Below are 57,023 nucleotides of genomic sequence, written 5' to 3'. Positions count from 1 at the left end.
TGGTCCAGGTAGGACTCGACCGCGTAGCGACCGCGGCCCCCGAGCGGGTCCTCCTCGCCCTGCGGCGCCCGGCCGAACCGGTCGTGCAGCTCGATCTCGCTGCGGTAGGTGACGTGCGCGATCCGCCGGGCGATCCCGAGGCCGGTGTCCGGCCCGGCGTCCTGGTCGTAGTAGTCGCCGCCGTGGAAGGCCGGGTCGGAGCGGATCGCGAGCAGCTGGGGCTGGCACCACGCGATCTGCTCGGCCGTCGCGTGCGCCGTGCTGGCCAGGACCACGGCTGCGGTGACGCGCTGCGGGTAGGTCGCCGCCCACTCGAGGACCCGCATACCGCCCATGGACCCGCCGAGCACGAGTCGCCAGGCGTCGACACCGAGCTCGTCGGCGAGGAGGGCCTCCGTGCGCACCTGGTCGCGCACGGTCACGAAGGGGAACCGGCTCCCCCACGGTCGGCCGTCCGGGGCCTCGCTGGCCGGGCCCGTGCTGCCCTGGCAGCCGCCCAGCACGTTGGCCGCGACGACGAACCAGCGGTCGGTGTCGATCGGGCGGCCGGGGCCGATCAGCCCGTCCCACCACCCGGGCGTCGGGTGGCCCGGACCGGCGGGGCCGACGACGTGGCTGTCCCCGGTGAGGGCGTGCTCGACCAGCACGGCGTTGTCGCCTGCGGCGTTGAGCTCGCCCCAGGTCTCGTACGCGAGGGTCACGTCGGGCAGGACGCCGCCGCGCTCGAGCTCGACCGCCCCGAGGCGCACGAACCGGCGGCGGCCGGGGTGGTCACCCACGCGCCAGGCAGCGGAGGTGCTCGGACGTCGGGACGTGGTGGTCATGGAGGGCTCCTGCAGTGCTCGCGCTTGCCCAGCCGGTCAGGCGGGCCCGGTCATCACCCGGGGCACCCCACCGCGAGGAGGGTTGCCGCCCAGCGAGCCGGGGCTTCGCGCTGGAACTCATGACCTTGGCCCCCATGATACGAACCGCCGCCCCTGCAGCACGCGCCGTCCGGGACGTGGGACACGCCGGAGAGCCGGCACGCGGTCAGGCCGGGGTCGCCAGCCCCCTGCCCGGCGGCCGGTCGGAGCGGGAGCGGACACCGAGGTCGACCATCCGCTCCAGCAACCGCGCGAGCCGGTAGTCGGGCCGGGCGTCGAGGGCGCGCTCGAGCGCCTCGCGGGCCACGGCACCGTCGCCGAGCCACCACGCCAGGCTGGCCAGGACGGTGAGGACGGGAGCGGCGTCCTCGTCCGGTACCGCTCGTGCCAGCCACTGCAGCCGGGCGAGGGCGCGGCGCCCCGCCGCCGGGCCACCCTCTCCACCGCCCCACGGCGGCTCGGGCAGCAGCGTGCGCAGCTGGTGGGCCAGCGGTGCGCCCAGCGCCTCCAGCGGGAGCGTGTCGGGGCACCACCGGGCGATCAGCCCGTCGCGCAGCTCGACGTCCTCCAGGCTCAGCACCAGCACGGCCACGGTTACCGGCGACGTGTCCTGCACCTCCGGGGCGTCGTCGGCCACGTCGACCACCTCGCCCCACTGCCGGAGCCACGCGCGCCGGTCGTCGACGGAGCCGTTCGCTCCCCTCGGCCGCCGCGGGCCGCCGGCGCGCCTGCTCGCGAGGGCGCGCCCCACGGCCGGGGCGAGGGTCGGGTCGGCCGCGACGACGCCGGCCAGGGCCGCTCGGGACGCCAGCGGCGACACGCCCATGGCGACCAGCTCGGCCACCCCGGGGTGCGCGGCGGCCTCCTCGACCGGACGGCCCTCACCGGGGCAGCAGCCGTCACGGCAGTCGGGCAAGTACCACCTGCCGTCGCGGACGACGACGCGGTCGAGCACCTCGATCCCGGCGAGTCGGCAGCCGCGGCGGAGCCGGTCGAGCAACGGCAGGCTCGCGCCGGGTGAGGACTCGTACCCCACGAGGACGGCCGCGTCGGGCAGGTCCGACAGCAGCGGCCCGACCATGGCGTCGGCCGCCTCGGTCACGTGCTCGGGCGGCGGGATGTCGATGCGCTCGACCAGCCCCACCGTGCGGCCGTGCACGGTCACGACGACGACGGCGTCGTGGGGGTGGTAGCCGAGCTGGTAGGGCAGCAGGGCCAGGACGTCGGACGGGCTCGTGAGCCGGATCGGTTCCATGCCGCGACCCTCGCGCCCCCGCGGTGACACGGACAGGCCCCGGTCGTCCTCCTGTGGACGGAGGGCGACCGGGGCCGGGTCTGTGGACGGTAGGGCGTCAGCGCACCACGTGACCGTCCACGGTCTCCCGGGCGGCACCGGGGCGGCCGGTGGTGCGAGTGCGCCCCGGTTGCATCCGCTCCCAGGCGAGGAAGGACTCGGTCTCGTTCACGACCGCGGCGGCGATCCACGACAGCACGACCGCGTCGTCGGCGAGGCCGAGCACGGACAGGAACGCCTCGGGGACGAGGTCCACCGGCGACACGACGTACAGGACCGCGCCGACCATGGCGAGCAGCCGTCCCCGGGAGCTGCCGGTGTACTCGCCGCTGAACGTGGCCCGCGCCAGACGCGGCAGGCTCGCCAGCCGCTCCCCCATACCGGCCGACCCGGGACGGCTGGCGATGCGGAGGGCACTGAAGATCGAGCGGAAGGCGTTCAGCCGGGTCGCTCGGGTGGTGGTGGCCATGGGCTCCTCCTTGGTCCCGGGCCCAGGCGGCCCGGTCTCAGGTGCAACGACTGGCTCGGACGCAGGATTCCGCTCCGCGGTTCCCCGCGCACCGCCACGGCCGCCGTTCCCCGCGTCAGTGCGACGTGTTGCGCGGCGGGAACTCGTGCCGCGCCTGTGCCGCGATCCGGTTCAGCAGGTACGTGTCGAGGCCGGCGCCGAGGACGCCGCCGACCATGGGCACGCCCTTGCCGAGCTTGGTCAGCGACTTCTTGCCCGCCATCGTCAGCAGACGGAAGCCGACCGCCTTGTTCACGACCATGAGCGCCGGCCCGGGCAGCCGCTGCGCCGCGAGGTTGGACAGCCGCCCGGTGCTCAGGACGCCCGCCTTCTTGAGCAGGTCGTCGGCGTCCGCCCCCACGAGGGTGAGCAGGACGGCCGAGCGGATCTGCGGCTGCTTGATGTCGTACCCGCGCAGGGACGCGACAGCCGCCACCATGCGGGTGGCCACGAGGTAGAACTCGAGGACGTTGACGGGCAGGGCGACCGGCATGGTGATGAACCCGCCGAGGCCGGTCACGAAACCGCCCGCGGCGCCGAGCTTGAGGTGCTGGCGGACGACGGCGTCGACCGCCCCCTCGGCCGTCGCCTGCTCGGCCCGCTTCACGTCGGCGACCTTCTGCGCCGAGTCGAACCGGCCCTTGCCGTCGATGCCGGTGTCGAGCAGGTTCTCGATGAGACCGGTGACGGTCGAGGCGAGCCGTCCGGGGTCGACCTCCGGCTGGGCCGCGAGCTCCAGCGCCGACTGCGGTCGCGCCTCCTCGTCGTCCTTGCCACGTCCGAGAAAAGCCACGTCAGCACCCCTTCGGGTCGAGTTGCACCGGTGTCGTCCGTTTCCGGTTCATCCTGCCACGGGGGTGCCGACCTCACCGGTCTAGCCTTGGAGCATGACTGCGACCTCCCCCTCCCACGAGCAGTACGCCCACCCCGAGCGCCTCGTCAGCACCGAGTGGCTCGCCGAGCAGGTCGCGGCGGGCCGGGTCGGCACCGGCGCGCCGGACGCCGTGGCGCTGCTCGAGTCCGACGAGGACGTCCTGCTCTACGACACCGGCCACATCCCCGGCGCCCTCAAGCTCGACTGGCACCAGGACCTCAACGACTCGGTGGTGCGCGACTACGTCGACGCGGAGCAGTTCGCCCGCGTCATGTCCGAGCGGGGCATCGGCCGGGACACGACGGTCGTCATCTACGGCGACAAGAACAACTGGTGGGCCGCCTACGCCCTGTGGGTGATGAGCCTGTTCGGCCACGAGGACGTCCGCCTGCTCGACGGCGGCCGCGCCAAGTGGGTCGCCGAGGGGCGCGAGATGACCCGCGAGGTCCCCAAGGTCGCACCGCTCACGGGCGACGCGGCATACCCGGTCGTGGAGCGGGACGACGCACCGATCCGCGCGTTCAAGGAGGACGTGCTGGCCCACCTGGGCAAGCCGCTGGTCGACGTCCGCTCCCCCGGCGAGTACTCCGGCGAGCTGCTGCACATGCCCGACTACCCGCAGGAGGGCGCCATGCGCGGCGGCCACATCCCCGGCGCCCGCTCGGTGCCGTGGGCGCGGGCGGCCAACGAGGACGGCACGTTCAGGTCGCGCGAGGAGCTCGAGGCGATCTACCTGCAGGAGCAGGGCCTGGACCCGCACCAGCCGACGGTCGCCTACTGCCGCATCGGCGAGCGCTCGTCGCACACGTGGTTCGTCCTGACCCACCTGCTCGGGTTCGACGACGTGCGCAACTACGACGGCTCGTGGACCGAGTGGGGCAACAGCGTCCGCGTCCCGGTCGAGCAGGGCGCCCCGAAGTGACCGACACCGCTGCCCTCCCCGCCGCGCTGCAGGAGATCGCGGACGACTTCGCGGATCTCGCTGCGCCGCAACGCCTCGAGCTCCTGCTGGAGTTCAGCGAGGGCCTGCCCGACCTGCCCGAGCGGTATGCCGGGCGGCTGGGTGAGATGGAGCAGGTGCACGAGTGCCAGTCGCCGCTGTTCCTCGTCGTCGAGGTGGGCGACGGCGACGACGACCCGAGGTCTGCGGCGGAGCAGCCGGTGCACCTCTTCTTCTCCGCGCCGCCCGAGGCGCCGACGACCCGCGGCTTCGCCGGCATCCTGCACGAGGGCCTCGACGGGCTGAGCGTGCAGGAGGTGCTCGCCGTGCCCGAGGACGCGCCGTACAGGTTCCACCTCGGTGAGGCGGTGTCGCCGCTGCGGCTGCGCGGCATGGTCGGGATGCTCAGCCGGATCAAGCGCCAGGCAGCCCTGAAGTCCCAGGCATAGCAACGGCTTTCGAGCTGAAACGACACGAGGCCGCGGTCCCCGGGTGGGGGCCGCGGCCTCGGTCGTCAGGCCAGGGATCCGGACCGACGGTGGCTCAGCAGCTCACTGCACCGCGTCGAGGGCGTCGACGATGCCCTCCCCGTAGTAGCTGTTGTCGGACACCGGGCCGGTGCACGGGATGCTCGTGCCGCCCTCAGGTGCCGAGCACGCGCGGTCGTCGGCCTGGGCGCGCAGCTTGGCAACCATCTGCTCCGGCGTCCACGTCGGGTGCGCCGACTTCATGAGCGCGAGCACACCGGCGACGTGCGGCGAGGCCATCGAGGTGCCGCTCTTGGTGCCGTAGCCGTTGTCCTTCACGACCGTGGACAGGATCGTCCGTCCCGGGGCGGCGACGTCGATGACCCCGAGGCCGCGGTTGCTGAACGACGCCAGCTGCTCGGTCCGGTTGGTCGCGGAGACGGTGACGACACCGGGCAGCTCGGTCGGAATGTCCTTGCAGCCGTTGTTGATCACGCGGGTCATCGGCTTGGTGTCGTTCGGGCTGGCCTTGTCCTCGGTCTTGTTCGCCAGGTCCTTGGCCGAGTTGCCGGCAGCCGCCGCGTGGACGACGCCCTGCTCGGTCGACCAGCGGACGGCGCGGCCGACCGCCTCCAGGACGGCAGCCTGGTCGGGCTGGTCACCGCACCAGAACTCCATCGGGTCGACGTAGTAGCTGTTGTTGGTGACGTCCATCTTGTGCATGCCGGCCCAGACCAAGCCGCAGATCGCGTACTCCGGGTAGATGAACCCGTCGTCGTTGACGACCTTCACCGCGGCCATCCGCACGTTCGGGGCGACGCCCACGATGCCGGTGCCGTTGCGGGCGGCGCCGATGGTGCCGGCCACGTGCGTGCCGTGGTCGGAGGTGGTCGGGTACCACGAGCCGGGGGCCTGGCTCGGCCGTCCGGCGCCGACGCAGCTCACCGAGTCGGCGACGTCGATGTTCGGTGCCAGGTCCGGGTGGTCGGGGTCGATGCCGCTGTCGAGCACGCCGACGAGGACGTTGCGGTCGCCGTCGGTGATCCTGTGGGCCCGGTCGGCCTTGATCTGCACCATGTCCCACTGCTCGGCCTCGCGCGGGTCGGCGGTGGGTGCGGCGGGGGTCGTCATGGCGTCGGAGAGGTCGCCGTTCGCCGGCTTGGCGTGGGCCTGCTTGTATGCCGACGCGCCACGGCCCCAGGAGGCGGACAGGTCCGAGGGCGTCCCCTCGGACACCGCGGCCGTGCGGCTCGCGCCGACCGAGTCCAGCGCGTTGCCGCCGAGCCGCCTGACGTCGGTGCGGAACGCCGCGCGGTCGGAGTGGGCGACGACGACACCGATCTGCGGCCAGGACTGGACGACGACGCCGCCGGCGTCACGGACGGCCTGCTCGACGAGCCGGGTCTGGCCCGGGTTGGCCACCTTCGCGTTGAGCACGTAGCTCATGAGGTAGCCGTCGGGGAACGCCGTGGGGACGGGCGTGGAGTCGGCCGTGGCCGACTCGGTCGACGCGCTCGCCGCCCCGGCGGTGAGCAGGGATCCGGCGAGCAGGGCACTCGATGCGGCGAGCGCCAGGCCACGTCTGCGGATGTGGGACATGTGTTCCTCCTGGTTGGGGGTTCCCGTGCGGGGGTCACCTGACCGGCGGCCGAGTGGGCCGACCGGTCCGACCACCCTGTCCCATTTCGTGGCCCTTGTGGGCTTTCGCGGACGACGAGTTCCGGTTGCGTCCGGTGGAGTGGTCTTCACCCGGCGGCCTCGCCCGCCGGGAGCGCCGGTGCAGTGCTCTTCACCGGCACCCCGCCCGTCGGGCGGCGACGACGGCAGTGCCGGGACCGCGCGGTCGGTGGGGGGTGACAGGATGACGCCGTCATGCCCGTGCACCCCGTCGCCTTCGTCACCTCCCCGGGTGGGCGGGCGGCCGTCGTCGGTGGCGGCGTCCGGGTGGTGGCACCGGTCGACGAGGCCGTTGCCGTCGCCGCCGGGCTCGAGCGCAGCGCCGCGGAACGGCCCGTCCGGTTCGTGTGGTGGGCCGCCGGGACCGACGCCCACCCGCTGGTGGCACACGGCATACCGGTGTCGCGGTGCTGGGACGTCGCGGAGGCGCACCGCCTCCTGCGCGGCGGCTGGGAGGCGACGCCGCAGCAGGCGTGGGCGGCGGCGCACGGTCTCGACCCCGCCGGCGTGCCGGAGGCCCGGCGCGGCGACCTCTTCGACTTCGACGCCGCGGACGACGGGCCCCCGCCGGGGTCCGTGGTGCGCCCCGACGGGCACCTCGCGCCCGAGGCGGGGACCGCTCAGTGGGCGCCGCACGACCAGACCCTCGTGGCGTGGGCGCAGGCCGCGCTCGAGTGCGCCCGCCTGCAGCAGGAGCGGCTGGCCGAGGTCGGTGACCGCGCCGTCGGGGCCGCGCACTCGGAGTCGGCCGCCGCCCTCCTGTGCGTCGAGCTGGCCCGCGACGGCCTCCCCCTCGACCGCACCACCGCGGAGTCGCTCATCGCCGCGGCGGCCGGACCACGCCCGGCGGACGAGGACGACGCCCGCCGCACCCGGGCGCGCAGGGACGCCGCGGTCCTGCGGCACGTCCCCGGCCGCGAGTCCACCGACCTGCGCAACCCGGCCCAGGTCAAGGACCTGCTCGCCGCCGTCGGTGTCGACGTTCCCAACACGCGCAAGTGGGTGCTGGAGCCCTACCGCGGCACCCACGCGGTGGTCGAGGCGCTGCTCGAGTGGCGCAAGGCGGAGCGCATCGCGACGACCTACGGCTACGGCTGGCTCGACGCGCACGTCGGCCCCGACGACCGGCTGCGTGGCGCGTGGACGGCCTGCGACGGCGCGGCCGGCCGGATGACCGCCCAGAACGGGCTGCACAACCTCCCCACCGAGCTGCGGCCCGCGGTCGCCGCCCACCCGGGCCACGTGCTGGTGCGCGCCGACCTCGGGCAGATCGAGCCGCGCGTCCTGGCCGTCGTCTCCGGCGACCGCGCCTTCGCGGACGCGACCCGCGCCGACGACCTCTACGCGCCCGTGGCGAGCCGGCTCGGCGTCGAGCGCTCCGTCGCCAAGATCGCCGTCCTCGCCGCCATGTACGGCCAGCGCAGCGGCGCGGCCGGCGAGGCGCTCAAGGGCCTCGAGCGCGCCTACCCCGTCGCCATGTCCTTCCTCGACGAGGCGTATGCCGCGGGCGTGCGACGCCGCCCGCTGCGCACCTTCGGGGGGCGCCTGCTGCGGCTCGACGAGGTGCTCGTCGGGGCGCCCCCGCAGGACGCGGCCGGCTGGGACGCCGCGCGGGGCCGGTTCGCGCGCAACGCGGTGATCCAGGGGTCGGCGGCCGAGCTGTTCAAGGCGTGGGCGGCCACGGTCCGCGCGACCACGCGCGACCTCGGGGCGCAGATCGTCCTGTGCCTGCACGACGAGCTGCTCGTGCACGTCCCCGAGGAGCACGCGCAGGAGGCGGTGGCCCGGGTCGAGACGGCGCTCACCGACAGCGCCCGACGGTGGGCGGGGGCGAGCACGGTGCGGTTCGTGGCGGACACCTCGGTCGTGCGTCGCTGGTCCGAGGCCAAGGGCTGACGGGGCGGCACCAGCCGACGGCCGACGTCGGCACGAGCAGACGCATCCACCGGAGTCGGGGCAAATGCCGCCGGTCCGCTGCCAGTCCGGCCCGTTGGTGGTTGGGTGTGGGCATGGACGGACACGACGTCAAACAGGTCGCCCGCGAGGCGTCCGACCACCCGGCGCTCGAAGGGGCGGCCCGGGCGGGATATGCGGTGAGCGGTCTGCTGCACCTGCTCATCGGCTGGATCGCGCTGCAGGTCGCCTTCGGGCACAGCGGCAAGAACGCCGACCAGAGCGGGGCGCTCTCCTCGCTGGCCGGCAACGGTCTCGGGAAGGCCCTGCTGTGGTTCGCGGTGGTCGCGTTCCTCGGCCTGGCCATCTGGCAGGTCACCGACGCGGTCATCGGGCACCCCGGCGACGACAAGGACGCCTGGGGCGGACGGGCCAAGGCCGTCTCCAAGGCGGTGGTCTACCTCGCCCTCGCCTGGTCGGCGTTCACCTTCGCCCGCGGCCGGTCGAGCAGCAGCAAGTCCCAGAGCGTCGACTTCACCTCCAGCCTCATGGAGAAGCCCGGAGGTCGCTTCCTGGTGGTCGTCATCGGACTCGTGGTCATCGGCGTCGGCGCCTACCACGTGTACAAGGGCTGGTCGAAGAAGTTCCTGCAGGACCTCGAGGACCACCCCGGCACGTGGGCGACCCGCGCCGGACGCGTCGGCTACATCGCCAAGGGCGTCGCCCTGGCCATCGTCGGGATCCTGTTCTGCGCCGCGGGGATCCACCACAACGCCAAGGAGGCCACCGGCCTCGACGGTGCGCTGAAGTCGCTGCGCGGACAGCCGTTCGGCACGGTGCTGCTCGTCGTCATGGCGCTGGGCTTCGCCGCGTTCGGCCTCTACAGCTTCGCGCGCGCCAAGCACGCGAAGGTCTGACGCGCAGCACTCCGACCCCTACGCGACGAGGCCCCCGGCTGGTGCCGGGGGCCTCGTCGTGGGACGGGACGGTCAGCCCTGGGGGCCGTCGCTGCCCGGCTCGTCGATCTCGCGCAGGAACTGCTCGAACTCCGCGCCGATCTCGTCGGCCGACGGCAGGTCGCTCACGTCGGTGGCCAGCAGGCTCGGCTTCTGGCGCCCCTCGAGGAACGTGTCGTACTGCCGCTCGAGAGCCGCGATGACCTGGGCCACCTCCTCCGAGCCCTCGACCTCGCGCGCGATCTCGGCCCGGTTCAGGCCGGCCTGCGCGACCAGGTCGTCGATGGGCAGGTTGAGGCCGGTGGCGGCGAGGATCGCGTTGAGGGCGGTCACCGCGCCGTCGGCGAACTCGGCCTGGGCCAGGTAGTGCGGTACGTGCACTGCGAAGCCGATCGCGTCGTGGCCCGACTCCCCGAGCCGCAGCTCGACGAGCGACGCCAGGCTGCCCGGCACCTGCACGCGACCGAACGGGTTCTCCTGCAACGGGATCAGCCGCGGGTCGGTGGCGTGCGACGTCATGCCGATCGGCCGGGTGTGCGGCACCGCCATCGGGATGCCGTGGGCGGTCACGACGAGGTCGACGCCGAGGGCCACGACGAGCTGGCGGATGGCCTCGGCCATGCGCTCCCACTGGAAGTCCGGCTCGGGGCCGGTCAGCAGCAGGTACGGCGTGCCGTCGCGGTCGGTGAGCCGGTGCAGGGCGAGGCACGGGTCCTCGTAGCTGACCCAGCGGTTGGTGTCGAACACCATCGTCGGGCGGCGGCTGCGGTAGTCGAGCAGCTGGTCGGCGTCGAAGGACGCCACCACGGTCGACTCACCGGTCGACAGCAGGTGCTCGGTCAGCAGCTTCTGGGTGTGGCCGGCATCCATGAAGCCGCCCAGCGCGAGCACCAGGACGGACGCGCGCAGGTCCTGCGGGTCGGTGTCGGTCTCGAAGTGGTAGAGCTCGGACGGGTTCTGCACGGCGATCTCCAAGGTGAGGTCTGCGGACGTTCGTCAGTGCCAACGCCGCAACCCGGCGAGGGATTCCGCATCCCCGGCGGCCAGCCGGCGGCGTCGGGAGCAGAGAAGATCTTCGGGGTTGCGGGAATGGATCGGCGCGATCTACCGTTCGGATGAAACGAAACAGTTTCGTTCCATCCGCGTACGACCGACCCGAGGACGCCAGATGACCCCCGCCCGCAGCACCGCCACCGCCGAGGAGTCGCGGCCGCGACCCCGGGTCGAGGGCGACCGCGAGCGCGAGATCCTCGAGGCGGCCCTCGAGACCCTGGTCGAGCACGGCTACGACCGGTTCAGCTTCGACCTCGTCGCGGCCTCGGCCAAGGCCTCCAAGGCCACGCTCTACCGCCGGTGGCCCAGCAAGGTCGACCTCGTCGTCGACGCCCTCCAGCTCATGATGGGCGTCGAGGCCGACCGCTTCCCCGACACAGGCTCGCTCCGGGGCGACCTGGTCGCGCAGGCGTGCGCCAAGGGCGGCCTCGGCGAGGACCGGCCGATCCAGGTGTTCAGCCAGCTGGTCACGGCCATGCACCGCGACCCCGAGCTCGGCGAGGCCGTCCTGACCCGGCTCATCGGGCCCAAGCTGGCCGGCACCCGCCGCATCTTCGAGGCGGCGCAGCAGCGGGGCGAGGTGGGCAAGGACGCCGACATCGACCTCCTGTCGCGCCTGCTGCCCGCGATCAGCATCCACGAGGCGATGCTGACCGGCTCACACCCGAGCCGCGAGCGCCTCACGTTCCTGGTGGACAGCGTCGTCCTCCCCGCCTGCGCAGCGACCCTGCCGCGCAGCTGACTCCCCGTCCACCGCTCCACCCCCACACTAAGGACAACCCATGTCATCTCCTGCTGTCGTCGAGCCCGTCTCGACCTCCGGACCCGGAGAGGCCGAGGGCGGCCGCACCCGGCACCTCGGCATCGCCCTCACCGTCATCAGCGCGGCCCAGCTCATGGTGGTGCTCGACGGCACCATCGTGAACATCGCGATGCCGCACATCATGACCGACCTGGGGTTCACCCGGGACAACCTGTCGTGGGTCGTCACGGCATACACCCTCGCCTTCGGCGGGCTCCTCCTCCTCGGCGGGCGCCTCGGTGACCTCTTCGGCCGCCGCACGGTCTTCATGACCGGCGTGCTCCTCTTCGCCGGCGCCTCGCTGCTCGGCGGCCTGGCGCAGACCGAGGGCATGCTCCTCGGCGCCCGCGCCCTCCAGGGTGTCGGTGCCGCGCTGGCCTCCCCCACTGCGCTGGCGCTCATCACCACGACCTTCCCGGCCGGCCCCGCGCGCAACCGCGCCATGGGTGTGTATGCCGCGATGTCCGGTGCCGGTGCCGCCGTCGGCCTGATCCTCGGCGGCGCGCTGACCGAGATCGACTGGCGCTGGACGATGTTCATCAACGTCCCGATCGGCCTCGCCGTCGCCCTGCTGGCGCCCCGCTTCCTGCCCGAGTCGGTCCGGGCCGAGGGCCGCGTCGACGTCCCCGGCGCCATCCTCGGCACCGGCGGCCTCGTCTCGCTCGTCTACGGCCTCACCCACGCGGCCTCCGACTCGTGGTCGTCCGCGACGACCATCACCACCCTCGCGCTCGGCGTCGTCCTGCTCGTCGCGTTCGTCGCCGTCGAGGCCCGCTCGAGCCACGCGCTCATGCCGATCCGCATCCTCGCCGACCGCACCCGCGGCACGTCGTTCGTCGTGATGCTCGTCGTCGGCGCGGCGATGTTCGCGATGTTCTACTTCCTTGGCCTCTACATCCAGCAGGTGCTGGGCTACTCCCCGCTGAAGTCCGGATTCGCCTTCCTGCCGTTCTCGGCCGGCATCGTCGTCGCGGCGCAGGTCGCCTCGACCCTCATGACCCGCCTCGACCCGCGCTGGATCTCCGGCTTCGGTGCGCTGCTGGCGTCGGTGGGCATGTTCGGGTTCTCGCGGCTCGGCGTCGACAGCTCGTATGCCGGCGGCCTCCTGCCGTGGATCGCCACCCTCTCGGTCGGCATGGGCCTGACCTTCGTGCCGATGACGCTCACGGCGACCGCCGGCGTGGCGAAGGAGGACTCCGGCGTGGCGTCGGCGGTGCTCAACACGATGCAGCAGGTCGGTGGTTCCCTCGGCCTGGCGACCCTGAGCACGGTCTTCGCCAACGCCGCCAAGGACCGCGGCGCCGAGCTCGGTGCAGCGCTGCAGGCCAAGGCGCAGTCCGGCGCGTTGAGCCCGGAGCAGCTCCAGGCGGCCCAGCACCAGGTCGCGCTGCAGGCACAGACCTACGGGTCCGGCCACGCCTACCTCGTGGGCGCCGGGATGATCCTCGTCGGTGCGCTGGTGACGTTCCTGTTCCTCAACGTCAAGCACGAGGTGCTGTCGTCCGAGGGCCACGAGAACGTGCACCTCGCCTGACGCGAGGCCACCCCGGTCGACCACGGTCAGGGTGCCCAGAGGTGCGGAATCCTGCACTCCTGGGCACCCAGACCCGTGTCAGGGTCAGCTGGACCCGGGTCAGGGGCAGGCGACCTCAGGCCTGGAGGGCGGCGATGGCGTTGCGGATGCGCTTCTCCGACACCGGCCGCGGCGTCCCGAGCGAGTTCGCGAACAGGCTGACCCGCAGCTCCTCCACCATCCACCCGACGTCGCGGACCGGGGCCGAGCGGCGGTCCTCGGGCGACAGGGAGTCGAGCAGGTCGGCATACGCGAGCTCGACCCGGTCGACGACCTCTTGGTTCGCGGCGTCGCGGGCCAGGGCGGACGGCGACGACGGCGCCTTCTCCAGCCGCTGGACCATCCCCCGCAGGTAGCGCCGCAGGTGCGGCAGGTGCGCCATGCCGGTGTCGGCGACGAAGCCGGGGTGGACGAGGCTGTCGAGCTGCGCCCGGACGTCGGCGACCAGCGCCGCCGCGGCAGGGGCCCGCAGGCCCTCGAGCAGCCGCCGCACGTCCCTCGACGTGGCCAGGACCGGCTCGACCTCGTCGACGACCTGCAGCACCCGGGTCGCGACGTGGGTGCGCACGGCGGCGAGCACCTCCTCGAACGCCGCCTCGTCGCGGACCCCGTGGGACCCGGCCGAGCCGCGCTCGGCCGTGATCGCGTCGACGGCGCAGGCGAGGCAGTCCTCCAGCAGCGCGGGCACCGAGCCGTGCGGGTTGTCGGCGAGGGTGAGCTTCTGGGCGTTGCCGAGCCGGGCGAGCACGCGCTTCCACGGTGGCGCGGTGTTGAGCAGCAGCAGCCGGCGCACACCGAGCGCGGTCGCCGCCTCGGCGGCACGGCGACCGGGGAGGACGACGAGGTCGACCGAGTCGCCACGGTCGACCAGCGCGGGGAACCCCTGCACCACCTGGCCGCCCGACCTCGTGTCGAAGGTCTCCGGCAGCGTCCCGAAGTCCCACTGCCGCAGGCCCTTGCGCTCGATGCGGGCTCCGGCCCGGGACATGCGCCGCTGCACCTGGCCCGCGAGCCTCGCCTGCAGCTCCTCGAGGTCCTTGCCGGCGCCCAGCACGCGCCCGCCACCGTCCTCGACGCTGAAGGTGACCCGCAGGTGGTCGGGGACGGCCTCGGGGTGCCAGTCCGCGGGGTCGACGCGGATGCCGGTGCGCGCGTGCAGGACCCGGCCGAGCTCCTCGACGAGCGTGCGGCCGTCGCCCGGCTGGACGTCGGCCAGCGCGGCGGCCGCGTGGTCGGGTGCGGGGACGAAGTTGCGCCGGACGCCCTTGGGCAGCGCCCGCACGAGGGCCGTCGCGAGGTCTCCCCGCAGCCCCGGCACCTGCCAGTCGAACCCCTCGGGTGACACGCGGTTGAGCACCTGCACCGGGATGTGAACCGTCACGCCGTCGGCGGCCGTCCCGGGCTCGAACTGGTAGGTCAGCGGCAGCTCGAGCCCGCCCTGGCGCCACGTGCGCGGGTAGTCGCGCGCCGACACCTCCTCGGCGCTGTCGCGGGTGAGCAGGTCCTCGGTGAAGGTCAGGAGGTCCGGCGTCTCGCGCCGCGCCTGCTTCCACCAGCGGTCGAAGTGGCGCTGGGAGACGACGTCGGCGGGGACGCGCTCGTCGAAGAACGCCACGAGGTCCTCGTCGTCGACCACGATGTCGCGTCGCCGCGCCCGCTCCTCCAGCTCCGAGAGTCGTTGCAGCAGAGCGGTGTTCGCGCGATGGAACTCGTGGTGCGTGTCCCAGTCACCCTCGACGAGCGCGTGCCGGATGAACAGGTCGCGCGACTCCTCGGGCTCGATCCTGGCGTAGTTGACGGTGCGGGCGGCCACCAGCGGCACGCCGTAGAGGGTCACCCGCTCGGTGGCCAGGGCAGCACCCTGCTTGCGCGACCAGCGCGGCTCGGAGTACGTCCGCTTCACCAGGTGCGGCGCAGCACGCTCGGCCCACAGCGGGTCGATGCGGGCGTTGGTGCGGGCCCATAGCCGGGTCGTCTCGACGAGCTCGGCGGCCATGACGAACGCGGGCTGGCGGCGGAACAGCGTCGACCCCGGCGAGATCCCGAACCGCGCACCCCGGGCACCGAGGTAGTCCCGCTTGGCCTCGTCGCGCACCCCGATGTGCGACAGCAACCCGGCGAGCAGCGCCTGGTGGACGAGGTCGGCGTTCGGCGGCTCACCGGGCGCGGCCGTCGCCTGCTTCGGGTCGATGCCGACGTCCTGGCAGGCCCGGCGCAGCTGCGAGTGCAGGTCCTGCCACTCGCGCACCCGCAGGTAGTGCAGGAACTCTGTGTGGCACATGCGCCGGAACGCGCTGTGCGACAACGCCTTCTGCTGCTCCTTGAGGTAGTTCCAGAGGTTGAGCAGCGACATGAAGTCCGAGTGCTCGTCACGGAAACGGGCGTGCGCCTGGTCGGCCTGGGTCTGCTTGTCGGCCGGCCGCTCGCGGGGGTCCTGCATCGACAGCGCCGCCACGATGACGAGCGCCTCGCGCGTGCAGCCGAGCTTCCCGGCCTCGATGAGCATGCGCCCCAGCCGTGGGTCCACGGGCAGCCGGGCGAGCGACCTCCCGTATGCCGTGAGCCTCCGCTCCCGGCCACGTCGCCGTGGTGCGGTTGCCCGCTCCCCCGGCTCCGCGGCATACGCCTCACCCGTGGCCTGGCCATCACCCGCACCGGCGTCCTCGCCACCGCTCACGTCGAACGCCTGGAGCTCTTCGAGGAGCCGCACGCCGTCGGCCACCTGGCGCGGGTCGGGCGCGTCGACGAACGGGAAGCGGGCCACGTCGCCGAGCCCGAGTGCCGTCATCTGGAGGATGACCGACGCGAGGCTGGTGCGCTGGACCTCGGGCTCGGTGAACTCGGGCCGGGACTCGTAGTCGGCCTCGGAGTACAGCCGGATGCAGATGCCGTCGGCGACACGGCCGCAGCGACCGGCCCGCTGGTTGGCGCTGGCCTGGGACACGGGCTCGATCGGCAGCCGCTGCACCTTGGTGCGCTGGCTGTAGCGCGAGATGCGCGCGGTGCCGGCGTCGACGACGTAGCGGATGCCGGGGACGGTCAGGGATGTCTCGGCGACGTTGGTGGCCAACACGATCCGGCGGCCGGGGTGGCCTGAGAAGACGCGGTGCTGCTCCGCCGCGGACAACCGCGCGTAGAGCGGGAGCACCTCGGTCTGGGGCAGGTTCAGGCCCTCGAGCGCGGACGCGGTGTCGCGGATCTCCCGCTCTCCGGAGAGGAAGACGAGGATGTCCTGGCCACCGCCGTCACCGCCCCGGGCCTCGGTCCACAGCTCCTCGACCGCCTCGACGACACCGGTGACCTGGTCGCGCTCCTCGGCGTCGTCGCGGTCGGGGTCGACGAGCGGGCGGTAGCGGACCTCGACGGGGTAGGTGCGACCCGAGACCTCGATGATCGGCGCCGGCTCCCCCGTGCGCGGGTCGGCGAAGTGCTGGGCGAACCGCTCGGGGTCGATGGTCGCCGAGGTGATGACGACCTTGAGGTCGGGGCGGCGCGGCAGCAGCTGCTTGAGGTAGCCGAGGATGAAGTCGATGTTGAGCGACCGCTCGTGCGCCTCGTCGATGATGATCGTGTCGTACTTGCGCAGCATCCGGTCGCGCTGCATCTCGTTGAGCAGGATGCCGTCGGTCATCACCTTGACGAGCGTGTGGTCGCTGCTCGTGTCGGTGAACCGGACCTGGTAGCCGATGGCGCCGCCGAGCTCGACCTCGAGCTCCTCGGCGATGCGCTCGGCGACCGAGCGCGCGGCGATCCGTCGTGGCTGAGTGTGCCCGACGATGCCCTGCTGGCCCCGGCCGACCTCCAGGCAGATCTTCGGCAGCTGGGTGGTCTTGCCCGACCCCGTCTCGCCCGCGATGACGACGACCTGGTGGTCCCGGATCGCCGCGGCGATGTCGTCCTTGCGCGCGACGACCGGCAGCTGCTCGGGGTAGTGCAGGTCCGGGACGGGGATCGCCCGGCGCGGGCGCGGCGGGCGGTTCCGGCGGGGCTGCCCGGGGTCGCGCGCAGTCGCGGTGCCACCCTCGCCCGCACCTCGCCGCGGCCGGGTCCGCCGGTTCCGGGCAGCACGAGGCTGTTCGGAACCGGCGGAGGACATGGCCCCTACGATACGGGCGGCCCCTCCCCCACCCGCACCGGATCACGGCCGGTCAGACGCCCTTGGCCGCGATGAAGCCCTGGTCGAGGTCGGCGATGATGTCGTCGACGTGCTCGATGCCGACCGCGAGCCGCACGAGCCCGGGCGTCACCCCGGCAGCCAGACGGTCCTCGTCCGGGCCCTGCGAGTGCGTCGTCGAGGCCGGGTGGATCGCCAGCGAGCGCACGTCGCCGAGGTTGGCCACGTGGCTGTGCAGCTGCAGCGCCTCGACGAAGCGCTTGCCCGCCTCGACGCCGCCCCTGATCTCGAACGCGAGCACCGCGCCCGCGCCGCGCGGGGTGTACTTCTTCGCCTTCTCGTACGACTCGTGGTCGGGCAGCGACGCCCACACCACCCGCTCGACCTGCTCGTGGCCCCCGAGGTACTTCGCGACCTCGTGCGCGTTCTGCAGGTGCCGCTCGATCCGCAGGCTCAGGGTCTCGATCCCCTGCGCGATGAGGAAGGCGTTGAACGGCGAGACGGCTGCCCCGAGGTCGCGCAGCAGCTGGACGCGTGCCTTGAGGATGTAGGCGAGGTTCGCCCCGAGCGGGCTGCCGACGCCGAGGTCCCGCGCGAAGACCAGGCCGTGGTAGCTCTCGTCCGGCGTGTTGTAGCCGGGGAAGCGCTCAGGGTCCTTGGCGAAGTCGAACGAGCCGCCGTCGACGATGACGCCGGCGATGGTGGTGCCGTGGCCGCCGAGGTACTTCGTCGCGGAATGCACGACGATGTCGGCACCCCACTCCAGCGGGCGGATGAGGTAGGGCGTCGCGATCGTGTTGTCGACGACCAGCGGCACCCCCGCCTCGTGGGCGACCGCCGCCACGCCCTCGATGTCGAGCACCTCGGACTTGGGGTTGGAGATGGTCTCGCCGAAGAAGAGCTTGGTGTTGGGCCGCACCGCCCGGCGCCACGACTCGAGGTCGTTGGGGTCGGCCACGAAGGTGACCTCGAGGCCGAACTTCGGCAACGTGTGCTTGAGCAGGTTGTACGTGCCGCCGTAGAGGGACGGGCTGGCCACCACGTGGTCGCCGGCCTCGGCGATGTTGAGGATCGCCAGGGTCTCGGCCGCCTGGCCGGACGCGACGAGCAGGGCACCGACGCCGCCCTCGAGCGAGGCGATCCGCTGCTCCACGGCGTCCTGCGTGGGGTTCATGATGCGGGTGTAGATGTTGCCGAACTCCTTGAGCGCAAACAGGTTCGCCGCGTGCTCGGCGTCCTTGAAGACGTAGGACGTCGTCTGGTAGATCGGCAGGGCGCGGGCGCCGGTGGCGGAGTCCGGCTCCTGGCCGACGTGGATCTGGCGGGTCTCGAACGACCAGCTCGTGCTGCTCATGTGAACCTTCACTCTCGTGTGCCGCAGGGCGCGGCGTCGGCGTGGTCCGTCGCCGACGGTGGAGTGCTGGTCGCCACCGCCGGAGGCGGTGCGGGACACGTGGTGGGTCTCCCGCGCTTGCGCACGGCGGGAGCCGTGCGCCCGGTCCTCACCCGGGGCACCCCACCGCGGAGGAGGGTTGCCGGCCAGCGAGCCGGGGCTTCGCGCTGGCACTCATGACCTGTCCGCAGGGTACGCCGCAGCCTCCACGGGCCGGGACACCCGTCTCTCATCGCGGACGCCGTGCACCGGAGAGGGACACCCACCGCCCCGTGCGCACGACCCCGCAACACGCGCACAGCCCCCACCACACGCGGACGGCCCCGACCGCACGCGGACGGCCCCGACCGCACGCGGACGGCCCCGACCGCACAGGCGGTCGGGGCCGTCGTCGGGCCGGGATCCCGCGCTACGGGATCATCCAGTTGAGCACCGCGGTGGACTGCAGGAAGACCAGCACGCACATGAACGCCACGAACGCGACGCTCCAGCCGATGACCCGCCGGAAGATGTCGCCCTCGCGACCCGACATCCCCACGGCCGCCGCGGCGATCGCGAGGTTCTGCGGGGAGATCATCTTGCCGAGCACACCGCCGGAGGAGTTCGCGGCTGCCATGAGGGCCGGGTGCAGTCCGGCGTCCTTGGCGGCCGTCACCTGCAGGGCGCCGAACAGCGAGTTCGACGAGGTGTCCGACCCCGTGACCGCGACGCCGAGCCAGCCGAGGATCGGCGACAGGAGGGCGAACGCCCCACCCGCACCCGCCATCCAGGTGCCGAGGCTGGAGGTCTGGCCGGACGCGTTCATGACGTACGCCAGGCCCAGCACCGCCATGACGGTGACGATCGCGGCAGCGAGCTGCTTGAGCGTCGTCCCGTAGGCACGCAGCGCCCTCGCCGGGGAGATCCCCAGCACCGGGATCGAGATGATGCCGGAGATGAGCATGAGCGTGCCTGCTGCGGCGAGCCAGTTCAGCTTGAACTGCGGGATCTTCGAGGCCTTGCCCGAGGCGCTCTGCAGACCGTCGAGCCCCGGCCAGTTGAACACCTTGGTGGGGGCGTCGAGGGCGTCCTTGATGCCGGGCAGCTGGGCCAGCACGAACACGATGATGATGATGAGGTACGGCGCGTAGGCCTTGAACACGTCGGAGCCGCGGTCGTGCGCAGCCTCGTCGCGCGCCCTCATGGTGGCGAGGTCCTCGGCGCCCGCGTCACTCTCCGTGTGCACCGGGCGGCGACGACCGGTGTGCCCCTCGCGGTGCTGGTCCCCGGCCTCGGCGGTCATCGCACCGGTGGCCGAGGTCCGCGAGCCGCGAGCACCGGCGGCCACGACCTCCTCCTCGACACCGGACTCCACGTAGGCCTGCTTCGGCTGCCAGACGCGCAGCAGCAGGACGACGGCCAGCGCGCTCACGAGCGAGGCGACGATGTCCGTGAGCGGGGTCGAGATGTAGTTCGAGGTGACGAACTGCGCGATGGCGAAGGTGATCCCGCAGGTGAGCGTCGCGGGCAGGGTCGCCCGGACCCCGCGGCCGCGGTCGATGATGAAGACCAGGGCCATCGGCACGAAGACGCCGAGCAGCGGGGTCTGGCGACCGACGATCTGCGACAGCGTGTGCTCGGGCTGCTGGCTGACGGTCGCCAGGGTGGTGATCGGCACCGCCAGCGCGCCGAACGCGACCGGCGCGGTGTTCGCGACCAGGGCCACGACCGCGGCCTTGAGCGGCCGGAAGCCCAGCGCGATCAGCATGACGCTCGTGATGGCGACGGGCGTGCCGAAGCCGGCGAGCGCCTCGAGCAGGGCGCCGAACGAGAAGGCGATGATGACGGCCTGGATCCGCTGGTCGTCGCTGATGCTCGCGAACGAGCGGCGGAGCACGTCGAAGTGCCCCGTCGCGACGGTCATGTTGTAGACCCAGATCGCGTTGATGACGATCCACATGATCGGGAAGAAGCCGAACGCCGCACCCTCGATGCCGGAGGAGACGGCCATGCCGACGGGCATCGAGTAGGCCCAGATCGCGATCACGATCGAGACGAGCAGCGCGGCGATGCCGGCCTTCCACGCGGCGAGCCGCAGGCCGCCGAGCAGGATGAAGATGGTGAGCAGGGGCAGCATGGCCACGAGGGCCGTGAGGAACAGGGAACCACCTACGGCGTCGAGTACCGGACGGAACATGCGTTCACCTCGGGGTGTGAGGGGGGATGTGGTTGGAAGGTCGTCGTTTCCGTGAACCCGTCGGTCTAGGGCTGCGTCGACCTCCCTCGTGTCACGCCGAGGTCCTCGGGTGACAGTCCTCGGATCGAGGCGTCGAGCACCTCGACGGTGTGTGCCATCGCCATCGCGGCCCCGGCCCGCTCCAGCGACGTCCGGACCTGCATGAGGCAGCCCGGGTTGGCGGTGACGAGCAGCTCGGCGCCCGTCGCGACGACGTTGGTCGCCTTGCGGTCACCCAGCTCGCGGGCGGCCTCGGGCTTCAGGAGGTTGTAGATGCCCGCGCTGCCGCAGCACAGGGACGCCTCGTTGACCTCGCGCAGCTCGAGGCCGGGTATGCCGCGCAGCAGCTCCCGCGGCTGGGCCCGGACTCCCTGCGCGTGGCCCAGGTGGCAGGCGTCGTGGTACGCCACGGACACCTCCAGCGGGTGCCGCGGCGCCACCGGGCCGACCTCGGCGAGGATCTCGCTGACGTCGCGCACCCGGTCGGCGAAGGCGCGCGCACGGTCGGCCCACGCCGGGTCGTCGGCGAGCAGGTCGGCATACTCCTTCATCGCCGAGCCGCAGCCCGCCGAGTTCACGACCACGTGCTCGACCCCGGCGCGCTCGAACTCCTCGACGAGGCGGCGGGCGAAGCCGGCGGCCTCCTCCTCGCGGCCGTTGTGCGCGGACAGCGCGCCGCAGCAGCCCTGCCCGGGCGGCGCGACGACGTCGAACCCCTCGGCGGCCAGCACCCGCGCGGTGGCGGCGTTGACCCCGGGGAAGAACTCGCGCTGCACGCAGCCGAGCAGCATGCCCACGGTCCCCCGCCTCGTGCCGCGCGCCGGTGTCAGGGCCGGCACGTCCTCGCGCCGGCCCAGGGACGGGGCGAGCGACTCCATCGCGGCGAGCTGGGGCGAGATCCGTTGCAGCACACCGGACCTGCGCAGCAGCCGGGACAGCCCCGACCGCTGGTGCAGCCGCAGGGGTCCGCGCAGGGCGCGCAGGCGGCGCGGGTAGGGGAACAGGGCGAACACCGCCTCGCGCAGCGCGCGGTCGGACGGCGTGCGCGTGGTGTTGCGCTCGACCTGGGCCCGGGTGTCGGTGATGAGCTTGTCGTACTGCACCCCGGAGGGGCAGGCGGTCACGCAGGCCATGCAGCCGAGGCAGGCGTCGAAGTGGCCGACCACCTCGGGCGTCAGCGGCTCGCCCCCGACCACCTGCTGCATGAGGTGGATGCGGCCGCGGGGCGAGTCCATCTCCTCGCCCCACAGGACGTACGTCGGGCACGTCGGCAGGCAGAAGCCGCAGTGCACGCAGTCGGAGAGCAGCTCCTGCGAGGGCGGCCGGTGGTCGTCGAAGTGGGGCCCGTCCAGGGCGACCGCGCGCGGGCGCCCCGTCCCGTGCTCCGCGGTCCGGTCGACCACGCCGTCGGCCGGTCCTGCCGCGCCGGCGGGACCGTGCCCGGTCGTCGGGTCCGTGCTGGTCATCAGATGCCTCCCACGAAGCGCCCGGGCGACAGCAGCCGGCCGGGGTCGAAGCGGTCCTTGACGGCGCGCATCAGCGCCAGCGCCTGCACGGGACCCCAGAGGTCCACCCGGGCGCGGACGTCGTCGGGGGCGTCGAGCACGACGACCTGGCCGTCGAAGCCGGCCGAGGCGACCCGCAGGCGCTGCACGAGTGCCGCGACCGCGTCGGCATCGCCCTCGACCGCCACGTGCTCGACACCCACGGCCGGCGAGCCCCGCAGGTGCGCCGCCCGGACGCCGGAGCCGGCGGCGGCCTCGGACAGGGCCCGCAGCAGGGGCGTGACCCCGGTGAGGACGTGGGTGACGCGCAGCAGCGTGCACCCCGCGCGGTCGGTGGCGACGTCGCCGCCCCACCACGCAGGCGGCTGCTCCCCCACCTGCACGTCGACGCCACCCGACGCGGCGAGCAGGTCGGCGACCCGCTGGGCCGACTCCGCCGCACCGTCGGGGTGACCTTCGACGAGGACGGCCAGGGAGCCCGCGCCCGGCGCGGGGACGTCCAGCTCGACGGCGGACGGGACGAGCTGGCTGTGCGCGACAGCGAGCGCGGCGGAGCCGGCGGCGGCCGCGTCGGCCACCGAGGCATTCACCCAGCGGCGACCCTGCGGCACCGGGTGCAGGCGCAGGGCCACCTGCGTGATCAGCCCGAGGGTGCCGAAGGAGCCGGTGAGCAGCTTCGCGAGGTCGTAGCCGGCGACGTTCTTGACCACCTTGCCGCCGCTGTGGGCCACGACGCCGTCGGCGCGGACCAGGGTCATGCCGATCACGAGGTCACGGACCGCGCCGTGGTGCAGGCGCAGGGGGCCGCTCGCCGCGGTGGCGACGGCTCCGCCGAGCGTGCCACCGGTCGGGGGGTCGATCCCCAGCCGCTGGCCGGCGCCGCCCACGTCCTCCTGCACCTGCGCCAGCGAGCGGCCGGCGCCGGCGATGTAGACGAGGTCGCCGGCGGCGTGCTCCACGAGTGCGTCGAGGCGGCTGGTGTCGACCACGAGGTCGAGGCGCTCGGGGCGTCCGCCCCAGCGCAGCTTGGTTCCCGAGCCGCGGGCCGTGACCGCCAGCCCCTCGCGGGCCGCGACCCGCATCAGCGCGGCCGCCTCCTCCGTGCTCGCGGGGGACGCCACCCAGCGGGGGCGGGCGCCCAGCAGGGCGTCGGCGTCGCCCGCCGGCTCCACCCGCCCGTCGCAGGCGCGCAGCAGGTCGTCGGACACCTGGGTGGTCACGAGTCGCCCCTCCGGAGTGGCCCCGCCATCAGAAGACCTCCGCCACGCCGGCCTCGGCGAGCGGGTGCGCGCCCTGGTGTCGTCCGGGCCGCTCACCGCAGAGACGCGGCGTGGGGAACACCTTGCCGGGGTTGGAGATCGAGTCCGGGTCGAACGCACAGCGGACGAGCTGCATCGTGTCGAGGTCGTCGTCGGTGAACATCCGCGGCATGAACTTGGCCTTGTCGGCACCGACGCCGTGCTCACCGGTGATCGAGCCGCCGTGCTCGATGCACAGGTCGAGGATCGCGCCGGAGACCTCCTCGGCCCGCTCCGCCTCCCCCTCTCGGCCGTCGTCGAAGAGCACCAGCGGGTGCAGGTTGCCGTCGCCGGCGTGGAAGACGTTGGCCACGCGGACACCGCTGCGCTCGGAGAGCTCGGCGATGCTGCGCAGCACCTCGGGCAGGGAGGTCCGCGGGATCACGCCGTCCTGGACGATGTAGTCGGGGCTGATCCGCCCCACCGCCGCGAACGCCGACTTGCGCCCCTTCCAGAAGAGCGCGCGCTCGGTGTCGTCCCTGGCGATCCGGATCTCGAAGGCTCCCGCGTCGCGGCAGTGGCGCTCGACCTCGGCGAACACGTGCCGGACGTCGGAGGCCGGCCCGTCGATCTCGACGATGAGCACCGCCCCCGCCCCCGCCGGGTAGTCGCAGTGGACCGCGGCCTCGGCCGCCTCGATGGCGAGCGCGTCCATCATCTCGATCGCGGCAGGGATGACGCCCGCGCCGATGATCGCCGACACGGCCTCGCCGGCCGCGTCGGTCGAGGTGAAGGCCGCCAGCAGGGTGGACACGTCCTCGGGGTTCCGTGTCAGCCGCACGGTGACCCGCGTGGCGATGCCGAGGGTGCCCTCGGACCCGACGAGGGCGCCGAGCAGGTCGTAGCCCGTGGGGTCCGGGGCCTTGCCTCCGACCTCGACGACGTCTCCGCCGGCCGTGACGAGCTCGAGCCCGGTGACGTGGTTGGTCGTGAAGCCGTACTTGAGGCAGTGCGCCCCACCGGAGTTCTCGGCGACGTTGCCCCCGATGGAGCAGACCTGCTGGCTCGAGGGGTCGGGCGCGTAGTAGTACCCGAGCGGGCGCGTCAGGTCGCTCAGCTGGAGGTTGATGACCCCGGGCTCGACCACGGCCCGCTGGTTGTCGTGGTCGACCTCGAGCACGTCGCGCATGCGGCTCATCACGATGAGGACGCCGTCGGCGTGGGGCAGCGCACCACCGGAGAGGCCCGTGCCCGAGCCCCGGGCGACGAACGGCACGCCGGCGCGGGCGCACTCGGTGACCGTGGCGGCGACGTCCGCCGTGCTGGCGGCGAGCACGACTATGGCGGGGACCACCCGGTAGTGGGCCAGGCCGTCACACTCGTAGGTGCGCAGCTCCTGCCGGTCGGTGAGGACGGCGTCCGCGCCGACGAGGGCGCGAAGCCGCCCGGCCAGGACCTCGGTGTCCATCGAACGCACCGCCTTGTTTTCCACATCGCGGAAGTTGGCTTTTGCTGAATGGAGCGTATTTCCGGACATCCCGGTCAGTCAACGGTGCCGCGCCACATCCTGCACGCCGGCGCGTGGTGGATTCCCCGAGGTCAGGCGCCTGCCGGCCGCCTCGATTGCCCGGTCGGAGGCCTGCGCCGCCCGGGCGTCGCGCGCCGAGGACACCTGGTCCAGCGCAGACCCGCCTGCCTCGACGCCCCAGGCCGTCACGAGCAGCCGGGGCGACGTGCCCGTGGTACCGGTGACGGCGCGCCAGTCGTCGAGCCACCGGGTCTGCACCGCGGTCCGGGCGCGCAGCTCCGCCTGCTCGGCAGCCCAGCGACCCCACGTCCCTGGGCGCCGCGACGGCGCGGTCCACCGGACCGTCCGGGCGACGGGGGTGGGGGCCTTGCCATAGGCGCGGGCGCTGGGCGCACCCATGGCCGCGGCGAGACGCTGGCGGGCTCCCATCCGCAGGGCCCGGCGCTCGACCCGGGTCGAGGCCGCGGCCTGGGCGGCGGCGTTGGTCGCCCGGGCACCGGTCTTCAGCCCTTCCGCGACCGGGCCTGCCGCCGCGGCGGCTGCGCCCAGCGCCAGGGACGACCAGGAGCCGTCGCCCCAGACCGCGAGCAGCGCCGCGCCGGCCGCGAGCCCGGCCGCGCCCGCGACGGCGGCGACGGGCTCCGCCACGGCCCGGACCGGAGGAACCGGGAGCAGCGCCGCCGGCCCCGCGACCGACTCCACGGAGCCGGCGACGTCGCGGGTGGTCGTCACCACGTCGTACCAGCCGCTGTCGGACAGGCCGTCGTCGCGCAGGGACGCCAGCACCGACGCGCACCGCCGGTCTGCGATCCGGTACTCCGCCCGGGCGTCGGACGCCCTCCGCTCGGCGGCCTGCACCCGCTCCCCCGCCTCCACCATCCGGGCCCGCAGCCGCGGCGCCGTGCTCCTGACGGCGGGGTCGTCGCTCGACTCCGCGAGCGCCATGGCGTCCCCGGCGGCGAGGAACTCGGGCCATGCCTGCTCGTGCACCCGCTGGGCACCTGCCACGGTCTCCTGCGCCCGCGCGAGCGCGTCGGCGAGGGCGACCAGGGCCCGGGCGGCCACGGCATACCGGCGGGAGAGCCGGTCGACGACGCCGGCCACGCCGGCGCACCGCCGCGCGAACGCCTCGCCGGCCGCGCTGTCCCAGGACGTAAGGGAGGGGTCCGCCAGGCCGCGCAGGCTCCCCCCGAGCGAGCCCAGCCAGTCGCCCTCCCCGGCGAGGGTGCCCGCGAGTGCACGGACCGTCGCAGGGTCCCCGCCGACCGGCGCGGGCGCCCTCACCAGGCGCTCCCCCAGCCCTCGCCGCCCACCGTGAGGTCCGCGCCGACGCCGGCCTCGACCTCGGCATACGCGGACCCCGCCGTGCGGACCGCCGCCGCGAGCGACCCGCACGAGCGCCCGAGCAGCTGTCGCTGGTGCTCGAAGTCGCCGAGGACCTCCGCCAGCGCCGCCGCACTGTCGCCCGGGCCGAGAGCCCAGGCGTCGGTGCCCGCACGCTGGGCGCACCACGCCAGTTCGTCGGCGATGCCCGCCAGCGCGCCGGCGAGCGCGGTGAGCGCCTCGGGGGTGACGGAGATCCTCGGCATGCCCTCGAGGCTAGGACGCGCAGGAGGCGGGTCGACGGTTGTCCACAGACCCTGCGCCGCCCGCGCCCGGCCCGCCTCGGCGTGCAACAAATCGGCCGCCCGTGGTGTTGTGGGACACATGACGACGATCACGGGTGAGTACGTCCCCAGCCCCACGAAGTGGGTCCGCGAGCAGGTCGAGACGATCGAGAGCACGGGCACGACCCGCTCGGTCTCCATCATGGACCGGCCGGTCGTGATGCTGACGATGCTCGGGGTGTCCGGCAAGGTGCGCAAGGTCCCGCTGATGCGGGTCGAGCACGAGGGCCTGTATGCCGCGGTGGCGAGCAAGGGCGGCGCCCCCGAGCACCCCGCGTGGTACGCGAACGCCCGCAAGAACCCGGTGCTCGACCTCCAGGACGACGACCGCACGTGGACCGTCCGGGCGCGCGAGCTCGAGGGCGAGGAGCGCGAGCAGTGGTGGGAGCGCTGCGTCGAGGCCTACCCGCCCTACGCGGAGTACCAGACCAAGACCGACCGCCTGATCCCGGTGTTCGTGCTCGAGCCGGTCGAGGACGCCTCCTGAGGAGGACCTAGCGCGTGGGTGCAGCCCCGGGGCCGTCCGCCTCGGGGCTGCCCTGTGCCGTGCCGACGTCGGCGGCCGGTCCCGTGGCGGTGCGACGCAGCCACAGCAGGCCGAGCACCGGCAGCACCAGCGGGACGAACCCGTACCCCGAGCCGAAGTGCGACCACACCGTCTTGTCGGGGAAGGCGCTGCGCGCGAGGTAGGAGGCGAGCCCGACCACGAGCACGCCGACCAGCTCGACGCTGATCGCGGCGAGCGCCACACGGCGGGACGTCCGGTCGCCGCGTGCGAGGGCGACCGTGGCGACGATGTAGATGACGGCCGCGACGGCCGACAGGACGTAGGCGAGCGGGGCGCGCGAGAAGTACTCGGTGATCTGCAGGACCGAGCGGCCGGTCGCGGCGAGCGCCAGCAGGCCGTAGACCGAGACCAGGATGATCCCGGGGCCCGAGCGGGTCGACCGCGGTGCGCCGGGCTGCTGCGACGTCGACTCAGCCACCGAGACCCCAGATCTGCTGCAGGCGCGCCGTCATCACGGCCACCCCGAACGCGCCGACGGCGACGACCACCATCGCCCAGCGCGTCTTCTCCTTGAGCGCGGTGAACAGTGCCACCGGCGGGACGAACGGCAGCGTCACGGCATACGCCGCGAAGGTCGCGCGCTCGGCTCCCCCGCCGGTCACGCGCCCCACGTGGACGAGCGCGACGACGAGCTGCACGACCAGGCCGACCTCGAGGACGGCGCCCGCCAGGAGCATCCGGTCGTCGAGCAGCCGGCCCCTCGCGGCATACCAGCCGGACAGCGCCAGCAGGACGAGCGCCACCACGAAGACGGCGACGGTCAGCGGGAAGAGCACGGCGCGAAGCCTACGGCAGCAGTGCTGGACGGACGTCCGGCGGCCCGCTCCCCTTCGGCCGCGTGCGGCGCGCGTGCGGCGTCCACGCGTCCTACCCCGCACGGCCAGGGGCGCCGCCCGACCCGCCGCCGGACCCGCCGCCCTTGCCCGTCCCGCTGGACGGGGCCGGCGACACGGGGGTCGACGGCGCCGTCACCGGGGCCTCCGAGGCGAAGCCCGACCCGTTGCCCGCCCCCTGCGTCGAGCCGTTGCCGGACGGTGTGGGCTGGGGCTTCGAGGGGGTCGACCCGCCGTTGCCGGGCGCCGTCGACTGGGGCGCGGGCGTCCTGGTCGTGCCCTTGCCGGGAGAGGTGGAGTGCGGGTTCGGCGTCCTCGTCGTGCCCTTGCCGGGCGAGGTGGAGTGCGGGTTCGGGGTGCTGGTCGCGCCCTTGCCGGGCGCCGTGGGGTGTGCGGTTGGGGTGGGACGGGGCCCGACCTGCGACGTCGGGTGGGTCGCGGCGGTCGCGCAGTACCCCTGCACGCGCTCGGCGCCGCCGGCCCGCGAGGCGAGGGCGCGGAAGGCCGTGGACCGGTCGCGCGGAGTTCCCGCAGCCTGGTCGGCCGACCACGCACGGCACAGTCCCGCGACGGCGGAGGCCGACGGCCCGGCACCAGGGGGGCGCGAGGTGCTCGAGGAGCCCCCCTGCGCGGAGGGACCGGACGGCCCGGCGGTCGGTGCCGGGGCACCGATGGCGTCGTGCATGGCCTGCTGGACCGGGGCCGGGAGGGCACCGACGTATGCCGCGGCGGTGAGCCCGCCGAGCGACATCACCGAGGCCGAGAGGGCGGCGACCGCAAGGGCTGCGCCGCGGGAGCGGCCGACCACGCGGACGGCGCCACCGGAGCGAGCCGTCGTTGCCGGCGAACGCAGAGCCGTGACGCGCGAGCCGCCCCGTGCGCTGTCTGCCGCGCTGGGCACGGCGACGGTCGCGATGACACGGGAGCCGTGGTGTCTCGCGCCCGAAGGACCTTCGGGCCGACCACCTCCGGCACGGCCCGAGCGGCCGGCTCCCCGTCGACCCGCCCGAGACCCGCCGGTGAAGGCACCGAGCACCACGCGCTCGTCGGCCAGCTCGGCGACGGACCCCGGCGCCGTGAGCGACCAGCGCAACAGGTCGTGGTCGACGCCGAGGCGATCCAGCCCACGCTGCGCGAGCCGGCCCACGGAGACCTCGTCGACGCCCGTGACACGGCTGGTGTCCCGGACCGACAGGCCGGCGCCGTACCGCAGGAGCAGCACCTCGCCCTGCCCCAGGGGCAGGCTGCGCAGCGCCGCGAGCGAGTCGGCGATGCCGCGGGTCCGGGGGTCGTCGACGGCGGCGCTGGTGAGCTCCTCCTCGACGTCGTCGGGCAGTGCGCCCCCGACGGGAAGACCCGTGCCGGGGACGACGGTCACCGACCCCCAGGCACGCCGCAGCGACCCCTCGTGGGCGCGGGCCCGGGCGCAGGTGAGCAGCCAGACGAGCCAGTCGCGCTCGTCGCCGGCGAAGTCCGCGAGGCCGCGCACCACCGTGATCCACGCCTCGCAGGCGCCGTCGTAGGGGTCGTCGTAGCCCACCACCCGCAGGTAGCGGACGAGCAGCGGGTTGGCGTCACGCCACAGCCGTGCGAACGCGCCCTCGTCCCCCGACTGTGCCGCACGCACCGTACGGCTGAAGTCGGTGTCGAGCACGGGTCCAGTATCGGGCCGGTGGCCCCTCCGGCGGCCTCAGCCGTTCGGGTCGAGTCGCGCTCCACCACGAGGCGGACGCGGCGACCCCGGGCCTGTGACATGGCACGTCGCGTGACGCCGGCCTGCCTGCCGCTCGGAGCGGCCCGCGTGGCGAGGCCCCGGGCTGATTCGCAAACCGCCCAGGGCCTCGTCGTCCGGGAGTGACGAGCTCTCGGCGTCCGGGAGGGCGTTGCGGCCCGCCACCCTCGTCGGGGGATCCTCCGCAGCTCTCGCTGCGGTACGGACCGGCTGTCCTTCCGGTTCGCCCTCGTTACCGGGGGCGCACTTCCTTTGTCCCGCAACGAAGGACGTCGCAGCAGGGACCTAGGTCCTGACTTCCGGGACGGGGTGGGCACCGAACTGCGCCCCTGCCGCGAACTCAGCCAACCGCACGAAAACGCATCATCCGAACGGTTGGGGACCCCGCCGATGGCGACCCTGCCGCAGCGCCCCGTCCTAGCGTCGCCACCCATGGACAGCCACCCGCGCACGCTGCCGACCCTGGTCCGCCTCTCCCAGCCCGCCGTGTGCGGCTGCGGCGAGGTCGTGGCGGGCGGCGAGCGCGTCGGGTACCTGTCCTCGGACGAGGGGATCCTCTGCCTCGCCTGCATGGCCGACGTGCAGGCCGGGCGCCTCGACCTCGCGGCGCGGGCCGGCGGCACCAACCGCACCGACCTCGTGGCCGCGCGGCGCCGGCTCACCGCCGGCGAGCACCGTTCCGTCGTGTCCACCCGGGCGGACGACCTCGTCCACCGGCTCGACGCGATCCGCGCCATCGGGAGCCTGCAGGGCCAGCCCGGACCGCGCGACGTGTACGCCCCCGACGCCGGCTGACGCACCCACGTCGGGCGAACCTCGCCGGCCGCCGAACGAGGTTCGTCCTGCTTGGGCACCCTTCGCGGTCCTCGACCCTGTTCGCAGTCCGTTGCCCCGTTCTGGGCCCGGGTGTACGTTCCGACAGTCCGGACAAAGTCGTCCGAATTCGCCTCGGGCGCACTGTCCTGACCACCCAGGCGACGCCGGCCGGCGCCGCTCCCCTTCTGGGTCGGAGGACGCCCGATGTCTCGATCACTCGTCGCAGCCGCCAGCGCGCTGGCGTTGGGAACGACCGTCCTGGCGGCGCAGCTGCCCGCCAGCGCAGCACCACCGGGATCCGCCCTCGGGATGACCCGGGCCGGAGCGCCGGCAGCAGTGGGCGGCGCCACGGCTGGAGCCACCTCGGCCGCCACGGCCGCCTCAGCCCCGGCGGCCGGCGACGAGCTGTCCGTCACCACGCGGCTCGCCGACCGGCGTGAGGTCTCCGCCGGCACCCGCGCCTACTCCATCGGCTTCGAGGACGGCCGGTTCTACGCCAACGGCTGGCACATCACCGGGGAGATGGGCGGGGTCTGGACCCCGCCGATGAAGATGGTCGACGGTGTCTGGTTCGGCCTCGACGACCAGTGGGTCGGCCCTGCCACGAAGTTCACCAGCGGCTGGGGCTACACCCGCTACGACCTGCCCGACACCGCGGGCCTGAAGGTCGCACGCACCGACTTCGTCCCCGACGGCGTCCGCGGCGCGCTCTTCGGGCTGACCGTCACCAACCCCGGCGCTGCCCGGACGGCCAAGCTGTCGGTCGACGCGCACTCCGAGCTCATGGGCCAGTACCCGTGGGGCTTCTCCGGCGTCACGCCGAACGCCAGCGACAACCTGCCCGACTCCGGCTCGTACGACGGGAAGAACCTCGTCTTCACCGACGACGGCGCCCTGCCCGGCGCGCCGACGCACCACTACGCCGCCCTCGTCGGCACCTCCGCGACCCCGACGTCCGGGGCGATCGGCAGCCAGTACTGGGGCGCCCAGCCCGGCCACCGCTGCACCGGCACCGAGCCCGGCGCCCCGGCCGACCCCAAGCCGTCCGCATGCGACGACGGCCCGTTCGGCAAGGGCACCGGCGGAGAGCTGACGTACTCCCTCGACCTGCCCGCGGGCGGCTCGAAGACCGTCTGGCTCGCGGTCGCCGGCTCCGACCAGGGACTCACCTCCGCCCGCGGCGAGCTGGCCAAGGCGCTGGCCGACCCCGAGGCGGCCCTGGCCGCCAAGAAGGCCGAGCGCCGGGCGCTGTCGCAGATGACGCAGCTGTCGCTGCCGGGTGACCCGCTCGTGCAGCAGGCCGTCGAGTGGGGCAAGCAGAACATGGCCGACCTGACCCAGACGGCGACCGACCTGCAGGTCCGCTGGACCAACCAGGGCAAGCAGTTCCCGCCACCCCTGGGCACCGTGGACAAGGCCACGTGGATCGGCGCCGGGTACCCGGACTACCCCTGGATCTTCGGCACCGACGCCGAGTACACGGCATTCGCGGCGGTCTCGGTGGGGCAGTTCGAGGCGATCAAGGGGCACCTGCGCGCGCTCCAGCAGATCTCCGACATCCTCAACAACCGCTCCGGTGTCGTCACCCACGAGGTGGTCTCCGACGGCTCGATCTGGTTCGGCCACGACTCGCGGACGCAGAACGCCGACGGCACCACGTCGTACGACTTCAACACCGACGAGACGGTGAAGTTCCCGAGCACCGTCGCCCTGCTGTGGCGCTGGACCGGCGACAACGCCTTCCGCGACGAGATGTACGACTTCTCGGTGCGCAACCTGCGCTACGTCACCTCCCAGCTCGACGCCGACCACGACGGCTGGCCCGAGGGCCTGGGCAACGTCGAGCGCGGCGGCATGGGCCAGGAGAAGCTCGACAACACCGTCTACTACATCCGTGGCCTGTACGACCTCGCCGACATGGCGAAGGCGAAGCACGACGGCCGCACCTTCTCCTGGGCGAACAACCTGGCGAGGAAGATCCGGGACCGGTTCGACGGGACGTGGTGGTACGCCGCGGCGTCGCAGTATGCCGACTCGCTCGTCGACCCGGGCAACGTCCAGTCCTTCCAGAAGCACTGGATCGGGCAGACGCCGATGGAGGCCGAGCTCCAGGTCGACGGCCGCACGCAGGCCGGCCTCGCGCCGTACGCCCACGGCGCCACGGCCCTCGCCGGCCGCGAGAACGACTGCTACAGCGGCACGCCGCCGTTCTCCACCGGCCTGTTCCACACCGGCTGCGGGGGCGGCGCCAACGGCCAGGGCGAGAAGGTCATCTTCGGCCTGACCACGTCGATCCAGTCGATCGGCGAGGGCAACTACGGCCGCCTCGGCGCCGGTCAGCAGCAGCGGTACACGCATGCGCTCGCCGACCCGATGTTCGCCGAGCCCGCGACCGGCGGCACGCCGGACGAGCAGCCGGGTGCCATGCCGGAGATCTTCCCGTCGCCGGACCAGGGCGCGAACATCGACCGCTGCTGGACCTGCCGCTCGATGTTCATGCAGGCGTGGGGCAACTACGGCACCGCGTGGGCGGTCGTGCACCAGTGGCTCGGCGTGCGGCCCGACCTCGGCACCGGCCGGCTGGTCGTCGTGCCGCAGGTGCCGCAGGGCCAGCCGTCGGTCGCCGGCGACCGCATCCGCCTCGGCGGTGGGTATGCCGACGTGGCGGCGTCCGTGAGCGGCTCGCGGTACACGACGACGATCGACGTCGAGCGGGCCGTGGGTGCGGACAAGGTCTGGATCGGCCACACCCTGCCGCGCGGCAGCCACGTGGCCACCGTGCTCCTCGACGGCCGGGTCGTCACCGACGCCACGACGCGGACGACCAACCGCGGGCTCGAGGTGACCGTCCCGACCAGGGCCGGCTCGCACACGCTGGTGGTCACGACGAGCTGACCTGGGGCGGCGCCGGCCGCGCAGCAGCACTGACCGAGCAGCAGCCCAGAGCGGCGCTGACCACCGCGCAGACGCTGACCACCGAGCAGCACAGAGGTCCCACCGGGCTCGAGCCCGGTGGGACCTCTCGCATCCGCCTGTCAGCCGGGCGGCGACCGCTCGCGCCCCGGGACGTGCCCGTGGGCCCCTGGGGCCGGCGGTCCCTGCACCGCCCAGCGGCGCCGGTGCCGCCCCGGCCTCGGACGGTCCTCGCGGTCGGGGGCACCGCGCCGTGGGGGCGTCTGCTGCTCCAGGTCGGCCGTCAGGGCCTCGAACTCCTCGTGGAGCCACTGCTCGTCCTCGAGCAGCAGGTCCACCCGGGCCCACGCGGCATCCGTCCCCACGCCGGGGTCCAGCTCCAGCGCGCCCCACGCCTGTGCGGTCGTCGCCACCCCGACCACGGTCATCGGCTCGACCACCTCCTTCCCAGCAGTCGGCCGCCGGTCAGGCGGAGATGGCGTGCGGGGTGCGGTGCCCTGCGTTGATCTCGATCTTGCGGGGCTTGGCCGCCTCGGCGATCGGCACGGTGAGCCGGAGCACGCCGTCGGAGTAGGACGCCTCGATGCGCTCGAGGTCGAGGGTGTCCCCCAGGAAGAGCTGACGGCTGAAGACGCCGCGCGGTCGCTCGGACGCGATGGACTCGTGCCCGTCGTCGAGCCTCGGGCGCTCGGCCCGGACGGTCAGGACGTTGCGCTCGACGTCGAGGTCGACCGACGACGGGTCGACGCCCGGCAGGTCGAACTCGACGACGAACCGGTCGCCCTCGCGCCAGGCGTCCATCGGCATCACGGTGGGACGTGCCACGGTCCCCAGGACCTGCTGCGCCAGCTGGTCCAGCTCGCGGAACTGGTCAGTCCGCATGAGCATCTCAACCACCTCCAGTGTCTGCTGTCGCTGCGCCGCCGACTGCTAGGATCTCAGTCGTGCGCTACAGATTTTCTAACCACGCGGCATACGGTCTGTCAAGGGCTCCGCGCGCATGACGGAGCAGGTCAGGACCGGCGCACCCGCCGGCGCCCGGCCGGTGTACTCCATCTCGGTGGCCGCCGAGCTGGCCGACCTCGCCGTGCCCACCCTGAGGCTCTACGAGCAGCACGGCCTGGTGACGCCGGCGCGCACCGGCGGCGGCACCCGGCGGTACAGCGCCGACGACGTCGAGCGCATCCGGCGGGTCTCCGGTCTGGTGGAGGACGGCGTCACGCTCGCGGCCGTGCAGATGGTGCTGGACCTGCAGGACTCCAACCGGGACCTGACCGACGCCAACCGCGAGCTACGGGACCGAAACGCAGCCCTCCGCAAGGACAACGCGCGTCTGCGCGCGGACGGCTAGCGCTCCGACACGCCGCGGAGTTGCCGCGACACGCCGTTCACGCCTCGTCCGAACGGCCATTCCGCCCGACGAAATGCGACACAGCGCCACTCCGGGTGCCACCCTTCACAGTCGTCACACCCGTCACCCCGTTCCCCCGACGACCCCCCGGATGACTCTCGTGCGCCTTCTCCGTGCCGCCCTCGCCGCTGTCGCGATCACCCCCGTGTTCGTGGCCCTGCCCACCGTCTCGTTCGCCGCCCCTGTGTCGCCCCACCCGGTGGCACCGAAGGTCCAGACCACCGGAGCGCGCGGGGTCGACCCGCTCGCCGCCGGCCGCCTCTGGGACCGCCGGGTCGTCCGACCCGGCCACGCGCTGAGCACGCTGACCGCGCCGGAGGCCCGTCCGCGGTTCACCGTGGCCGGCGTCTCGTGGTCGCGCTCGACGCCGCTGCGCAAGGCCGACATCACCATCTCGGTGCGCCTGCGCGAGGACGCGGGCTGGACCGGATGGGAGGACCTCGGCGTCAGCGACGACGGCCCCCAGGTCGGGACGGTCGAGTCGGTCGGCGCCCGTGTCGGGTCCAACCCGATCGTCACCGACGGCGCCACCGCGATCCAGGTGCGGGTCGACACCACCGACGGCCAGCCGCTGCCGGACCTGCGCGTCACCACCATCGACCCGGGCTCCTCGGCCGCCGACCAGCACCTCACGCCCAGCACCCCGGCCGCCTCGGCCTCGGCCGCCGCCATCGCCCCGACGATCATCACGCGCAAGCAGTGGGGTGCGGACGAGTCGCTGCGCGGCCCGGCGACCTACAACTCGACGGTCAAGGCGATCGTCATCCACCACACGGCCAGCTCGAACGACTACACCACTGCGACCGCCGCCGCCCAGATCCGCGGCATCTACGCGTACGACACCCGCGGCCTGGGCTGGTCCGACATCGCCTACAACTTCCTCGTCGACAAGTTCGGCCGGGTCTACGAGGGCCGTGCCGGGTCGATCACCACCGCCGTCCGGGGCGCGCACGCCATGGGCTTCAACACCGACACGATGGGCATCGCGGCGCTCGGCAACTACGAGACGGCGGCCGCCCCCGCGGTCATGGTCGACTCCATCGCCAAGGTCGCCGGCTGGAAGCTGTCGCAGTACGGCGTCGACCCGCAGGGCACGACGCGGCTCACCTCCGCCGGTGGCACGGGCACGAAGTACGCGGCCGGCGTCGTGGCGACCCTGCCGACGATCAACGCCCACCAGAACACGTCCTACACGCTGTGCCCCGGCAGGTACCTCTACCCGCAGATGGACACGATCCGCAGCAAGGCCGCCCTGTACGCGCGCTACTCCACGACCAGCGGCCCGGTGCCCGTGCCGACCGCGAAGCTGTGGTCGACGTACGGCTCGCTCACGCTCGGCACCGGCTCGACCGGGTATGCCGTGCGCGACCTGCAGCTCGAGCTCAACCGCCGCGGCTACTCCGTCGGCGCTGCCGATGGAGACTTCGGCCCTGCCACCGCGGGTGGCGTGACCAAGTTCCAGACGGCGGCGAAGCTGGTCGTCACCGGCAAGGTCGCGGGCAACGACTGGCGAGCCCTGTCCGGCCTGAGCTACACGCAGGTCGCGGCGCCCAAGCCGCCGGCTCCCACACCGACGCCCACCCCCGCACCCACGCCGACCAAGCCGGTCAGCGGTCTCAACGCGGACGGCAAGGGCGACGTCATCGGGCGCACGGCCGACGGCTACCTCTACTTCTATCCCGCCAGCTCGGGGGGATTCGGGACCCCGGTGCGCATCGGAGGTGGCTGGAACATCTACCGGCAGGTCGTCTCCCCCGGCGACCTCACCGGCGACCGCATCTCCGACGTCGTTGGCATCACCCCCACAGGTGACGTCTACCTGTACCGCGGCAACGGCAAGGGTGGTCTGGTCAGCGCCCGGACGCTCATCGCCCGGGGTTGGGCGGCGTACACGGACCTGGTGACCCCCGGCGACTGGACCGGTGACGGCAAGCCGGACCTCCTGGCACGCAAGACGAACGGCGAGCTCTGGCTCGTCGCCGGCAACGGGAGGGGCGGCTTCCTCGGGGGCTGGCGCAGGATCGGCACGGGGTGGCAGATGTACAGCCAGCTGATCACGCCCGGCGACGTGACCGGCGACGGCAGGGTGGACCTCCTCGGCCGCACCCCGGCGGGACGGCTCTACCTGTATCGCGGAACCGGGGTGACGACTGCGACGGCCACCGGGTACCAGCCGGGCGTCGCGATCTCGAGCGGCTGGCAGGCGTACAACACCGTGCTCTCGACGGGCGACCTGACCGGCGACGGCCGGGCGGACCTCGTCGCCCGCACTGCGGGCAACGTCGACTACGTGTACGCCGGCAGCGGCAAGGGAGGGTTCGCGCCCCGCAAGCTGATCAAGGCCCCATGGGGCGCCACCACCCGCATCGTCGGAGTCCGCTAACTCCCGGCCACGGGGGTCAGCGGGGCGCCGCTGGCCAGGATGGCGGAGGTGAGCGCCTTCGCCGCCTCGGCGGGCGCCTGCTTGCGGGTGAGCAGGACGAGGTCGAGCTGCGGCAGCTTCGGCAGGCCGAAGGAGGCAGGCAGCTCGACGAGGTCGGACGGCATGAGTGTGCGAGCGAGGACGGCGATGCCCAGGCCGGCACGCACGGCCGCGAGGACGCCGTTGACGCCACGGACCGTGCAGGTGATCCGGCTGCGGCGGTCGACCTTCTCCAGCGCCTGCACGCTGAGGGCCCGGCTGAGGCTCGGCGCCTGGTAGACGACGAGGGGCACCGGCTGGTCGGGGTCGATGCGGGTGCCGTCGATGCCGCACCAGACGAGCTGGTCGCGGCGGACGAGCTGCCCCCGGATCGCCGGATGCTGGCCGGGGCTGCGCTTGACGAACGCGACGTCGAGGTGGCCCGACTCGATCCTGCGGATGAGGCCGTCGTTCTGCAGCACCGTCAGCTCGAGGTCGATCCGCGGGTAGAGGTGCCGGAAGTCGCGCAGGATCCGCGGCAGCGGTGTGAGCGCCAGGTCGTCGGTGACGCCGAAGCGCAGCCGCCCCTGCAGGTGCGACCCGGTGAAGTAGCCGACGGCGCGGTCCTGCACGGCGAGGATCTCGCGGGCGAAGCCGGCCATCGCCTCGCCGTCGGAGGTGAGCGCGACGCTGCGGGTGTCACGGACCAGGAGCGGCCGGCCGGCAGCCTCCTCCAGCCGGCGCACGTGCTGGCTGACGGTGGGCTGGCTGAGGCCCAGCGACTCGGCGGCGCGCGTGAAGCTCAGCGACTGGACGACGGCGAGGAAGGTCCGCAGCAGCTCGGGGTCGTACACGGAGGCCCTCCCTGGACAGTCATCACGAAACGCAATGACACTTATAGAACTGATTCCGTGAAACGATAGCGCTTCTCGTGCCGACGGGGAGGACACTGGACCCTGTTGCTGTCCACCGTACGACTCCACCACCCGACGCTACTCGCCCAGGACGACCCCTTGAGCTCCACCGACGCCGCCTCTGTCCGAATCGCCAGACCCCTTCTCCCGCAACACTTCTCGCGGACCTTCCCCTCCCTCGCAAACCGGAACTTCCGGCTCCTGCTCTCGGGACTGCTCGTCTCGGGCACCGGCGGGTGGATCCAGCGCATCGCGCAGGACTGGCTCGTGCTGACCCTCACCAACAGCCCCACCGCGGTCGGGATCACGACTGCGTGCCAGTTCGTGCCGACGCTGGTCTTCGGCCTGCACGCCGGCCTGCTCGCCGACCGGCTGCCCAAGCGGCTGATCCTCCTCATCACCCAGCTGTCGATGGCGGCGACCGCCGCGGTCCTCGCGCTGCTGGCGCTGAGCGGGCGCGTCCAGGTGTGGCACGTCTTCGTCCTCGCCGGGGTCCTCGGCGTCGTGGCAGCCGTCGACAACCCGACCCGCCAGTCGTTCGTCTCCGAGGTCGTTCCCGGCTCGCAGCTGCCCAACGCGATCAGCCTCGTGTCCTCCACGTTCCAGATCGGCGCCATGGCCGGCCCGGTCATCGGCGGGGTCCTCATGGGCACCGTCGGCGCCGGCTGGGCGTTCGCCGTCAACGCGGTGACGTTCACGGCGCCGATCACGGCGCTGCTGCTCATGCGGGACACGCCCACCCGCGCCGACACCCGGGCGCGGCACCTCGCTGCCGCCGCCGAGGGCGCCGGGCGTCCGGGGGTCCGTGACGGCCTGCGGTATGCCGTGGTGACGCCGACCGTCCTGTGGCCGGTCGTCATGGTGGGGGCGTTCGGGTTCTTCACGATCAGCCTGCCCGTGACGCTCGCGGCGTTCGCCAAGGACGAGTTCCACTCCGGCGCGTCCGGGCTGGGGCTGCTCAACGGTGTCGTGGCACTCGGCGCGCTCGGCGGCGCCCTGACCACCGCGCGGCGCACCCGGCCGCTGCGGCTTCGCACCGTGGGCAAGGCGGGGACGGCGCTGGCGACGGCCCTGCTCGTCGCGGCCCTGGCACCGGGCCAGCTGCTGTTCGCGGTCCTGCTCGTCGCCGTGGGCGCGGCCAACCTCGGCTTCCTCACCTCCGCCCAGTCGCTCGTGCAGCTGGCGGCGACCGACCACCTGCGTGGCCGGGTCGTCGGCGTCTACATGCTGGTGTTCATCGGGAGCGGCGCGGTCGGTGGGCCGGTCGTCGGGTGGCTCGCCGAGGCATACGGCCCCCGGGCAGCGCTGCTCGCCTCGGGTGCGGTGCCCGCGGTGGTGACGGTGCTGGTGTGCCGGCACCTCGCCAGGGCGGCGTCGCTGCGGCTCGGGCTCACGTCGGTGTCGGTGCGGCTCCCCCGCCCGTCGCTCATGCCGCGCAGCCACTGAGCGAGGCGGCCCACGCCGTCGCAGGCGCCGACGAGGCGTGGTGCGGCGGCCCGGTCAGCCGGTCATGCCGTCGGCGAGGCGGCCGAGGGCGTCGACCCAGTGCTTCTGGTCGCCGCGCGGGTCCCCCGCGATGCCACGGCCCTCGTGGTAGAGGTCGACGCGCGTGCCGTCCCCGTCGGGGTGCAGCTGCACGTCGAGCATGCTGAGCGGTCCGTCCTCGTCCGGGTGCCAGGAGACACGGATCTGCTCGAGCGGGTGGTAGCTGCGGACGACGCCGTGGGTGCCGTCGGCAGCGAGCCACGGCTCCCCCTTGTTCCCGAGCCGGGCACCGTCGCCGAGGAGCGCCTCGGTGCCCGCGGGGCTGATGAGGTGCTCCCACACGTGCGCGGGACCGGCGGCCATCGTGGCGGTGGCGTGCACGCCCACCTCCGGCTCGCCGGCCTCGGTGTCGTCGGGCAGCGCGTCGACCTCAGTGCTCATGGGTACCTCCGTGTGCAGCGGCGCCGCCCCGGGTGGGCAGCACCCACCCCCACAGTCGACCGCGCCGACGGGGTCCTTGGCAATGGCCCGGCGGAATCACGTCTGGCGGGCTCGCACAGCCGGGCGCACAGCCGGGCGCACAGCCGGGCCGGCGCTAGCACGCGCCGCCCACAGGTGTCCAGACCGGCTGCGGCTTGGCGCAGGCGGCATGTCCCTGCGGTCGCGCGGAAACCTACGTTCCCCAGCAGGCCCATGGGCTCGCGCACCACGGTCCACGTGGGCGCCGCGACGCGCCGGACGGCGCAGAGGAGAGAAACATGGTCAGGAAGCTGGCTTCGGTCGCAGTCGCTGCGACGATCGCATCGGTGGGTCTCGTGGGGGCGGCCGGGGGCGCGACCGCCTCGGTCATCGACCCCGGCGGCGCCGGCAGTGGCTGCACGGCATACAACGTCTACTCACAGCAGGACGCGAGCACCATCACCGTGAGCTACCGGATGATCTGCGGCAGCAAGCAGTACGGGCTCTCGCTGGAGGGCTACTCGATGCGCAGCGGCTACGACGGCACCCTGTGCGGCAAGTACGTGACCGCAGGGTTCACGAACTACGTGGCGAGCGCCTCGTGCCCGATCTGGGACCCCAGCGGGTCGCAGCGGTTCCAGCACACGGCGTTCGCGCGGGTCAACGGCTCGACCGAGGACGCCCACTCGGACGTGTACTACAGCTGACGGCAGCGCCCGGTCCCGTCGTGGTCGCACGATCACGGCCACGACGGGCCGGCACCGAGAACCGCACTCCCACGAGAGGTCCCTCGCGCATGACCACCACGACCACGACCACCAGCCGGAGGGCGGCAGCGGTGGTGCTGGGCATCGGCGTGCTCCTCGCGTGCGGAGCCTGCCAGGGCGACCTCGGAGGAACCCATGGCGCCCGGGCACGCGGCGTCCCGCGCGGTCTGGCCACGGAGCGCTCCGCCGTCCGGGAACAGCCCGTCGAGGACCGGCTGGCCATCGCCTCGGGGAGCCGGCTCGTCGCAGCGGTCCTCGACTTCACCGGGCGCCACCCCGGGAAGCCACTTCCGACCGCGCTCGTCACACCCGAGTTCGCAGCCGGCCAGGCCAGGGCCTTGGTGGAGGCGCGACAGGAGGGCACCCGCTTCTCCGGCAGCGACCGGCTCGTCGACGCCGTCGCTCCGGTCTCGATCACCTACTCCCCCGAGGGCACCGCGGTGGTGATGTCCGCGTGCCTGGAGAAGCACACCTCGGTCACCCGCGGGGGCACGGAGGTCCGGCGCGGTCCCGACGGCCTCGCGGTGCGACAGGGTCAACGCCTGGCCACCCTGTACGACGTCGCGGTGCACGACGGCGCGGCCCTGCTGACCGGGATGCGGTCCGGGGACCGCTGCTGACGCTCGCCGGTTCCTGCGTCCAGCGCCGGGAGCGAGGGGGTGCCCGGGTATGCCGCGGGGCGGCCGGTTCCACGCGAACCGGCCGCCCCGCGGCATACGAGCTGGTGCGCCGCGCGGCGCCCACACCGGGGCGCCGCGCGATGCAGCCTCAGGCGACGCGCGTCTGGGGCGCGGTCTCCTTGGTCTTGCCCGGGTCGCGCTCGACGATGTCGCCGAGGGCCTCGTCGATCGCCTTCATCTGCGCGTCCTCGAGCTTGACGCCGGCGGCCTTGACGTTCTCCGCGACCTGCTCCGGGCGGGAGGCGCCGACGAGCGCCGCGGCGACGTTCTTGTTCTGCAGCACCCAGGCGACGGCGAGCTGGGCCATGGTGAGGCCGGCCTCGTCGGCGATCGGCTTGAGCTTCTGCACGCGGGTGAGCACGTCGTCGTTCATGAACCGCTTGATCATGTCGGCGCCGCCCTTCTCGTCCGCGGCGCGCGAGCCCTCAGGCGCGGGCTGGCCCGGCTGGTACTTGCCGGTGAGCACGCCCTGCGCGATCGGGCTCCACACGATCTGGCTGATGCCGAGCTCCTCGCAGGTCGGGACGACCTCGCCCTCGATGACCCGCCACAGCATCGAGTACTGCGGCTGGCTCGAGATGAGCTGGATGTTGAGCTCCTTGGCGAGCTTGTGGCCCTCGCGGATCTGGTCGGCGGTCCACTCGCTGACGCCGATGTAGAGCGCCTTGCCCTGGCGGACGACGTCGGCGAACGCCGTCATCGTCTCCTCGAGCGGGGTCTCGGTGTCGTACCGGTGCGCCTGGTACAGGTCGACGTAGTCGGTCTGCAGCCGCTCGAGCGAGCCGTTGATCGACTCCATGATGTGCTTGCGCGACAGGCCGGTGTCGTTCTTCCCGCCGGGACCGGTCGGCCAGTACACCTTGGTGAAGATCTCGAGGCTCTCGCGCCGCTCGCCCTTGAGGGCCTCGCCGAGGACGGTCTCCGCCTTGGTGTTGGCGTAGACGTCGGCGGTGTCGAACGTGCTGATGCCAGCGTCGAGCGCCGCCTGCACACACTTCGTGGCGACGTCGTTCTCGACCTGCGAGCCGTGGGTGAGCCAGTTGCCGTAGGTGATCTCGGAGATCTTGAGACCACTGTTGCCGAGGTATCGGAAGTTCATGGTTCAACCGTATGCCGGGTGTCGCCGGCGCGCTCTGCGGGGCCGGGGCGGTGCCGGCCCGTCGATGCGGTATGCCGTGGATGTCCCGGAACACGCGAGCGGGTCTTGCCGTCGGCCTCCCGGAAGTCAGTCGGGGCTCTGCACCGAGTCGTGCTGGGTCTGCTCCGGGTGCTCGGTGCGCTCGTCCGACTCCTCGAGGATCGCCTCGGCCTGCGCCTGCGGGTCGTCGCTGCCGGCGGCGAGCTCCTCGGGCAGCAGCTCGGCACGCTGACCGACGCGCTCGTCCGCCTCGCCCCCGTCACGGCGCTTCATGGTCTCGTCCTCGGCATCGCTCATGACCCGACCGTACGAGTGCTGGGAGCGGGTCGCAGCCGCACCACGACGCACACGCCGCGAATCGGGACGGGACGGGACCTTCGACCCTGATTCGGGCTCGGGCCCACGGCATACCTTCTGGGCTGCCGGCCGACGAGGGGCGGCCTGGGCGGCCGTTCTCGGTGCCCTGACACGCACCGAATCCTGGAGCGCCTCCGCATGTCCGCTGCCCTGGCCCTGCCCACCCACGCCGCCCTGGCCCTGCCCACCCACGCCGCCCCGGCTCTGCCGACCCACGAGCGCTGGTTCGTCGACTCGGCCCCTGCCGACTGGGGGTTCTTCCTGCGCCCGCTGCCCCTGGTACTCACGGCCGCCGTCCTCGTGGTCACGCTGGTCTGGCGGCGGTTCGCCCTCCGGCTCGACCGGCCCGAGCTGCCTGCGCTGCGCGGACTCGGCCGGCTCGTGCCCTGGGTGCCGCGGCTGCTCGGCATCCACCTCGGCCTGACCCTGCTGGCGCTGGCGGCGTCCGGGTCGTTCGTCACCCCGCCGGTGGACCGCGAACACCTGCCCGCCTCCGGCGCCACGGCGCTGCTGTTGTTCGAGGCGGCGCTCGGCGTGTGGCTCGTGACCGGTTTCCAGCAGCGGGCGGCGGCCTCCCTGACCCTGTCGCTCGGGCCGATCATGGCACTCTTCACCGGCCCGATGGCCCTGCTGGAGTGCGCGAACGTGGCCGCCGTCGCCGCATTCCTCGTCATCGCCCCGGCCGGACCCGACCGCAACGGCGCGACGGTCCTCTCCCCCACCCAGCTCCGGGCGGCGCTGCTGTCGCTGCGTGCCGGGGTGGGCATCGCCCTGATCGCGCTCGCCTTCACCGAGAAGTTCACCAACCCGACGATGGCCCGGGAGACGCTTTCGGACTTCCCCACGCTGAACGTGTTCTCGCTGCTCGGGATCCACGTCCCGACCGACACGTTCATCGTGGTCGCGGGGAGCATCGAGCTGCTGTTCGGGCTGCTCGTCATCTCGGGTGCCCTGCCGCAGGTGGCGGTCCTCGTGGCGATGGTGCCGTTCAACGCCACCCTGCTGTTGTTCGGGCAGACCGAGCTGGTGGGTCACCTGCCCGTGTACGGCGTCTTCCTCGCCCTGCTCGCCTACGGCTCGAACCCCGCGACTGCGGCCGCGGTCCGCTGGCTGCCCCGCCCGACCCAGGTGTCCCGCGTGGCGCAGAACGCGGGCTCGCTGGCCGCAGCCAAGCCTGCCGCAGTTCTCCCTGACGCCTGAGACCAGAGCCGGCGGGCACGACAACCGCCCCGCCGAGCGTTCGACGGGGTCGGGACGGGGTCATGGTCGTTGGGGAGGCCAGTCATCGAGCGGCTGTTGCTCCTCGGCCGGGGCGTCACGCAGCGACCCGACGGACGCGGCGGACTCGAAGGGCTCGACGGGCCGTGGCCGAAGGCTGCCTGCTCGCCGCATCGCCTCGACCTGGTCGTCATACGCGCCGTGCACCAGCTCCCAGTGCACCCGCGGGCCGCCGGGCTCGTCGCGAACGACGGCACCGGCATACCGCTCCCGGTGGACCACCGTGTGGTGGGCTCGACACAGCAGGGCGGCGTTGTCCAGGTCGGTCGGCCCGTGGTCGAGCCAGTGCACCAGGTGGTGCGCGTCGGTCCAGGCGGGAGGCTTGGTACAGCCGGGGAACGTGCACCCACCGTCACGGAGCCAGAGGTGCCGGACCTGACCGGCAGTGAACAGGCGTTCGGACCGACCCTGCTCGAGGACCTCACCCTCCGAGCCCAGTACCGCGGGCACCACGCGCGCGTCACACGCGATCCTGCGCACGGTGTCCGCAGTCAGGTCCTGCCGGTCACGAGTCGTCGCGACGCCGACACCCCGCAGGCGCCCCTCGAGCACCTGCAGCGGCACCGTGACGACCAGCGTGGCCTTCGACGACCGCGGCAGGTCGCCGGGCGCCTCGACAGCCCGCCGCACGAGGTCGAGCAGTGCGTCGGCCCGTCGGCACGCCGGCGTCCGAGGGTCGCGCTCCCCCGTCTCGGGGTCCCGGCTGGGCTTGGCGAGCGCGTCGACGGCCGCATCCACCACGGCGGCTCCCTCGGCGTCGAGCAGCAGGGTGTACCGGGACAAACCCACCGGACCGGCGCTCTTGACCAGTGACCGGTGCGCCCGCGCCACGTCTGCGTCGCGCTCGACGAACCGGTCCGGCCGCAGCAGGTCACCGGTGCGGCGGACCGCGATGGCCAGGTCCTTCTCGCTCATGCCGCGAGGGCCGCGGGCCGCGTCGAGCAGCGTGGCGGTGACCGCCTCGAGCGGGGCGGCCTCGGCCATCCCCCGAACCGAACGGTGGAACCGCACGATCTGCGCAGCCTTGCCCACCGGCAGGTAGCCGGCCGACGACCGCTCCTCGCTGGTCCCGTCCAGCGCGGGCGTGGCCTCGACCGCCTCGGACACCGCCTCGACGACCTGCTCGAGCCGGAGCTCCCCCACCGCACCGGCGACGGCGTCCGCGTCGGACAGCCTGCGCGCAGGCAGCTGTGGCGCTTGGGCGCGGGCCCAGTCCAGCGGACCCCAGCCGTCGCCGGAACCGAGGCTGCGCTGCTTGGCCTCGGCCAGCAGCGTCACCAGGAGCGCGTCGACACTGGCGGACAGCCGGCCCACGAGCGCCAGCGCCTCGCCCATTTCCCCGTCGGCCAGCGCCCACGAACGCCCGGGCTCGGACCGGCTCAGCACCTCCAGAGCTGACGCCACGGCACCCAGCACCGGTCGCCCCGCGGGAAGTCCTCCCGCGTCGGCCCAGTCCTGCGGAGCGATCGCCATGAGAAGACCCTACGACCGACCACTGACAACGCTTCGACGACCGGAAAGCGTTGCGGGGCAATGAGTTCACGACAGGTTCGACCCCATAGCCAGGGGCAACGCGCAGTGTGCGAAGCACGGCGCGGTTCCTGACCGGGCAGTGAGGTGAGGTATGCCGCGGGGCCGGCCCCGCGGCATACCTCACCGGCGAGCGCCCCCGTTAGCCCCCATGTGCTCGACGTCCACCCGCGCGACGAGGGCCGCGAGGTCCGGCTCGGAGTCGAGGGCGATGGGCGCGAGTGCCTTGGTGGCGCCCTTGGCGTTGTAGACGAGCTCATCGTTCGCATCGACCAGCACCGTCGCAGCGTCGGTGTCCGACCACCGCACCCCGGCCAGCGCCGTCCGCGAGAGGTGGCACCCGACGAGCGCCTCGACGACCGGTGCGCCGTACGCGTCGCGGCGCGGGACACGGATCGCCACGCATCGCGCACCCACCAGGCGGGGCGCGACCGCGAACGCCTCCTTGGCGGTCACCAGGAGGTAGCCCGCCACCATGGTGCGGTACAGCGCAGCCTGGTCGGTCTTGGTCATCCGCTTGAGCGACAGGTTGCCCGCCTGCGTGGTGGTCGGGTACCGGTCCGGGATGACGTCGACATCCGGGACCAGGACGACGATGCTCGCCACCCCGTCGTGGCACCCCACCACCCCTGCCGGTGCGTCGTTGTCCTCGAACGCCTCCGTGAGCACCTCGACCACGCAGGTCGGGTCGTTGTCGAGCAGCTGCTGCCACCGCGCGTCCAGCTCGCCCTGCTGCACGGTGCGCAGCTGCTCGCGGCGGACCTTCTCCTCCGCGACCTCGCGATCCGTGGCGGCGTCGGCAGCGAGCTTCGCCTGTGAGCGGGCCGCAAGGTCCCACCACGGGACGCCCGCCCTGGCGGCCTTGCGGTGACGTCGACGTGCGGCCGACGGGTCGACCGGTTCCGCAGGCGGCGCAACAGGTCTGCTCGACTGCGGGAAGGTCTGGCGATGGAGTCCCTGGACCTCTGCGATCGCACGGGTCAGCTCCTCGGCCAGCCCTGCCTTCGCCTCCGCGAGCGAGCGACCTGCCGTCGCGGCAGATGCGCGTGGTGCGTTGCGCCGGGCGCTGCCCAGGGACTGGTAGAAGCCGATGGGCCCCACGCCGGTGGATATCCCCGGGCGCCCACCGCCGACGTGCAGTCGCGCCCCACGAGGACCGATGCTCGTGCGAATCCCCCGGCTCGAGGCGCGCACGCGGACGCCCGGGGCGAGACGGACCGAGAAGCCCACTCCTCAGCCTCGCCCGTCTCCAGGGCGACGCGACAGCACCGTCACTCGCACGCCACCCCGTCGCCGTCGCGGTCGAGGTGCGAGTCGTACCCGGGGTCTCCCACGTACAGCGGCGTGACGCCGGCGGCGCGAGCAGCGGTGCAGTTGGCGTAGTAGACCGAGCCGCCTCCCCCACCGGACAGGGCCAGCGGCGTCCCTGAGGTCACGGTCGTCGTGGACCGGACGGTCTTGACCGCCTTGACCGTCTTGACCGAGGTCACCGTCGCCGTCACCGTGCTGGCCGGAAGCGTCTCCGTGGTCGTGACCGCCGGTGCCGTGACTGTGGACGTGACGGTCGAGGCGGCATCACGCGCGCTCGAGCTCAGGCTGGCCGCGCGAGCATCGACCGTCTCGGTGTTGTTGCCGGAGGCGCCGATGCCGATACCCAGCAGCAAGGCGACGAACGCGGCGGCCGACCCGACCAGCCACGACCCCTTGACCTTGGTGACCCTCCCGACCTTGCCGGCCTCGGCACCGAACAGACCCGCCGGCGCGGGGATCGGCACTCCGTAGTCGTTGACCCAGAACCGCCAGCCCAGCGGCGGGGTCGGCCACGAGGGCTCGGGCTTCCACCCCGGGTCGGGGATCCAGTTCTCGGGCGCGGGCGGCCAGTTGGGCGGGGTCTGGAATCGCATGCGGGCTCACTCAGGCGTCGTGGCAGGCACTCGTGGTTTGAATGCGCAACCATCGTTGCTTCCGTCACCGGCGCGCCGCAGCCCTTTTGCGCAGAAATGGTCCGAAAGGCGGAGGTGAGGTATGCCGCGGGGCGGGCCCCGCGGCATACCTCACCGTCCGTCGACGCGCGCCGGGCTCAGCGCGCCGGCTGCGGCACCCCCTCCGGTGCCACAACGCCCGTGCCGCTCGCCCCGCCCTCGTCCGGCAGCGGCGCGGCATCGAGCTCGCGGTCGCGTCGGGCGAGGTTGCTCGGCCACCACATCCGGCCGCGCAGGTCGAGGTTGAGCGCCGTCACCAGCACCGACCGGACCACCAGCGTGTCGAGCAGGACACCCAGCGCGACCGCGATCCCGATCTCCGCGAACGTGACCACCGGCAGCGTCCCGAGCACCGCGAACGTCCCCGCCAGCACCAGCCCCGCCGACGTGATCACGCCACCCGTCGCCGCGAGGCCGACCAGCGCACCGCGGCGCGTGCCGATCTCCTTCGACTCCTCGTGGACGCGGGTCATGAGGAAGATGTTGTAGTCGATGCCGAGCGCGACGAGGAACACGAAGACGAACAGCGGCAGCGAGGAGTCCGCCCCGGCGAACCCCAGCACGTGCCGGAAGATCAACGAGGACAACCCCATTGCCGCGCCGTAGGACAGCACCACGGTCCCGATCAACACCAGTGGCGCGGTGACCGCGCGCAGCAGCAGCACGAGGATCAGCAGCACGACGCCGAGGATCAGCGGGATGATCCGCACGTTGTCGTCGGCCGCGGCCCGCAGCGTGTCTGCGCGCGTCGCGGTGTCGCCACCGGCGATCGCGTCAGCCCCCGGCACGGCAGCGATGGCAGCCCGCACGCGGTCGACCGTCTTGGTGGCCGCGTCCGAGTCCGGCGCGTCGGTGAGCGTCGCCTGGATCAGCGAGCGCCCTCCCTTGGTGACGGGGTCGGTCACGGTCGAGACGCCCTGGACGCCCTCGAGCGTGGACTCGACCGCACCAGCCTGCGCAGCGTTGGCGAGCACCATCACGGGCGACCCAGCGCCGGCCGGGAAGTGCCGGGCGAGGGTCTGCTCCCCCACCACCGACTCGGGCTTGCCGTAGTAGGAGTCGGCGTTCTTCAGGCCGACCGCGTTGAGCTGCAGAACGCCGATCGAGGCGACCGCGAGCAGCACCGACGTGACGACCCAGGTGCGCCGCGGGGCGCGGGCGATACGGCGACCCACACGCGCCCAGACGCCGTCGCGGGTGGCGTCGACCGAGCCGTACGCCGGGCGCACCGGCCAGAAGATCCAGCGGCCGCACACCACGAGCAGCGCCGGCAGCAGCGTCAGCATCACGAGCAGCCCGACCCCGACGCCGATGGCCGCGACGGGTCCGAGACCCTTGGTGGAGTTCATCGTGGCGAACAGCAGGCACAGCATGCCGGCGATGACCGTGGCGCCCGAGGCGAGGATCGCGGGCCCGGCGCGGTGCAGGGCGAACGCCATCGCCTCGTGCCGGTCCTCGTGACGTCGCAGCTCCTCGCGATATCGGGCGACGAGCAGCAGGGCGTAGTCGGTCCCCGCCCCGAACACGATGACCGTGAGGATGCCCGAGCTCTGCGCGTTGACGGTGAGCGTGTCGCCCTTGGCCAGGAAGTAGATGACCGCCTGCGCGACGAACAGCGCGGTGCCCGCCGACACGACCGGGATGAGCCACAGCACCGGGCTGCGGTACGTCAGCAGCAGGATCACGATGACGACCGCCATGGCCGAGTAGAGCAGCTTGCCGTCGATGCCGGAGAACGCTGCGGACGAGTCGGCGGCATACCCGACTGGTCCGGTCACCTGCATCGACAGCCCGGCCGGGCGGTCCTTCGCGATCGCACGCAGGTCGTCCACCGTGGCCCCCAACGAGTCCCACCCGGCGTTACCGGCGTCGACCGGGACGATCACCTGCAGCGCCTTGCCGTCCTTGGCGGGGATCGGCCCGACACTGTCCTTCTTCACGGGCTCCAGCGCGTTGAACCGCTGCACCTGCGCGGCGACCGCCCGCAGGTCGGCCTGTGTCACGCCGGCCGGGCGCTCGTAGACGATGACCGCCGGGAACTCGTTCTTGCTCTGGAACGCCTCGATCTGCTTCACGACCTGTGTCGACTGGGCGTCCTTCGGCAACCACGCGACGGCCTCGTTGTTGAGGACGCCCTGCAGCTTCCCGGCGGGGCTGAACGCGGCCGCCAGCACCAGCAGCCAGAACCCCACGACGAACCACTTCGTCACCTTCGAGGACGGGAACCAGGCCAGCCGCCCGACGTCGCCGATCCGTGTCTCACTCATGCCTCTGCCTCTCACCGTGGTCGGGCCTGCGCACCCTGCACGGCGCCCCTTCGCCTCGACGGTAGATCGCCGTTGTCGCGTCGGGACAGAGGTTTTCGGGGATGTCCGGGGACGTTCAGGGACCGTTCAGGGACGACCCTGACCGCTATGTCCGCCAGCACGGCATACGTCAGGGAAGCAGGCGCGGGTGCCGCGTGTGGCCGCGGCGCATCTCCAGCAGGCGCCGCCCGAACCGCACCACGGTCCAGCACCACCACACGTCGATCTCGGTGGTGACCTGCTCGGTGCGCCACTCGTAGTAGCTGCAGAGCTCCTCGAGCTCGGCCTCGTTGAGGGCCATGCACTCCTCGACGAAGGCGCCGCGACGCCCGCTCGTGGGGTCCACGAACGGCGGGCCGACCCAGGTCACCCAGGTCCCCTGCGCGTCGATGCGCTCCTGCACCCCACCCATGACGGAATGGTGGTCCTCGAGGGCGCGGAACGCCTCCGTCACCCGATGGATGCCGGGTGCGCCGTATGCCGCAGACGTGGACTTCCCGAGGTCCCGCGACCTTCTCGGGCGGCTGGTGTCACAGGACGTCGGGCTGTCTCGTCTGGATGGGGTGTAGGACGGAAACGGACGAAGGAGAAGGCGATGAAGGTGTTCGTGGCAGGCGCGACCGGCGCGATGGGGCGGCAGCTGGTGCCGCGGCTGGTGCAGGCCGGGCACGAGGTGCACGCGATGACGCGCAGCGAGTCCAAGCAGGCGATGCTGCGCGAGATGGGCGCGGTGCCCGTGGTGGCCGACGCGCTCTCCGCGGAGCAGGTCGCGGCCGCGGTGGCGACGGCGCGGCCCGACGTGATCGTGCACCAGCTGACCGCGATCGGGCCGATGGACTTCCGGCACTTCGACCGAGGGTTCGCGCAGACCAACCGGCTGCGGACCGAGGGCACCGACCACCTGCTGTCGGCCGGGCAGGCGGTGGGGGTCAAGCGGTTCGTGGCGCAGAGCTTCTTCGCCGGTTACGACCGCACGGGCTCGATGGTGAAGACGGAGGACGACTCGTTCGGCGCGACTCCCCCACCCGGGATGTCGGAGACGGTCGGGGCGATCAAGCACGTCGAGTCGGCCGTCGCGGCGGCCACGTGGACGGACGGCCTCGTGCTCCGTTATGGCGGTTTCTACGGCCCGCACACCTCGCTCGGGGTGGGCGGCGAGCAGACGCTGGCCGTGCAGCAGCGCAAGATGCCGCTGGTCGGCGACGGCGCGGGCGTGTGGTCGTTCATCCACATCGCCGACGCTGCCGAGGCGACCCTCGCGGCCGTCGAGCGCGGCGCCCCGGGCGTCTACAACGTCGTCGACGACGAGCCGGCGGCGGTGGGCACGTGGCTGCCGTACCTGGCCGAGGTGCTCGGCGCGAAGAAGCCGATGCGCGTGCCGGTCTGGCTGGCGCGGCTGGTCGCGGGCGAGACTGGGGTCGTGATGATGACCGAGCTGCGCGGCGCCTCCAACGCCAAGGCGAAAGCCGGGCTCGGCTGGGCACCGGCGCACGCGACCTGGCGTGAGGGCTTCCGCGAGCTGGTGGCTCGCGAGGCGGCCCGGGCGGGCGCCGCGTGACCGAAAAGCGTGCCGCTGGTGCCGGTCCGGAGGGACCGGCGCCCGACGCTGGCGTCCACGAGTCGGCCGGCCACGAGGCGCTGCTCGGGGAGCTGCGACCGGTGGCGTTCGGCATCGCGTACCGGATGCTCGGGAGCGTGACCGAGGCCGAGGACGTCGTGCAGGAGGCGCTGCTGCGGGTGCACCGGTCGCTGGAGTCGGGTGAGCAGATCGCGTCGCCGCGAGCGTTCACCGCGACGGTGACGACCCGCCTGGCGATGGACGAGCTGCGGTCGGCGCGGGTGCGCCGCGAGCGGTACGTCGGCGAGTGGCTGCCGGAGCCCGTCATCACCGACGGCCGTGACGACCCGGCCGAGCAGGCGGTGACGGCCGACTCCCTGTCGCTGGCGCTGCTGGTCGTGCTCGAGAGCCTCTCCCCCGAGCAGCGGGCGGTGCTGCTGCTGCACGACGTGTTCGGCTACGGGTACGGCGAGATCACCGACATCGTCGGCAAGACCGAGGCGAACGTGCGCCAGCTCGCCGTCCGCGCCCGCCGCCACGTCGAGGAGCGGCGGCCGCGGTTCACCACGACGACCGAGCAGCGCGACGAGCTGGCTCAACGCTTCTTCGCCGCCGCGCGGGCCGGTGACCTGGCCGGGCTCGAGTCGCTGCTCGCCCACGACGTCGTGCTCGTCGGCGACGGTGGCGGCAAGGCGCCCTCGCTGGCGCGGTCCCAGCAGGGCCGGTCGCGGGTCGCCCACACCCTCACCAACTGGCTGCGCGCGCTGGGTCGCCTGCCCGACATCGAGATCCGCCCGACCGAGGTCAATGGCGACGCCGGCGCCCTCTTCCTCGTCGGCGGGCGGCTGTATGCCGTGTGGGCACTCGAGGTGGTCGACGGCCAGGTCGCGGCGGTGCGGGCGGTCGTGAACCCCGACAAGCTCGCCCACCTCGGCCCGGTCGGCGACGCGAACGCCTTGATTCGCCAGCTCGGCGGCGTCCGCCCCGGCGACTGACCTCTCCCGCCCTGAGCCGGCCCGTCACGGACCGGGGCGCCGTCTTAAGACTAGGGAGCGCTTACATCCAACTGCTAGCGAGGTCCGAGCGTGTACGAGCCGACGGGGGTCGAGTTCGCAGATCGTGTCGCGACGCCAGTTCGTCGTCAGGACGGCCGCACCGAGCCGGAACCCACCCACGGAGGAACCGAATTGGCCGCCGGGGCAACTTCGGTGTCCTTACGGCGTGGTGATCGTGCACTTCGGGCGCTTGGGCAGATAAGTTCGCCAGGTGTCGGCAGTCAACGATAGTATCGAACATATGTTCGAGTTCGTAGATCTCTTCGCGGGAGTCGGCGGCTTTCATGCTGCGCTGAAGCGACTCGGCGGCACCGGTGTTCAGGCCGCTGAGATCGACAGGCACGCATCTGCTGTGTATCAGGCAAACTGGGGACTTGCTCCAGTGCGCGATGTTCGAACTCTTGCAGCCGATCCCGCAGCCCTCGTTCCGGAACATGACGTCCTGGTCGGCGGGTTTCCGTGCCAACCGTTCAGCAAGTCAGGCCGACAACTTGGCATGGCGGAGGAGCGAGGGACGTTGGTGCACGACATCGTGGCGATCCTTGCCGCACGGCGTCCTCCGGTCATCATGCTGGAGAACGTTCGCAATATCGCCGGCCCGCGCCAACGCGTGGTGTGGGAGGCCGTCCGCTCGATGCTTCGGGAGACTGGCTACCTCATAGCGGACGAGCCTCTAATCTTCTCGCCGCATCTGCTCCCCCCGGAACTGGGCGGCGCTCCGCAGGTACGGGAGCGCGCATACATTCTCGGTGTCTACGTTGGCCGGGCACATGCGATGCGCGAGACGAACATAGAACACGTCCTTCGTAACGAGCCTTACGGAGGCTGGGACCCTCAGAACTGGTCGCTTGAAGACCATGTACTGCTGCCAGAGCAGCGCGGTGACGGCCACCGGGCCACGAGGCTCGACGCGTCCGAGGAGTCGTGGATCAATACATGGAACGGGTTCCTCGCCCACATCGGGGCGGAGGCGAAGTTGCCGGGCTTCCCGCTGTGGGAGTTCGAGTGGAAAGCTCGGCGATCGACGCTTGCGGGATTACCCGACTGGAAAGCCGACTTCGTCCGTAAGAACCACGACTTCTACGTAGAGCATCGGCCACAGATTGATGCATGGCGTCGGCAGTTCCCCCAGGTATCGCGCTTTCCGACAAGCCGACGGAAGTTCGAGTGGCAGGCGCAGAACTCGGATCGAGACCTCTGGAAACTCTTGATTCAGTTCCGGCCATCGGGCATTCGAGTGAAGCGACCCACGTACGCTCCTGCACTTGTGGCTATGGCGCAGACACCAATCTTCGGTCCGAGACGGCGGCGCTTGACGCCTGAGGAGACGGCTCGACTGCAGGGTTTCGACCCTGCGTCGTTCACGTTCGCCGGCCAGCGTCCGCTATTGAGCTACAAGCAGATGGGCAACGCCGTGAACGTGGGCACCGCCCAGTTCGTCTTCGCAAAGTATGTCGAGCGAAACGAGGCCCACATCCGGCGTGCGGGGCCGGGCGGCGAGCGAGTTGTGCGAGCGGTCGAGTCGCATTGGGCGCCTCGCGGGTTGGCGGCACCGTCGTCATGACATTGCATGCGCTGACCGCGGTTGCGATCGTGTCGTAGTGTCCCTGTTTGATGTGCGCCGCTAGGGTGCTTCCATGCCAGTAATCAAGGCGCTCAGAACGGTGCTGAGCGATGGGACGAAGAGTTACCCGATCTACCTCGGCTACCTCGCCGCAAGTGACTTGCGGCAGATCGCATCGGTGCCCAGTTTCGGGCTATCCAGTTCGAACGCAAGCATCGCTCGAAACGTACTAAACCCGCCGGTCAAGGACTGGCAGCGCCCGCTGATCGAGGCGAAGTGGCAAGCGATTCGAGATCGGTTCAGCTTGCCAGGCGAGCTAATGCCGAACCCGGTGCTGCTCGCGGTAGCCAACGCGAGCGCTGTGACCGTGACACAGCAGAATATCCAGGGGCAAATGACAGAGATCTTCGAGATTGACGTTCAGGTTCCTCCGGCTGGCCAAGATGCTCCGCTTTGGGTTCTGGATGGACAGCACCGGGTGCGCGGTGTCTCCGAGTCGGCCCATAGTTCGAACTCTGTCCCGCTCGTGCTTCTGCACGGGACCGCCACGGCCGCGTACAGCCCTCAGCAGTTCGCAAAGGTGTTCGCTGAGGTGACGACCTACGCCACTCCATTGAATCCCATCCACGAGGATTGGTTGCGCTTCGCATTCAAACTGGGCCCGTATGAACCCGCATCTGCTGGGACTGACACGTCAACGTGGAAGGCCATGGCCACGGTTGCAGAACTCTGCGAACGACAGAACGTGGGGCAAACCATGGATGCCAATCCGTTCCACGACCGGATCCTCTTCAATCCTGAGCTCAGCCAAACTCAGGCATCAGTCGGAGGCTTCTCGTATACGGCGGTTACACTGCGTGAACTCGTGCAGCAGCACTACTACGATCGACCGAGTAGTTCCCTGGCACCTGGCGCCCTAGCCGAGCAGATCGCACTCGCCCTTCTGGCATTGACTAGGAACGACCCGACGACAACGGCTGACAGCGCGTTCTTTGGGGACACGAATCATCGCCAGAGATACCTTCAGGACGGGTTCGTTGTGGGCGTCCTCAACTACCTTCGAAAGAAAGGTGTTCCAGTTTCGTGGGATGCCGTATTGCAGGCGTTGAAGTTCAATACTGCTAGTTGGGACGTGACGCCTTGGGTGGTCACCACGGGGGGAAACTCAGGTAACGCCAGCAGATTGGTCTCCAACGCTGTATTCGAGAACGTTTTCGGTGTCGGGGCCCTCCCGCCGGGCGTCGGAGACTTGCCAACCTTCCTGAGTGGAGACACCGCCCAGGTGACGTTCCGTGTGTCAGCCCTCACCGCGTCCGGCAGGCCAAGCCGGACGTCCTTCAACGACACCACGTACCCAATCAATGGTAATAAGGCGCTAAACGTGGGTTCGAGTCGGCACGTCAAACTTGTCGATGAGTCGATCAATATCGGGAAGCTCAGCGTGATCGACCAGAGCCAGCCGCTTAGTTCCGAATACAGTGCTGCGAAGTTGCGCCGAGGCATTCACCTGCCCGCCGGAGGTGGGACATTGCGACTCCTCCTCGGCGCGGAGTACTTCGGCGGGACACGGAGCGAACTCAAGTTGACCCTCAGTTGGACATGACGCCGGCGGAAGCTGCGCGTCGAATTGAGAGCGCGCACCAGTACTTTCAATTTCTTATGGATTCGACGAGCGTTGCGTGGACTGACCTTGAGGTTCGGTACCGAGCAGGCGAGATGACGCTGCAGCAGGCTGCAACTCTCGTTCACCCTCGGTGGCTTCCGGATGGGCTTGTCACGCCCGACCGGGCCACACGAGCGTTCGGCGGCCAGATACCCAACTACGAGAGCTGCCAGTCGGACGAATTGTGGGGCTATAACTGCGCGTTTGAGCGACAACTTGAGACTGATCACTTGTTCCCATGGTCGCTGGGCGGTCCGACACATCCCGAAAACGCCGTATATCTGTGTGCAAATCACAACCGTGCGAAGGGACACGATGTTCACCTAGTGCCATGGACCGAGGCATCCATGAACTGGCTGGCGCGAGAAATCGAGGAAGTCGCCCGTCTACGACGCGCCTACTAGGCCCTCGCGACGGGCCCGTCCGTCTCTCGGAAGTATATGCGGAGCGTATTGCCTCGACCGCAGTTAATGCTGCGAGCCCAGCCGCTAGATGTACTGACCGGGCACGTTGGTTGAGGGAGTGTGATTCCTCGATCTGAGGGGATGACGTAGGAGGGCCTCCCGCGGTGGAGTGGAACTGCTGAAGGTTCACTTCGCCAAACAGGAGGCCCTCGTGTCCCACGCTAACGCTGCGTTGACTCCTCGTGCCCGGCTGCGGGTGGCTCGGCTGGTCGTGGACCAGCAGGTCCCGATCGCCGAGGTCGCCGCCCGGTTCCAGTGCTCGTGGCCCACGGTGAAGCGGTGGGCGGACCGGTACGCCGCGGGTGAGCCGATGACGGACCGGTCCAGTCGCCCGCACCGGATGCCGGCCAAGACCTGCCCGGCAACGATTCGCCGGATCGTGGCGTTGCGGCTGCGTCAGCGCCTGGGCCCGGTCCAGCTGGCCGCGTTGACCGGGGTCGCGCCCTCGACCGCGCACCAGGTGCTGGTCCGGTGCCGGCTGAACCGGCTCTCGCACGTGGACCGGGCCACCGGTGAACCCGTGCGCCGGTACGAGCACGACCATCCCGGTGCGTTGCTACACGTGGACGTCAAGAAGCTCGGCAACATC

General features: G+C 72.3%; 49 protein-coding genes and 2 riboswitches (1 of these 51 running past the window's edge). Of the genes, 21 read left to right on the top strand and 28 right to left on the bottom strand.

Features of this window, described 5'->3' with window-relative positions:
* The 4 genes from J2X64_RS18560 to J2X64_RS18545 form a co-directional block, all read right to left on the bottom strand.
* Positions 1-824, bottom strand: the 5' portion of a protein-coding gene (locus J2X64_RS18560; RefSeq protein ID WP_310157722.1) for a homoserine O-acetyltransferase. Its footprint begins 313 nt before the window's first position; 824 of the gene's 1,137 nt are visible here — the first part of the coding sequence; its start codon is at positions 822-824; the stop codon falls past the left edge of the window.
* A 15-nt stretch (positions 825-839) separates the two neighbouring features.
* Positions 840-949: riboswitch (SAM riboswitch) on the bottom strand.
* Between the two features lie 80 nt (positions 950-1,029).
* On the bottom strand, positions 1,030-2,118 hold the full coding sequence (locus J2X64_RS18555; protein WP_310157721.1) for a DUF4192 domain-containing protein: 1,089 nt from the start codon (positions 2,116-2,118) through the stop codon (positions 1,030-1,032).
* A 97-nt stretch (positions 2,119-2,215) separates the two neighbouring features.
* Positions 2,216-2,626: a YkvA family protein gene (locus J2X64_RS18550; RefSeq protein ID WP_310157719.1), complete on the bottom strand. Its 411-nt coding sequence runs from the start codon at positions 2,624-2,626 to the stop codon at positions 2,216-2,218.
* A gap of 115 nt (positions 2,627-2,741) precedes the next feature.
* Complete coding sequence (locus J2X64_RS18545) at positions 2,742-3,458, bottom strand: EcsC family protein (protein ID WP_310157718.1); 717 nt, start codon at positions 3,456-3,458, stop codon at positions 2,742-2,744.
* A 94-nt stretch (positions 3,459-3,552) separates the two neighbouring features.
* On the opposite strand from J2X64_RS18545, the gene J2X64_RS18540 reads away from it, so the two are divergent.
* Together J2X64_RS18540 and J2X64_RS18535 are read left to right on the top strand one after the other, a co-directional pair.
* Positions 3,553-4,461 (top strand): sulfurtransferase, encoded by a 909-nt coding sequence (locus tag J2X64_RS18540; RefSeq protein ID WP_310157716.1) that lies wholly within the window; start codon positions 3,553-3,555, stop codon positions 4,459-4,461.
* A complete protein-coding gene (locus J2X64_RS18535; protein WP_310157714.1) occupies positions 4,458-4,928 on the top strand; it encodes a SufE family protein in 471 nt (156 codons plus the stop codon). Before J2X64_RS18540 ends, J2X64_RS18535 begins: the two co-directional genes overlap by 4 nt.
* 102 nt (positions 4,929-5,030) lie before the next feature.
* Here the strand turns inward: J2X64_RS18535 and J2X64_RS18530 are convergent, their stop codons facing one another.
* Positions 5,031-6,545 carry a S8 family serine peptidase gene (locus J2X64_RS18530; RefSeq protein WP_310157712.1) on the bottom strand — a complete coding sequence of 505 codons (1,515 nt, stop codon included), beginning with the start codon at positions 6,543-6,545 and terminating at the stop codon, positions 5,031-5,033.
* Positions 6,546-6,818: 273 nt separating this feature from the next.
* Here J2X64_RS18530 and J2X64_RS18525 point away from each other — a divergent pair, with 273 nt between their 5' ends.
* Positions 6,819-8,519, top strand: coding sequence for a DNA polymerase (locus J2X64_RS18525; protein ID WP_310157709.1), 1,701 nt, complete (start codon positions 6,819-6,821; stop codon positions 8,517-8,519).
* Positions 8,520-8,632: 113 nt separating this feature from the next.
* Complete coding sequence (locus tag J2X64_RS18520) at positions 8,633-9,433, top strand: DUF1206 domain-containing protein (protein ID WP_310157708.1); 801 nt, start codon at positions 8,633-8,635, stop codon at positions 9,431-9,433.
* A gap of 72 nt (positions 9,434-9,505) precedes the next feature.
* On the opposite strand, the gene J2X64_RS18515 is transcribed toward J2X64_RS18520, so the two are convergent.
* Positions 9,506-10,435 carry a PAC2 family protein gene (locus J2X64_RS18515; RefSeq protein ID WP_310157706.1) on the bottom strand — a complete coding sequence of 310 codons (930 nt, stop codon included), beginning with the start codon at positions 10,433-10,435 and terminating at the stop codon, positions 9,506-9,508.
* A 205-nt stretch (positions 10,436-10,640) separates the two neighbouring features.
* Between J2X64_RS18515 and J2X64_RS18510 the strand changes: the two genes are divergently transcribed.
* Both J2X64_RS18510 and J2X64_RS18505 read left to right on the top strand, forming a co-directional pair.
* Complete coding sequence (locus J2X64_RS18510; RefSeq protein WP_310157704.1) at positions 10,641-11,267, top strand: TetR/AcrR family transcriptional regulator; 627 nt, start codon at positions 10,641-10,643, stop codon at positions 11,265-11,267.
* A gap of 40 nt (positions 11,268-11,307) precedes the next feature.
* The gene (locus J2X64_RS18505; RefSeq protein WP_310157702.1) at positions 11,308-12,861 is read left to right on the top strand and encodes an MFS transporter; all 1,554 of its coding nucleotides are present in this window, start codon (positions 11,308-11,310) and stop codon (positions 12,859-12,861) included.
* Positions 12,862-12,976: 115 nt separating this feature from the next.
* Here J2X64_RS18505 and hrpA read toward each other — a convergent pair whose 3' ends face one another.
* The 8 genes from hrpA to J2X64_RS18465 form a co-directional block, all read right to left on the bottom strand.
* A complete protein-coding gene (gene hrpA / locus J2X64_RS18500) occupies positions 12,977-16,996 on the bottom strand; it encodes an ATP-dependent RNA helicase HrpA (RefSeq protein ID WP_310157700.1) in 4,020 nt (1,339 codons plus the stop codon).
* A gap of 52 nt (positions 16,997-17,048) precedes the next feature.
* Positions 17,049-18,368 carry a bifunctional o-acetylhomoserine/o-acetylserine sulfhydrylase gene (locus J2X64_RS18495; RefSeq protein WP_310157697.1) on the bottom strand — a complete coding sequence of 440 codons (1,320 nt, stop codon included), beginning with the start codon at positions 18,366-18,368 and terminating at the stop codon, positions 17,049-17,051.
* A gap of 108 nt (positions 18,369-18,476) precedes the next feature.
* A riboswitch (SAM riboswitch) is annotated at positions 18,477-18,589 on the bottom strand.
* A 227-nt stretch (positions 18,590-18,816) separates the two neighbouring features.
* Positions 18,817-20,583 carry an L-lactate permease gene (locus tag J2X64_RS18490; protein WP_310157694.1) on the bottom strand — a complete coding sequence of 589 codons (1,767 nt, stop codon included), beginning with the start codon at positions 20,581-20,583 and terminating at the stop codon, positions 18,817-18,819.
* 65 nt (positions 20,584-20,648) lie between these two features.
* Positions 20,649-22,088 carry a heterodisulfide reductase-related iron-sulfur binding cluster gene (locus J2X64_RS18485; RefSeq protein ID WP_310157692.1) on the bottom strand — a complete coding sequence of 480 codons (1,440 nt, stop codon included), beginning with the start codon at positions 22,086-22,088 and terminating at the stop codon, positions 20,649-20,651.
* Positions 22,088-23,347, bottom strand: coding sequence for an FAD-binding oxidoreductase (locus tag J2X64_RS18480; RefSeq protein WP_310157691.1), 1,260 nt, complete (start codon positions 23,345-23,347; stop codon positions 22,088-22,090). The genes J2X64_RS18485 and J2X64_RS18480 overlap by 1 nt, the downstream gene beginning before the upstream one ends.
* A gap of 28 nt (positions 23,348-23,375) precedes the next feature.
* Positions 23,376-24,833, bottom strand: a complete 1,458-nt coding sequence (locus J2X64_RS18475; protein ID WP_310157690.1) for an FAD-linked oxidase C-terminal domain-containing protein — start codon at positions 24,831-24,833, stop codon at positions 23,376-23,378.
* A 78-nt stretch (positions 24,834-24,911) separates the two neighbouring features.
* A complete protein-coding gene (locus J2X64_RS18470; RefSeq protein WP_310157689.1) occupies positions 24,912-26,177 on the bottom strand; it encodes a hypothetical protein in 1,266 nt (421 codons plus the stop codon).
* Positions 26,174-26,482: a hypothetical protein gene (locus J2X64_RS18465; RefSeq protein ID WP_310157686.1), complete on the bottom strand. Its 309-nt coding sequence runs from the start codon at positions 26,480-26,482 to the stop codon at positions 26,174-26,176. Before J2X64_RS18465 ends, J2X64_RS18470 begins: the two co-directional genes overlap by 4 nt.
* Before the next feature lie 118 nt (positions 26,483-26,600).
* Here J2X64_RS18465 and J2X64_RS18460 point away from each other — a divergent pair, with 118 nt between their 5' ends.
* A complete protein-coding gene (locus J2X64_RS18460; protein WP_310157685.1) occupies positions 26,601-27,047 on the top strand; it encodes a nitroreductase family deazaflavin-dependent oxidoreductase in 447 nt (148 codons plus the stop codon).
* A 7-nt stretch (positions 27,048-27,054) separates the two neighbouring features.
* Here the strand turns inward: J2X64_RS18460 and J2X64_RS18455 are convergent, their stop codons facing one another.
* The 3 genes from J2X64_RS18455 to J2X64_RS18445 all read right to left on the bottom strand — a co-directional run bounded on the left by J2X64_RS18455 (position 27,055) and on the right by J2X64_RS18445 (position 29,615).
* Entirely contained in the window at positions 27,055-27,546 is a 492-nt protein-coding gene (locus J2X64_RS18455) for a hypothetical protein (RefSeq protein WP_310157682.1), read from the bottom strand.
* Entirely contained in the window at positions 27,539-27,904 is a 366-nt protein-coding gene (locus J2X64_RS18450; protein ID WP_310157679.1) for a hypothetical protein, read from the bottom strand. Before J2X64_RS18450 ends, J2X64_RS18455 begins: the two co-directional genes overlap by 8 nt.
* A gap of 91 nt (positions 27,905-27,995) precedes the next feature.
* Entirely contained in the window at positions 27,996-29,615 is a 1,620-nt protein-coding gene (locus J2X64_RS18445; protein ID WP_310157676.1) for a sigma factor-like helix-turn-helix DNA-binding protein, read from the bottom strand.
* A gap of 510 nt (positions 29,616-30,125) precedes the next feature.
* On the opposite strand from J2X64_RS18445, the gene J2X64_RS18440 reads away from it, so the two are divergent.
* Together J2X64_RS18440 and J2X64_RS18435 are read left to right on the top strand one after the other, a co-directional pair.
* Positions 30,126-30,488, top strand: a complete 363-nt coding sequence (locus J2X64_RS18440; RefSeq protein WP_310157675.1) for a hypothetical protein — start codon at positions 30,126-30,128, stop codon at positions 30,486-30,488.
* A 225-nt stretch (positions 30,489-30,713) separates the two neighbouring features.
* On the top strand, positions 30,714-33,404 hold the full coding sequence (locus J2X64_RS18435) for a hypothetical protein (protein WP_310157673.1): 2,691 nt from the start codon (positions 30,714-30,716) through the stop codon (positions 33,402-33,404).
* 140 nt (positions 33,405-33,544) lie between these two features.
* On the opposite strand, the gene J2X64_RS18430 is transcribed toward J2X64_RS18435, so the two are convergent.
* Complete coding sequence (locus J2X64_RS18430) at positions 33,545-33,850, bottom strand: hypothetical protein (protein WP_310157671.1); 306 nt, start codon at positions 33,848-33,850, stop codon at positions 33,545-33,547.
* 37 nt (positions 33,851-33,887) lie between these two features.
* On the bottom strand, positions 33,888-34,310 hold the full coding sequence (locus J2X64_RS18425) for an HSP20 family small heat-shock protein (RefSeq protein WP_310157668.1): 423 nt from the start codon (positions 34,308-34,310) through the stop codon (positions 33,888-33,890).
* A gap of 112 nt (positions 34,311-34,422) precedes the next feature.
* Here J2X64_RS18425 and J2X64_RS18420 point away from each other — a divergent pair, with 112 nt between their 5' ends.
* Positions 34,423-34,773, top strand: coding sequence for a MerR family transcriptional regulator (locus J2X64_RS18420; protein ID WP_310157665.1), 351 nt, complete (start codon positions 34,423-34,425; stop codon positions 34,771-34,773).
* A gap of 151 nt (positions 34,774-34,924) precedes the next feature.
* Positions 34,925-37,216: an FG-GAP-like repeat-containing protein gene (locus J2X64_RS18415; protein ID WP_310157662.1), complete on the top strand. Its 2,292-nt coding sequence runs from the start codon at positions 34,925-34,927 to the stop codon at positions 37,214-37,216.
* On the opposite strand, the gene J2X64_RS18410 is transcribed toward J2X64_RS18415, so the two are convergent.
* Complete coding sequence (locus tag J2X64_RS18410) at positions 37,213-38,088, bottom strand: LysR substrate-binding domain-containing protein (protein ID WP_310157659.1); 876 nt, start codon at positions 38,086-38,088, stop codon at positions 37,213-37,215. The two genes, J2X64_RS18415 and J2X64_RS18410, sit on opposite strands and share 4 nt — an antisense overlap.
* Positions 38,089-38,247: 159 nt before the next feature.
* On the opposite strand from J2X64_RS18410, the gene J2X64_RS18405 reads away from it, so the two are divergent.
* Positions 38,248-39,594, top strand: coding sequence for an MFS transporter (locus J2X64_RS18405; protein ID WP_310157657.1), 1,347 nt, complete (start codon positions 38,248-38,250; stop codon positions 39,592-39,594).
* A gap of 54 nt (positions 39,595-39,648) precedes the next feature.
* On the opposite strand, the gene J2X64_RS18400 is transcribed toward J2X64_RS18405, so the two are convergent.
* On the bottom strand, positions 39,649-40,074 hold the full coding sequence (locus J2X64_RS18400) for an SRPBCC domain-containing protein (RefSeq protein ID WP_310157655.1): 426 nt from the start codon (positions 40,072-40,074) through the stop codon (positions 39,649-39,651).
* A gap of 317 nt (positions 40,075-40,391) precedes the next feature.
* Between J2X64_RS18400 and J2X64_RS18395 the strand changes: the two genes are divergently transcribed.
* Positions 40,392-40,799, top strand: a complete 408-nt coding sequence (locus tag J2X64_RS18395; RefSeq protein WP_310157653.1) for a hypothetical protein — start codon at positions 40,392-40,394, stop codon at positions 40,797-40,799.
* An 89-nt stretch (positions 40,800-40,888) separates the two neighbouring features.
* Positions 40,889-41,479, top strand: a complete 591-nt coding sequence (locus tag J2X64_RS18390; protein ID WP_310157651.1) for a hypothetical protein — start codon at positions 40,889-40,891, stop codon at positions 41,477-41,479.
* A gap of 148 nt (positions 41,480-41,627) precedes the next feature.
* Here the strand turns inward: J2X64_RS18390 and J2X64_RS18385 are convergent, their stop codons facing one another.
* Entirely contained in the window at positions 41,628-42,638 is a 1,011-nt protein-coding gene (locus tag J2X64_RS18385; RefSeq protein ID WP_310157649.1) for an aldo/keto reductase family protein, read from the bottom strand.
* A gap of 126 nt (positions 42,639-42,764) precedes the next feature.
* Entirely contained in the window at positions 42,765-42,974 is a 210-nt protein-coding gene (locus J2X64_RS18380; protein WP_310157648.1) for a hypothetical protein, read from the bottom strand.
* Between the two features lie 198 nt (positions 42,975-43,172).
* Between J2X64_RS18380 and J2X64_RS18375 the strand changes: the two genes are divergently transcribed.
* Positions 43,173-44,234, top strand: a complete 1,062-nt coding sequence (locus J2X64_RS18375) for a hypothetical protein (protein ID WP_310157645.1) — start codon at positions 43,173-43,175, stop codon at positions 44,232-44,234.
* A gap of 60 nt (positions 44,235-44,294) precedes the next feature.
* On the opposite strand, the gene J2X64_RS18370 is transcribed toward J2X64_RS18375, so the two are convergent.
* The 5 genes from J2X64_RS18370 to J2X64_RS18350 all read right to left on the bottom strand — a co-directional run bounded on the left by J2X64_RS18370 (position 44,295) and on the right by J2X64_RS18350 (position 50,542).
* Positions 44,295-45,785 (bottom strand): DUF222 domain-containing protein, encoded by a 1,491-nt coding sequence (locus J2X64_RS18370; protein ID WP_310157642.1) that lies wholly within the window; start codon positions 45,783-45,785, stop codon positions 44,295-44,297.
* Positions 45,786-45,965: 180 nt separating this feature from the next.
* Positions 45,966-46,943, bottom strand: coding sequence for a hypothetical protein (locus J2X64_RS18365; protein ID WP_310157640.1), 978 nt, complete (start codon positions 46,941-46,943; stop codon positions 45,966-45,968).
* Between the two features lie 170 nt (positions 46,944-47,113).
* Positions 47,114-47,746: an excalibur calcium-binding domain-containing protein gene (locus J2X64_RS18360; protein ID WP_310157638.1), complete on the bottom strand. Its 633-nt coding sequence runs from the start codon at positions 47,744-47,746 to the stop codon at positions 47,114-47,116.
* 176 nt (positions 47,747-47,922) lie between these two features.
* Positions 47,923-50,091 carry an MMPL family transporter gene (locus J2X64_RS18355; protein ID WP_310157635.1) on the bottom strand — a complete coding sequence of 723 codons (2,169 nt, stop codon included), beginning with the start codon at positions 50,089-50,091 and terminating at the stop codon, positions 47,923-47,925.
* Between the two features lie 169 nt (positions 50,092-50,260).
* Entirely contained in the window at positions 50,261-50,542 is a 282-nt protein-coding gene (locus J2X64_RS18350) for a hypothetical protein (RefSeq protein WP_310157632.1), read from the bottom strand.
* A gap of 183 nt (positions 50,543-50,725) precedes the next feature.
* Between J2X64_RS18350 and J2X64_RS18345 the strand changes: the two genes are divergently transcribed.
* The 6 genes from J2X64_RS18345 to J2X64_RS18325 form a co-directional block, all read left to right on the top strand.
* Complete coding sequence (locus J2X64_RS18345; RefSeq protein ID WP_310157630.1) at positions 50,726-51,688, top strand: NAD(P)-dependent oxidoreductase; 963 nt, start codon at positions 50,726-50,728, stop codon at positions 51,686-51,688.
* The gene (locus J2X64_RS18340) at positions 51,685-52,683 is read left to right on the top strand and encodes an RNA polymerase sigma-70 factor (protein WP_310157628.1); all 999 of its coding nucleotides are present in this window, start codon (positions 51,685-51,687) and stop codon (positions 52,681-52,683) included. The genes J2X64_RS18345 and J2X64_RS18340 overlap by 4 nt, the downstream gene beginning before the upstream one ends.
* Before the next feature lie 301 nt (positions 52,684-52,984).
* On the top strand, positions 52,985-54,307 hold the full coding sequence (gene dcm, locus J2X64_RS18335; protein ID WP_310157626.1) for a DNA (cytosine-5-)-methyltransferase: 1,323 nt from the start codon (positions 52,985-52,987) through the stop codon (positions 54,305-54,307).
* A gap of 73 nt (positions 54,308-54,380) precedes the next feature.
* Positions 54,381-55,910 (top strand): hypothetical protein, encoded by a 1,530-nt coding sequence (locus tag J2X64_RS18330; RefSeq protein WP_310157624.1) that lies wholly within the window; start codon positions 54,381-54,383, stop codon positions 55,908-55,910.
* Positions 55,907-56,374 carry an HNH endonuclease gene (locus tag J2X64_RS19185; protein WP_397444093.1) on the top strand — a complete coding sequence of 156 codons (468 nt, stop codon included), beginning with the start codon at positions 55,907-55,909 and terminating at the stop codon, positions 56,372-56,374. Before J2X64_RS18330 ends, J2X64_RS19185 begins: the two co-directional genes overlap by 4 nt.
* A gap of 211 nt (positions 56,375-56,585) precedes the next feature.
* Positions 56,586-57,023, top strand: a 438-nt coding sequence (locus J2X64_RS18325; protein ID WP_310157621.1) for a helix-turn-helix domain-containing protein, incomplete at its 3' end; no start/stop codon positions are given.

It is taken from the genome of Phycicoccus sp. 3266 (assembly GCF_031456495.1).
GTDB lineage: Bacteria > Actinomycetota > Actinomycetes > Actinomycetales > Dermatophilaceae > Pedococcus.
This window is presented reverse-complemented; position numbering and strand designations above follow the sequence as displayed.

Bases quoted from the DNA above. Each gene is read 5' to 3' on its own strand.
- J2X64_RS18430 (WP_310157671.1), bottom strand. From the start codon at position 33,850: ATGACCGTGGTCGGGGTGGCGACGACCGCACAGGCGTGGGGCGCGCTG.
- J2X64_RS18440 (WP_310157675.1), top strand. From the start codon at position 30,126: ATGGACAGCCACCCGCGCACGCTGCCGACCCTGGTCCGCCTCTCCCAG.
- J2X64_RS18370 (WP_310157642.1), bottom strand. From the start codon at position 45,785: ATGGCGATCGCTCCGCAGGACTGGGCCGACGCGGGAGGACTTCCCGCG.
- J2X64_RS19185 (WP_397444093.1), top strand. From the start codon at position 55,907: ATGACGCCGGCGGAAGCTGCGCGTCGAATTGAGAGCGCGCACCAGTAC.
- J2X64_RS18495 (WP_310157697.1), bottom strand. From the start codon at position 18,368: ATGAGCAGCACGAGCTGGTCGTTCGAGACCCGCCAGATCCACGTCGGC.
- J2X64_RS18460 (WP_310157685.1), top strand. From the start codon at position 26,601: ATGACGACGATCACGGGTGAGTACGTCCCCAGCCCCACGAAGTGGGTC.
- J2X64_RS18350 (WP_310157632.1), bottom strand. From the start codon at position 50,542: ATGGGTGGGGTGCAGGAGCGCATCGACGCGCAGGGGACCTGGGTGACC.
- J2X64_RS18505 (WP_310157702.1), top strand. From the start codon at position 11,308: ATGTCATCTCCTGCTGTCGTCGAGCCCGTCTCGACCTCCGGACCCGGA.
- J2X64_RS18395 (WP_310157653.1), top strand. From the start codon at position 40,392: ATGGTCAGGAAGCTGGCTTCGGTCGCAGTCGCTGCGACGATCGCATCG.
- J2X64_RS18400 (WP_310157655.1), bottom strand. From the start codon at position 40,074: ATGAGCACTGAGGTCGACGCGCTGCCCGACGACACCGAGGCCGGCGAG.
- J2X64_RS18525 (WP_310157709.1), top strand. From the start codon at position 6,819: ATGCCCGTGCACCCCGTCGCCTTCGTCACCTCCCCGGGTGGGCGGGCG.
- J2X64_RS18415 (WP_310157662.1), top strand. From the start codon at position 34,925: ATGACTCTCGTGCGCCTTCTCCGTGCCGCCCTCGCCGCTGTCGCGATC.
- J2X64_RS18355 (WP_310157635.1), bottom strand. From the start codon at position 50,091: ATGAGTGAGACACGGATCGGCGACGTCGGGCGGCTGGCCTGGTTCCCG.
- J2X64_RS18465 (WP_310157686.1), bottom strand. From the start codon at position 26,482: ATGCCGAGGATCTCCGTCACCCCCGAGGCGCTCACCGCGCTCGCCGGC.
- J2X64_RS18520 (WP_310157708.1), top strand. From the start codon at position 8,633: ATGGACGGACACGACGTCAAACAGGTCGCCCGCGAGGCGTCCGACCAC.
- J2X64_RS18380 (WP_310157648.1), bottom strand. From the start codon at position 42,974: ATGAGCGATGCCGAGGACGAGACCATGAAGCGCCGTGACGGGGGCGAG.
- hrpA (WP_310157700.1), bottom strand. From the start codon at position 16,996: ATGTCCTCCGCCGGTTCCGAACAGCCTCGTGCTGCCCGGAACCGGCGG.
- J2X64_RS18425 (WP_310157668.1), bottom strand. From the start codon at position 34,310: ATGCTCATGCGGACTGACCAGTTCCGCGAGCTGGACCAGCTGGCGCAG.
- J2X64_RS18510 (WP_310157704.1), top strand. From the start codon at position 10,641: ATGACCCCCGCCCGCAGCACCGCCACCGCCGAGGAGTCGCGGCCGCGA.
- J2X64_RS18435 (WP_310157673.1), top strand. From the start codon at position 30,714: ATGTCTCGATCACTCGTCGCAGCCGCCAGCGCGCTGGCGTTGGGAACG.
- J2X64_RS18485 (WP_310157692.1), bottom strand. From the start codon at position 22,088: ATGACCAGCACGGACCCGACGACCGGGCACGGTCCCGCCGGCGCGGCA.
- J2X64_RS18360 (WP_310157638.1), bottom strand. From the start codon at position 47,746: ATGCGATTCCAGACCCCGCCCAACTGGCCGCCCGCGCCCGAGAACTGG.
- J2X64_RS18375 (WP_310157645.1), top strand. From the start codon at position 43,173: ATGTCCGCTGCCCTGGCCCTGCCCACCCACGCCGCCCTGGCCCTGCCC.
- J2X64_RS18420 (WP_310157665.1), top strand. From the start codon at position 34,423: ATGACGGAGCAGGTCAGGACCGGCGCACCCGCCGGCGCCCGGCCGGTG.
- dcm (WP_310157626.1), top strand. From the start codon at position 52,985: ATGTTCGAGTTCGTAGATCTCTTCGCGGGAGTCGGCGGCTTTCATGCT.
- J2X64_RS18345 (WP_310157630.1), top strand. From the start codon at position 50,726: ATGAAGGTGTTCGTGGCAGGCGCGACCGGCGCGATGGGGCGGCAGCTG.
- J2X64_RS18540 (WP_310157716.1), top strand. From the start codon at position 3,553: ATGACTGCGACCTCCCCCTCCCACGAGCAGTACGCCCACCCCGAGCGC.
- J2X64_RS18555 (WP_310157721.1), bottom strand. From the start codon at position 2,118: ATGGAACCGATCCGGCTCACGAGCCCGTCCGACGTCCTGGCCCTGCTG.
- J2X64_RS18490 (WP_310157694.1), bottom strand. From the start codon at position 20,583: ATGTTCCGTCCGGTACTCGACGCCGTAGGTGGTTCCCTGTTCCTCACG.
- J2X64_RS18330 (WP_310157624.1), top strand. From the start codon at position 54,381: ATGCCAGTAATCAAGGCGCTCAGAACGGTGCTGAGCGATGGGACGAAG.
- J2X64_RS18550 (WP_310157719.1), bottom strand. From the start codon at position 2,626: ATGGCCACCACCACCCGAGCGACCCGGCTGAACGCCTTCCGCTCGATC.
- J2X64_RS18385 (WP_310157649.1), bottom strand. From the start codon at position 42,638: ATGAACTTCCGATACCTCGGCAACAGTGGTCTCAAGATCTCCGAGATC.
- J2X64_RS18390 (WP_310157651.1), top strand. From the start codon at position 40,889: ATGACCACCACGACCACGACCACCAGCCGGAGGGCGGCAGCGGTGGTG.
- J2X64_RS18475 (WP_310157690.1), bottom strand. From the start codon at position 24,833: ATGGACACCGAGGTCCTGGCCGGGCGGCTTCGCGCCCTCGTCGGCGCG.
- J2X64_RS18530 (WP_310157712.1), bottom strand. From the start codon at position 6,545: ATGTCCCACATCCGCAGACGTGGCCTGGCGCTCGCCGCATCGAGTGCC.